53 protein-coding genes (2 of these 53 only partly in view) are annotated in these 56794 nt (G+C 64.5%); 27 read left to right on the top strand and 26 right to left on the bottom strand.

Going from position 1 to position 56794, the window contains the following annotated elements; genetic code table 11:
• Together ACT01B_RS18915 and ACT01B_RS18920 are read left to right on the top strand one after the other, a co-directional pair.
• On the top strand, window positions 1-593 hold the end of the coding sequence (locus ACT01B_RS18915) for an FAD-binding dehydrogenase (RefSeq protein ID WP_445144748.1). 1066 nt of this gene lie to the left of the window's left edge; 593 of the gene's 1659 nt are visible here — the last part of the coding sequence; its start codon lies off the left edge, out of view; its stop codon occupies window positions 591-593.
• Window positions 590-1609, top strand: coding sequence for a 2-dehydropantoate 2-reductase (locus tag ACT01B_RS18920; protein ID WP_445144749.1), 1020 nt, complete (start codon window positions 590-592; stop codon window positions 1607-1609). The genes ACT01B_RS18915 and ACT01B_RS18920 overlap by 4 nt, the downstream gene beginning before the upstream one ends.
• Here the strand turns inward: ACT01B_RS18920 and ACT01B_RS18925 are convergent.
• From ACT01B_RS18925 to ACT01B_RS18965, 9 genes are all read right to left on the bottom strand, one after another.
• Entirely contained in the window at window positions 1603-2823 is a 1221-nt protein-coding gene (locus ACT01B_RS18925) for a low temperature requirement protein A (RefSeq protein ID WP_445144750.1), read from the bottom strand. The two genes, ACT01B_RS18920 and ACT01B_RS18925, sit on opposite strands and share 7 nt — an antisense overlap.
• Before the next feature lie 67 nt (window positions 2824-2890).
• Window positions 2891-3220, bottom strand: a complete 330-nt coding sequence (locus tag ACT01B_RS18930; RefSeq protein ID WP_445144751.1) for a DUF2845 domain-containing protein — start codon at window positions 3218-3220, stop codon at window positions 2891-2893.
• A 258-nt stretch (window positions 3221-3478) separates the two neighbouring features.
• The gene (locus tag ACT01B_RS18935) at window positions 3479-3751 is read right to left on the bottom strand and encodes a DUF2845 domain-containing protein (RefSeq protein WP_445144752.1); all 273 of its coding nucleotides are present in this window, start codon (window positions 3749-3751) and stop codon (window positions 3479-3481) included.
• A gap of 28 nt (window positions 3752-3779) precedes the next feature.
• Window positions 3780-4355 carry a DUF924 family protein gene (locus ACT01B_RS18940; RefSeq protein WP_445144753.1) on the bottom strand — a complete coding sequence of 192 codons (576 nt, stop codon included), beginning with the start codon at window positions 4353-4355 and terminating at the stop codon, window positions 3780-3782.
• Between the two features lie 25 nt (window positions 4356-4380).
• Window positions 4381-4812 carry a PA2169 family four-helix-bundle protein gene (locus ACT01B_RS18945; protein ID WP_445144754.1) on the bottom strand — a complete coding sequence of 144 codons (432 nt, stop codon included), beginning with the start codon at window positions 4810-4812 and terminating at the stop codon, window positions 4381-4383.
• A 257-nt stretch (window positions 4813-5069) separates the two neighbouring features.
• Window positions 5070-5822, bottom strand: a complete 753-nt coding sequence (locus tag ACT01B_RS18950; RefSeq protein WP_445144755.1) for a DUF2884 family protein — start codon at window positions 5820-5822, stop codon at window positions 5070-5072.
• Between the two features lie 97 nt (window positions 5823-5919).
• Window positions 5920-6462: a hypothetical protein gene (locus tag ACT01B_RS18955; protein WP_445144756.1), complete on the bottom strand. Its 543-nt coding sequence runs from the start codon at window positions 6460-6462 to the stop codon at window positions 5920-5922.
• Entirely contained in the window at window positions 6462-7004 is a 543-nt protein-coding gene (locus ACT01B_RS18960; protein ID WP_445144757.1) for a peroxiredoxin, read from the bottom strand. Before ACT01B_RS18960 ends, ACT01B_RS18955 begins: the two co-directional genes overlap by 1 nt.
• 97 nt (window positions 7005-7101) lie before the next feature.
• Window positions 7102-7560, bottom strand: a complete 459-nt coding sequence (locus tag ACT01B_RS18965) for a hypothetical protein (RefSeq protein ID WP_445144758.1) — start codon at window positions 7558-7560, stop codon at window positions 7102-7104.
• A gap of 313 nt (window positions 7561-7873) precedes the next feature.
• Here ACT01B_RS18965 and ACT01B_RS18970 point away from each other — a divergent pair, with 313 nt between their 5' ends.
• A complete protein-coding gene (locus ACT01B_RS18970; protein WP_445144759.1) occupies window positions 7874-8290 on the top strand; it encodes a universal stress protein in 417 nt (138 codons plus the stop codon).
• 151 nt (window positions 8291-8441) lie between these two features.
• The gene (locus tag ACT01B_RS18975; protein WP_445144760.1) at window positions 8442-9263 is read left to right on the top strand and encodes a ferritin-like domain-containing protein; all 822 of its coding nucleotides are present in this window, start codon (window positions 8442-8444) and stop codon (window positions 9261-9263) included.
• An 85-nt stretch (window positions 9264-9348) separates the two neighbouring features.
• On the opposite strand, the gene ACT01B_RS18980 is transcribed toward ACT01B_RS18975, so the two are convergent.
• From ACT01B_RS18980 to ACT01B_RS18990, 3 genes are all read right to left on the bottom strand, one after another.
• The gene (locus ACT01B_RS18980) at window positions 9349-9795 is read right to left on the bottom strand and encodes a DUF6491 family protein (RefSeq protein ID WP_445144761.1); all 447 of its coding nucleotides are present in this window, start codon (window positions 9793-9795) and stop codon (window positions 9349-9351) included.
• Window positions 9796-9855: 60 nt separating this feature from the next.
• Entirely contained in the window at window positions 9856-10581 is a 726-nt protein-coding gene (locus tag ACT01B_RS18985) for a hypothetical protein (RefSeq protein ID WP_445144762.1), read from the bottom strand.
• A gap of 160 nt (window positions 10582-10741) precedes the next feature.
• Window positions 10742-11632 carry a LytTR family DNA-binding domain-containing protein gene (locus ACT01B_RS18990; RefSeq protein ID WP_445144763.1) on the bottom strand — a complete coding sequence of 297 codons (891 nt, stop codon included), beginning with the start codon at window positions 11630-11632 and terminating at the stop codon, window positions 10742-10744.
• 182 nt (window positions 11633-11814) lie between these two features.
• On the opposite strand from ACT01B_RS18990, the gene ACT01B_RS18995 reads away from it, so the two are divergent.
• The 3 genes from ACT01B_RS18995 to ACT01B_RS19005 all read left to right on the top strand — a co-directional run bounded on the left by ACT01B_RS18995 (window position 11815) and on the right by ACT01B_RS19005 (window position 14862).
• Window positions 11815-13086, top strand: a complete 1272-nt coding sequence (locus ACT01B_RS18995; protein ID WP_445144764.1) for an MFS transporter — start codon at window positions 11815-11817, stop codon at window positions 13084-13086.
• Window positions 13087-13248: 162 nt separating this feature from the next.
• The gene (ubiM, locus tag ACT01B_RS19000; protein ID WP_445144765.1) at window positions 13249-14454 is read left to right on the top strand and encodes a 5-demethoxyubiquinol-8 5-hydroxylase UbiM; all 1206 of its coding nucleotides are present in this window, start codon (window positions 13249-13251) and stop codon (window positions 14452-14454) included.
• A 75-nt stretch (window positions 14455-14529) separates the two neighbouring features.
• Window positions 14530-14862: a hypothetical protein gene (locus ACT01B_RS19005; protein WP_445144766.1), complete on the top strand. Its 333-nt coding sequence runs from the start codon at window positions 14530-14532 to the stop codon at window positions 14860-14862.
• Window positions 14863-14936: 74 nt separating this feature from the next.
• Here the strand turns inward: ACT01B_RS19005 and aceE are convergent, their stop codons facing one another.
• The 5 genes from aceE to rsgA all read right to left on the bottom strand — a co-directional run bounded on the left by aceE (window position 14937) and on the right by rsgA (window position 23415).
• Window positions 14937-17630 carry a pyruvate dehydrogenase (acetyl-transferring), homodimeric type gene (gene aceE / locus ACT01B_RS19010; protein ID WP_445144767.1) on the bottom strand — a complete coding sequence of 898 codons (2694 nt, stop codon included), beginning with the start codon at window positions 17628-17630 and terminating at the stop codon, window positions 14937-14939.
• Window positions 17631-18031: 401 nt separating this feature from the next.
• Window positions 18032-20323 (bottom strand): NADP-dependent malic enzyme, encoded by a 2292-nt coding sequence (locus ACT01B_RS19015; RefSeq protein WP_445144768.1) that lies wholly within the window; start codon window positions 20321-20323, stop codon window positions 18032-18034.
• 155 nt (window positions 20324-20478) lie between these two features.
• Window positions 20479-21753, bottom strand: coding sequence for a flavohemoglobin expression-modulating QEGLA motif protein (locus ACT01B_RS19020; RefSeq protein WP_445144769.1), 1275 nt, complete (start codon window positions 21751-21753; stop codon window positions 20479-20481).
• Entirely contained in the window at window positions 21750-22229 is a 480-nt protein-coding gene (locus ACT01B_RS19025) for a hypothetical protein (protein WP_445144770.1), read from the bottom strand. The genes ACT01B_RS19020 and ACT01B_RS19025 overlap by 4 nt, the downstream gene beginning before the upstream one ends.
• Window positions 22230-22356: 127 nt before the next feature.
• On the bottom strand, window positions 22357-23415 hold the full coding sequence (rsgA, locus tag ACT01B_RS19030; RefSeq protein WP_445144771.1) for a ribosome small subunit-dependent GTPase A: 1059 nt from the start codon (window positions 23413-23415) through the stop codon (window positions 22357-22359).
• Between the two features lie 151 nt (window positions 23416-23566).
• Between rsgA and ACT01B_RS19035 the strand changes: the two genes are divergently transcribed.
• From ACT01B_RS19035 to ACT01B_RS19065, 7 genes are all read left to right on the top strand, one after another.
• A complete protein-coding gene (locus ACT01B_RS19035; protein ID WP_445144772.1) occupies window positions 23567-24808 on the top strand; it encodes an aminotransferase class I/II-fold pyridoxal phosphate-dependent enzyme in 1242 nt (413 codons plus the stop codon).
• Entirely contained in the window at window positions 24801-25421 is a 621-nt protein-coding gene (locus tag ACT01B_RS19040) for an SGNH/GDSL hydrolase family protein (RefSeq protein ID WP_445144773.1), read from the top strand. Before ACT01B_RS19035 ends, ACT01B_RS19040 begins: the two co-directional genes overlap by 8 nt.
• Before the next feature lie 130 nt (window positions 25422-25551).
• Entirely contained in the window at window positions 25552-26409 is an 858-nt protein-coding gene (locus tag ACT01B_RS19045) for a UDP-2,3-diacylglucosamine diphosphatase (protein WP_445144774.1), read from the top strand.
• Window positions 26410-26471: 62 nt separating this feature from the next.
• Window positions 26472-27395: a Grx4 family monothiol glutaredoxin gene (gene grxD / locus ACT01B_RS19050; RefSeq protein WP_445144775.1), complete on the top strand. Its 924-nt coding sequence runs from the start codon at window positions 26472-26474 to the stop codon at window positions 27393-27395.
• Between the two features lie 175 nt (window positions 27396-27570).
• The gene (locus ACT01B_RS19055; RefSeq protein WP_445144776.1) at window positions 27571-28236 is read left to right on the top strand and encodes a response regulator; all 666 of its coding nucleotides are present in this window, start codon (window positions 27571-27573) and stop codon (window positions 28234-28236) included.
• A complete protein-coding gene (locus ACT01B_RS19060; RefSeq protein WP_445144777.1) occupies window positions 28229-29686 on the top strand; it encodes a sensor histidine kinase in 1458 nt (485 codons plus the stop codon). Before ACT01B_RS19055 ends, ACT01B_RS19060 begins: the two co-directional genes overlap by 8 nt.
• A gap of 79 nt (window positions 29687-29765) precedes the next feature.
• Window positions 29766-31133, top strand: a complete 1368-nt coding sequence (locus ACT01B_RS19065; protein WP_445144778.1) for a glutamate--cysteine ligase — start codon at window positions 29766-29768, stop codon at window positions 31131-31133.
• Window positions 31134-31279: 146 nt separating this feature from the next.
• Here ACT01B_RS19065 and dcp read toward each other — a convergent pair whose 3' ends face one another.
• The 3 genes from dcp to bioD form a co-directional block, all read right to left on the bottom strand.
• Window positions 31280-33493 (bottom strand): peptidyl-dipeptidase Dcp, encoded by a 2214-nt coding sequence (dcp, locus tag ACT01B_RS19070; protein ID WP_445144779.1) that lies wholly within the window; start codon window positions 33491-33493, stop codon window positions 31280-31282.
• A 101-nt stretch (window positions 33494-33594) separates the two neighbouring features.
• The gene (locus tag ACT01B_RS19075) at window positions 33595-33945 is read right to left on the bottom strand and encodes a hypothetical protein (RefSeq protein ID WP_445144780.1); all 351 of its coding nucleotides are present in this window, start codon (window positions 33943-33945) and stop codon (window positions 33595-33597) included.
• Between the two features lie 54 nt (window positions 33946-33999).
• Window positions 34000-34671 carry a dethiobiotin synthase gene (bioD, locus tag ACT01B_RS19080; RefSeq protein WP_445144781.1) on the bottom strand — a complete coding sequence of 224 codons (672 nt, stop codon included), beginning with the start codon at window positions 34669-34671 and terminating at the stop codon, window positions 34000-34002.
• 120 nt (window positions 34672-34791) lie between these two features.
• On the opposite strand from bioD, the gene ACT01B_RS19085 reads away from it, so the two are divergent.
• Window positions 34792-35289, top strand: a complete 498-nt coding sequence (locus ACT01B_RS19085; protein ID WP_445144782.1) for a GAF domain-containing protein — start codon at window positions 34792-34794, stop codon at window positions 35287-35289.
• A gap of 94 nt (window positions 35290-35383) precedes the next feature.
• On the opposite strand, the gene yihA is transcribed toward ACT01B_RS19085, so the two are convergent.
• The gene (gene yihA / locus ACT01B_RS19090; RefSeq protein WP_445144783.1) at window positions 35384-36019 is read right to left on the bottom strand and encodes a ribosome biogenesis GTP-binding protein YihA/YsxC; all 636 of its coding nucleotides are present in this window, start codon (window positions 36017-36019) and stop codon (window positions 35384-35386) included.
• Between the two features lie 116 nt (window positions 36020-36135).
• On the opposite strand from yihA, the gene ACT01B_RS19095 reads away from it, so the two are divergent.
• From ACT01B_RS19095 to ACT01B_RS19115, 5 genes are all read left to right on the top strand, one after another.
• Window positions 36136-36906 carry a c-type cytochrome gene (locus tag ACT01B_RS19095; protein WP_445144784.1) on the top strand — a complete coding sequence of 257 codons (771 nt, stop codon included), beginning with the start codon at window positions 36136-36138 and terminating at the stop codon, window positions 36904-36906.
• 75 nt (window positions 36907-36981) lie between these two features.
• Window positions 36982-37851, top strand: a complete 870-nt coding sequence (locus ACT01B_RS19100) for a thiol:disulfide interchange protein DsbA/DsbL (protein ID WP_445144785.1) — start codon at window positions 36982-36984, stop codon at window positions 37849-37851.
• 49 nt (window positions 37852-37900) lie between these two features.
• Window positions 37901-38554: a thiol:disulfide interchange protein DsbA/DsbL gene (locus ACT01B_RS19105; RefSeq protein ID WP_445144786.1), complete on the top strand. Its 654-nt coding sequence runs from the start codon at window positions 37901-37903 to the stop codon at window positions 38552-38554.
• A gap of 116 nt (window positions 38555-38670) precedes the next feature.
• Window positions 38671-39480, top strand: coding sequence for an endonuclease/exonuclease/phosphatase family protein (locus tag ACT01B_RS19110; protein WP_445144787.1), 810 nt, complete (start codon window positions 38671-38673; stop codon window positions 39478-39480).
• Window positions 39477-39911, top strand: a complete 435-nt coding sequence (locus ACT01B_RS19115) for a hypothetical protein (protein ID WP_445144788.1) — start codon at window positions 39477-39479, stop codon at window positions 39909-39911. Before ACT01B_RS19110 ends, ACT01B_RS19115 begins: the two co-directional genes overlap by 4 nt.
• On the opposite strand, the gene ACT01B_RS19120 is transcribed toward ACT01B_RS19115, so the two are convergent.
• Window positions 39825-41432, bottom strand: a complete 1608-nt coding sequence (locus ACT01B_RS19120) for a glycoside hydrolase family 17 protein (protein ID WP_445144789.1) — start codon at window positions 41430-41432, stop codon at window positions 39825-39827. The two genes, ACT01B_RS19115 and ACT01B_RS19120, sit on opposite strands and share 87 nt — an antisense overlap.
• Before the next feature lie 246 nt (window positions 41433-41678).
• Here ACT01B_RS19120 and ACT01B_RS19125 point away from each other — a divergent pair, with 246 nt between their 5' ends.
• The 4 genes from ACT01B_RS19125 (at window position 41679) to ACT01B_RS19140 (ending at window position 49074) form a co-directional block, all read left to right on the top strand.
• The gene (locus ACT01B_RS19125; RefSeq protein ID WP_445144790.1) at window positions 41679-43763 is read left to right on the top strand and encodes a transglycosylase SLT domain-containing protein; all 2085 of its coding nucleotides are present in this window, start codon (window positions 41679-41681) and stop codon (window positions 43761-43763) included.
• A gap of 14 nt (window positions 43764-43777) precedes the next feature.
• On the top strand, window positions 43778-44722 hold the full coding sequence (locus ACT01B_RS19130; RefSeq protein WP_445144791.1) for a complex I NDUFA9 subunit family protein: 945 nt from the start codon (window positions 43778-43780) through the stop codon (window positions 44720-44722).
• 967 nt (window positions 44723-45689) lie between these two features.
• Window positions 45690-46919 carry a multifunctional CCA addition/repair protein gene (locus tag ACT01B_RS19135; RefSeq protein WP_445144792.1) on the top strand — a complete coding sequence of 410 codons (1230 nt, stop codon included), beginning with the start codon at window positions 45690-45692 and terminating at the stop codon, window positions 46917-46919.
• Window positions 46920-47079: 160 nt separating this feature from the next.
• Entirely contained in the window at window positions 47080-49074 is a 1995-nt protein-coding gene (locus ACT01B_RS19140; protein WP_445144793.1) for an LTA synthase family protein, read from the top strand.
• Window positions 49075-49133: 59 nt separating this feature from the next.
• Here the strand turns inward: ACT01B_RS19140 and ACT01B_RS19145 are convergent, their stop codons facing one another.
• Both ACT01B_RS19145 and ACT01B_RS19150 read right to left on the bottom strand, forming a co-directional pair.
• The gene (locus ACT01B_RS19145; protein WP_445144794.1) at window positions 49134-50327 is read right to left on the bottom strand and encodes a class I SAM-dependent methyltransferase; all 1194 of its coding nucleotides are present in this window, start codon (window positions 50325-50327) and stop codon (window positions 49134-49136) included.
• An 89-nt stretch (window positions 50328-50416) separates the two neighbouring features.
• Complete coding sequence (locus ACT01B_RS19150) at window positions 50417-52615, bottom strand: TonB-dependent receptor (protein WP_445144795.1); 2199 nt, start codon at window positions 52613-52615, stop codon at window positions 50417-50419.
• Window positions 52616-52828: 213 nt separating this feature from the next.
• Between ACT01B_RS19150 and ACT01B_RS19155 the strand changes: the two genes are divergently transcribed.
• The 3 genes from ACT01B_RS19155 to ACT01B_RS19165 all read left to right on the top strand — a co-directional run bounded on the left by ACT01B_RS19155 (window position 52829) and on the right by ACT01B_RS19165 (window position 55058).
• Window positions 52829-53527: a hypothetical protein gene (locus ACT01B_RS19155; protein WP_445144796.1), complete on the top strand. Its 699-nt coding sequence runs from the start codon at window positions 52829-52831 to the stop codon at window positions 53525-53527.
• A 58-nt stretch (window positions 53528-53585) separates the two neighbouring features.
• Window positions 53586-54332: a pteridine reductase gene (locus tag ACT01B_RS19160; protein WP_445144797.1), complete on the top strand. Its 747-nt coding sequence runs from the start codon at window positions 53586-53588 to the stop codon at window positions 54330-54332.
• A 276-nt stretch (window positions 54333-54608) separates the two neighbouring features.
• Window positions 54609-55058, top strand: coding sequence for an H-NS histone family protein (locus ACT01B_RS19165; RefSeq protein WP_445144798.1), 450 nt, complete (start codon window positions 54609-54611; stop codon window positions 55056-55058).
• Window positions 55059-55152: 94 nt separating this feature from the next.
• Here ACT01B_RS19165 and ACT01B_RS19170 read toward each other — a convergent pair whose 3' ends face one another.
• The gene (locus ACT01B_RS19170) at window positions 55153-56676 is read right to left on the bottom strand and encodes a CehA/McbA family metallohydrolase (protein WP_445144799.1); all 1524 of its coding nucleotides are present in this window, start codon (window positions 56674-56676) and stop codon (window positions 55153-55155) included.
• Between the two features lie 80 nt (window positions 56677-56756).
• Window positions 56757-56794 carry the 3' portion of a TonB-dependent receptor domain-containing protein gene (locus ACT01B_RS19175; protein ID WP_445144800.1) on the bottom strand. 2773 nt of this gene lie beyond the right edge of the window, so only the last 38 of its 2811 coding nucleotides appear in the window; its start codon lies beyond the right edge, outside the window; it ends in the stop codon at window positions 56757-56759.

Raw genomic sequence — 56794 nt, forward strand, 5'->3', positions numbered from 1 at the left:
GCTCGGAACAAAACCCCGACCTCACCGGTAAGAGCTGGCGCCAGGTGGCCAAGCGTGCGATCGGCAAGGGCGCACCGGCACCGGTGGAGGCGTTCAAGCAGCATGGCCGCGACTTCATCGTGCGCGATACGCTGGAAGAGCTCGTCGAAGGCATGAATGCGCTGGCGGGCAACGGATTGCTCGACATCACCAAACTTCGCAGCGAGATCGAGGCGCGGGACCTGCAGTTCGACAACCCGTACGCGAAGGACGGCCAGGTGATGGCGATCCATAACGCGCGCCGTTATCGCGGCGACAAGTTGGTCCGCGTCGCCAAGCCGCATCGCCTGCTCGATCCCGCCCATGGCCCGCTGATCGCCGTGCGCCTGAACATCCTCACCCGCAAGACGCTGGGCGGACTCGAAACCGATCTCGATGCGCGCGTGCTGGGTCACGACGGCCAGCCCTTGCCCGGCCTTTATGCCGTAGGCGAGGCAGCCGGTTTCGGCGGCGGTGGCGTACATGGCTATCGTGCGCTTGAAGGCAGCTTCCTGGGTGGTTGCCTGTTCTCCGGCCGTGTCGCCGGCCGTGCAGCTGCGGCGGCGGTGGCATGAGCGAACATATCCGACCCCGCATCGCCATCTATGGCACCGGCAGCGTCGGCGGCTATATCGGTGGACGCCTGCACGAGCAGGCCCGCGTGACCTATATCGGCCGGCGGCGCATCATCGACGCCATGCGTTTGAACGGACTGACCTGGAGCGACCTGCAAGGTCATCGTTGCCGTATCGCGCCCAAGACGCTGGATCTCAATCTCGATCCCTTCGCGGCCGCCAAAGCGCACCTGGTCCTGGTGACGGTGAAGTCGTCCGCCACCGAATCCGTCGCACGTGAACTGGCCGGCGTGATCGCGCCCGGCGTGCCGGTGATCAGCTTTCAGAACGGCCTGCATAACACCGACGCGCTGCGTGCCGCGCTGCCAAAACACGTCGTGCTCGCCGGCATGGTGCCGTTCAATGTGCTGCAACGCGGCCCCGGCGCGTTCCACCAGGGCTCCAGCGGCGAACTCATGGTGGAGGCGCATCCGGCGCTAACGCCATTCCTGCCCTTGTTCGCAGCCGCCGGCCTGCCCTTGCGCCCACGACAGGACATGCCTGCCGTGCAAGCCGCCAAGTTGCTGCTCAATCTCAACAACGCGGTGAATGCGCTGTCCGATTTGCCGTTGAAGCAGGAGCTGTCGCAACGCTGCTGGCGCCGCTGCCTGGCGCTGGCACAGCGTGAGGCATTGCAGGTGTTCGCCACCGCCGGCATCCGGCCGGCCCGGCTTACGCCGATGCCAACAGATTGGCTTCCCCGTCTGCTCGAATTACCGGATGCCTGCTTCAAGCGCATCGCCTCGCGCCTGCTCGCGATCGACCCGCTGGCACGATCGTCCATGTGGGAAGACCTGGAAGCGGGGCGTCCGACCGAAGTCGATGCGATCAACGGCGAAGTCGTCCGACTAGCCGCCCATCACGCCATGCAAGCGCCCGTGAACGCACGCCTGGCCTCGCTGATGCACGACGCGGAACATGCGCGCCGCCCGTGGAACGGCTCACAATTGCTGGACGAACTGCGCTCCGCTCATTGATCCGCTGACGCGTAGAGCTCTCGCCGCAGGTTGCGCAGCGAGAGCGTCTCCCAGGTCGCCGCGACCACCAGCACCAGGGTGGACAACGCGGCCAGCGATAACACGCTCAGCGTGCTTGCAGGCACCAGGATGGCCAATAGCAGGACCAAGCCCACCAGATGCGACAGCGGGAAGTGGGTGTGAATGACAGTCATCTTGAACAACGCATTGCCCAGCAGATAGAGCGCCGGACCGCCGAGCAGTACGGCGATTTGCGCTGTCGACGCCAGCGCATGCGGCTGACTCAGACTCAGCTCGTCTCCGACGGCACTGACCACGATGCCTGCCACGATCAGCAGATGCAGATAGGTATATCCCAATCGGGCCGTGCGCCCCGGGTCGGCCGCTTGGCGGATCGAGCGGCTGCCCCGTTCCACCCCAAGATCGAAATAGATCCACCACATCGCCACGCAGCCAACAAATGAGGTCACAAACGCCAGCCAGGCGTCCAGCGCCCGTCCGCTCTGCGCGAAGCTGCTGCCCGTGACGACTACCGACTCGCCCAGCGCGATGATCACGAACAGGCTGCAGCGCTCGGCCATATGGCCGCCCTCGACGTCCCACTCCGCTGTGCTTGAGCGTCCCAGGCCGGGGACATAAAAGAACATCGCCGGGCCGAGATATTCGATGCCGAGCGCGATCGTCCAGCACAGGAATCGCGCCTGACCTAGCTGGAAACCGCCGGCGATCCACGACACCGCAGCCACCGCAAACCAGAGCGTGATCCGATAAAAGTTGCGGCGCGCTGCCTGCGGTGACCGGCGCAGCACCCAGACCATGAAGCTGGAGCGCCCCACTTGCATCAAGGCATAGACGCTCGCGAAAAGCAGCCCGTGTCCATCGAATGCTTGCGGCAATGCCGTCGACAACAGCAATCCGGCGAACATCAGAACCAGCATCAGCAAGCGCACGGCGAGCCGCTCCGGATCCAGCCAGTTGGTGATCCAGCCGGTGAAGATCCATACCCACCAGACCGCAAGAAACAGCAGCAGCACGTGCAGCGCCCCGAGCAGGCTGAGATCAAACAACAGCGTGTGGGACAGCTGCGTCACCGCATAGACGAAGACCAGGTCGAAAAACAGCTCGATATTGGTGACCTTGCCGTGCATGCCGGCCTGGCGCGGACGCAGCAGGCTGGGCGCGGCAACTTCGCCTGCGGATGGAACATGAGACATAGCGCGATCTCCCTCGAGTCGCGCCTGTTATCGCATGAGCAGCCGCACTGCCGCCACGTCCTTCCATTCAACCCGCATGGTCTTCGAAGCCGACCACTTTACCGTCCGCGATGATGATGGTGGTAACGCGGTTGCCGCGTCGGTACTGCCACTGCTCGCCACCGGCGGCGCGGGCGGAAGACATCTTGCGACGCCCGCTCTTTTTCCCGCCGCGCACGTTCCCGCCACTTGGCGCCGCCTTCTTGTGCGACTTGTACGAAGGCTTGCCGAGCAGCTCGACCACCCGCGACGCAGGGTCACCCACCGTGAGTACCTGACTACCCACCCGCAGTGTGCTGCTGCCCGCATGAGCCGCGAACGCGAGCCACAACAGCACGAAGACCCCAGCTCGACGCATGGCCACCTCCCTGTCGACGAACCACGTGCGCGTGGACGCGTCCGGCACCCGCCCATGCACGGCGAGCACCAACATAGCCACGGACCCGTCAGCCGCACAGGCATCCAAGGCCGCGTGGCGTTGTAGGAAGCACTCCTACGTCGACGTCTGCCATGCACGGGAACAACGTAGGTGCTCAGGCTCCTCACGTCGCCAAGCCGAAGCGGAGCATGCAGCATCCGTCAAGGCCATAAACGGCACGCTGATCGACGCCTCCCGTCAGCGCGTTCGATCGTCGATATTGCTGACCTTTCCACCGATGATGGTCACCGTCACGATATGCCCGTCGTCGCGTTGGTACTGCCAGCGCTCCCCTTGGTAACCACCGAATTCGCTCTGCACCGGCTCCTTGAAATCGGGCTTGCCCAGCAATTGCATCGCGCGCACGGCGCTGTCGCCTACGGTCAGCACCTCGCTGCCGATGCGCAAGGTGTTGCTGGCGTGGGCGGCCAGGCTCAACGACAACAACAGCACGACGAGATAACGACGCATGATGAACTCCTTGTCGATGGATGGGCGGTTAGAAGCCTGACCCGGGCTGAGCCAGATAGTCCCGTTCCTCGGGCGTACTGATGCGGCCAAGCGCGGCGTTGCGGTGCGGAAAGCGGCCGAAGCGATCGATCACGTCGCGATGCCGTCGTGCATAGACCAGAAAATCAGCGTAGCGAACCCGCTCGGACGCGGGGCACTGCACCAGCAACTGCTCGAACAGGTCGACGCTGCGACGCTGCAGGGGCAGATCCTCCGCATGTTCCAGGGGCAGATACGCAAACAGGCGCCACAAGGGCGATAGCCGCAAATCGTCGCCTCTGGCGAGACCGGCCAGTGCGATGGCCTGTGCCCTCGCATCGGCGGCCCAGGCGCGGGCATCGCCACGATGGATATTGCGACTGAACTGATCCAGCACGATCAACAGCGCCAGCCACCCTGCGGGCGTGGCCGCCCAATGATCGAGTTGGCCGCGAGCAGCCGCTTCGAGCGTGTCGTCGAAACGTCCCCGAATGCGCGCATCGAAGGCGTTGTCGTTGTCGAACCAAACCGCTTCGGACGCAGCGTCGAACCAAAAATCAAGCACATCCGTGGGCGTCATGGGCATGCCATTGTCCTTGGCTAGCGGGTTTTCAGCCGTGTGTCGTACCGGCGAGGCAGTGGATATCGTTGTGAATGCCGTGCAGGCGGGACAGCTGCACGCCAAGAATCCTGGCGGACTCATCCGTAGCATGCGCTATCTGCTGCTCGAAGCGATGCAACAACGCGCATTCGTTGCGCGCCAGGCAATGCACCCAGGTGGCATCGCGATTGGCGGAAAAACCCGCGGTCATCTCGGCAAGCGCACTGCGCACCGCGCCAGCCAACGTACCGTGGCGCGCAGGGGCACGGCCGTTGGCGTGCACCTGCGCCTGCAGGTCACCGATAAGAGCGTCGAGCGTGTGCAAATTTTCCGTCAGCAGGGCCTGAAGGCCAGGCTCGCGCACTTGGGTCAACGCTCGTCTGTACAACTTGCGGTCGTCGATGCCACGCCGGATCAGGGCGTTGTAGCGCGGTACTCTCACGTGCAACACCAAGTCGCCTCCTCACTGAGGGATGTTCTGATCAATTCAACGAGGGTGTCACCGGCTCTGTATGCCCGCAGCTCCGTGTTGCGCGGCCAGCCTGCGCGGCGCCAGGCCCCACACCCTGAGGGCCTTCTGGACATCATGCCATCCTCGTTGAATTGATTAGAGCATCCCTAAGTAACAGCGGCACCATCCTCGTCCTTCGCCGCTTAGCAGAAGGTAAATCAGGAGCCGTCATCGTAGCGGCGCGCGCCTTATGGACCCACTTGGATCAAGTTCAACGGCTGGCCACCCGATCCACGGAGTCCTTGCTGCAGCTCGGCCAAACGCTGAATGGAGGGGCACAAGGCCTGGATCTCGGGTGTCAGCACCCGCATGCGCTGCTCCAGGCGTGGCCGCAACTGGGTGGCCAGATCGGTGGCGCTATCGCGCAGGCTGGCCGCTGCCTGCAGGTCACCGCTCATGGCCGCGTTGATGGCCTGCTGGCCCAGGTCGTTGGCGAGCAAGGGCATCAGATCGGACGCCAGCTGATTGACGTACTGGTCAGCCAGGTTGCCCTGCCAGTCGTGCGTGCTGTTGCTGGCAGCAAGGCGTTGCTTGAGCTCGACCGCCCGCGTGGCCAGGCGCCGATCCATCTCGGCGCGCGTATCGGGGCTCAGCGAGAGCCGCGTGCCCTCGTCGTGCACCGCCGCCACAAGGATATCCACCCCATGCATTGCCACCGCCTTGACTCGTGGCATCAGCGCGCGCAGCTCGCGCTCGAACAGGACGAGGCGGTCCTGTTCCTCCGCGCGAAGGCGCACTGCTGCACCGTCGGTGCGCAGGGCGCCATCCTGCAACTCGACCCGCAGCGGTGCCGGCTGCAAGCGATCGAACAACAGGCCGCCTGGCGTCACCGTCAGGTCGTAGCTGCTGCTCGCATGGCAGGTAGTCGCCAGGTCCTGCGCATGCAGCGCCAGGCTGGCCAGGGAAAGCACGAAGATCAGCGGCAGGCGGCGCACGAGCATGGCATTCCATAGGGAAAACGGAGCCGCAGCGATAACCCGAGCTGCAGCAACCGCCGCTGAACTCAGGGCCGCACCGGACGAGGTGTTGAACAGGCCCTTAGCCTCGACGAGGGCGGAATTGCTCGCGCACCGCCGCCCGGGACAGCCGCCAGGCCAGCCACAGCAAGACCGGCACGGCGAGGAACTTGAGTCCCACGGCCATTTCAAAGTTGCGGCGCAGGCGGTCTATCGTCTCTTGGGCGGCAGCGTCCGCACCCGGCTGCAACAACGCCGCCGCGTTGTCGATGTCGTGCCAGTGCCCAAACAGCGTGATCCCGCTCACCAGGGCCCAGATCGCCAGCAGCACCGCGGCGATCTGCAAGGGCACCCGCGACCATGCCTGACGCAGGATCGCGCCAGCGCAGATCGCCATGATCGCCAAGGCTCCAGCAAGATAGGCCAGGTCCCAGGCCAGTACGCCGTGCAGGTGGGATGCCGCGTCAGCACCGCCCGAGTTCTGCAGCGCCGCCCACACCTGCTGGGCGTGAAGTGCGTACTGCAGGCAGCCAAAAGCAGCCAGCAACAGCATCAGCCAGACCACGATCCTCCATACCGCGAACCCGCCGGGGCGGGTGGCATCGCGCCGTGTCGTCAGTGCCATCAGGATCGCCCTTTCAGCGTGTTCAGATCCGCCAGCACCTGCGCGGAGTTCTTCTCTGGATCCACGTCCTGATAAACCTTGGCTATCTTGCCCTGCGGATCGATCAGGAAGGTGGTGCGGCGTGCGTACTTGAAACCGCCCTTGGAGGTCAGCACGCCATAGGCCTGGGCCGTCGTGCTGTCGGCATCGGAGAGCAGCGGGAACGGCACGTGGTATTTGGCGGCGAACTCGGCATGCGACTTCACGTCATCCAGGCTCACTCCCACCACATCGGCACCAGCCTGGCGCAGCTTCGCGATATCGTCACGGAAGGTGCAGACCTCGGTGGTGCAACCCGGGGTGAAGTCCTTCGGGTAGAAATACATCACCAGCCAGTGACCATGATGCTGGGCGGGCGTCTGCCATTTGCCCTTCTGGTCCTGCAGGCGGAAATCGGGGGCGGGCTGTCCCACCTGGGGTAAAGCCGAGGGCTCGTCCGCAAAGGCGGGAGCGGCCAATCCAAGCAATAGCGTCAGCATCAACAGCAACGAAAAGCGGCGCATGACGGCACTCCAGGCAAGGGAAATCGGCATGCAGTGTACGCGCTGCAAAAAGCAAAGGGCGCCAAGAGGCGCCCTTTGTCGTCACCCGGAAGCGGGATCAGATCTTGGTAATGGTGAACTGCCCTACCGATATGCCGAGGTCGATGCCTTCGCCGCTGCCATGCAGCGCCAGCGAGGTCGTGCCCTTGGTCAGCACCTGGGCCTGGCCACTCTTGACCACGCCCGCCTCGGCGCCTGCCTGCGCATAGTCGCCGAAGATGTCGTCGATGCTGCGTACGTGGGTGATCTCACCCTTGCCGTTGTCGATGCGGAACTTGCCTGCGGTGAGGCCACCACCGACGGTGGAAATCTTTACATTGGCGCGCTGACCGTTGCTGCAGACCACCGTGCCATGGCCTTCGGCATGCTTGTAGATCGCCGACCAGCCGGCGAGGCTGAAGCTCAGTTGGCAATCGACGTCAGCTGCCGCTGCCTGCGCCCTGGTTACCGGGAGGGCGCTCATCGCGCCAACACACACGAGCATCAGGGCTGCCATTCCGAACGTACGCTTGATCATTTCAGTCTCCTTGCGTGAGTGGAACTAGACGACACCGACCATTGTTAATAGTGATCCTGAACGCTTAGGGATATTGCCCGGCCTTCGTTCATCCTTGTAGGTGGGTACGTGAAGACAGCGTGGAGGCCTGCTGATTGATCGCCTAGTAACAAGGCCGCGCGCACACTGATGTCAGCGTGGCGGGCGCGGTCGGGGCGGGGTACGCTGGCAAAAGGATCCAGCAAAACCAGCAGGCCGCGCACGATGACGTCGCGCATCGCTACGAGCGGGGCAGCGACTGAAACCCGGCCTGCGTCATACCCAGAGGAACTTCATGCTCAAGTACTCGCTGGTCGGCTATGACGGCTCCCCTTCCTCCAAACAAGCGTTCCGCTTCGCCCTCGAATGGGCGCGCGCCTGCGGCGGTCGGGTACGGGTCGTATCGGTGGTGCAGGTGACCGAAGGCAGCGCCGATACGTGTGCACTGATGATCACCGACTCGGGCACCAAGCGTTGCACCGCTCTGCTGGACGAGCTGCGGGAAATGGCGCCGGGAGCGGAAGCGCTCATCGATGCCGAAGTCGTACGCGGCAGCCCCGGCGATGCCCTGCTGGATCAGGTGCGTCGCCATGGCATCGACCATATCGTGATCGGCCATACCGCGCGCGGCGCACTCGCACGCTGGCTGCTCGGCTCGGTGTCCGGCGATATGCTTGAGCGCGCCCACGTACCGGTGACCGTCGTTCGCTGATGCGGCAGCTTGCGGCGCCCATCTGGCCGCTTAGGTCGGCGGGCGTTAATCCCCCGCGACGATCTCGTCGTATGCTCTTGTCACCTTATTGTCATGCCAGGCCAGCGCCGCGCCCCGCGCGCGCCAGCCCCGCCCGCACAGGAATGCCCGCGTGAGCTACGCCACATCGTTGCCCTGGACCTTGGAAAACCTGGACTTCAGTCGAATCGAGGTCCAGCGCGTCCGCCAGAACGAAGACCTGTTTTTCCTGTTGTGCAGCTCGTCCTTCGTCGAGAGTGGCTCGGATCTTTACACCCATAACCTGGTCGACCATTTTGCCGGCGACCAGGAACTGCAGACCTGGCTCAGCCAGCATTGGGAACACGAAGAACTGCAGCACGGCCGCGCCCTGTCTGCCTACGTCAAGACCGTGTGGCCGGAGTTCGACTGGGATCGCGGCTTCGCCGCGTTCTGGCAGGAGTACGGTGCGGTGTGCACGTCGGAGCAGCTGGAAGCGAGCCGCGGCCTGGAGCTGGCGGCGCGTTGCGTGGTGGAAACCGGCACGGCCAGTCTTTATCGCGCGCTCAACGACATCACCGACGAGCCCGTGCTGAAGGAGCTCACCGGCCACATCAAGAGCGATGAAGTGCGCCACTACAAGCACTTCTACCACCACTTCCGGATTTACCGCGAACGCGAAGGCTTCAGCCGCTACAAGGTGTTTCGCGCGATCCTGCGGCGCGTCAACGAAATCAAGAGCGAAGACAGCGATATCGCGCTACGCCACGTGTTCAACCAGTGCTATCCGCAGCACAAGGAAAACGAAGCGGAGTTCCGCCGCATCACCGGTCGTGCGCAGGGTCTGCTGCGCAGGAATATTCCGGCGGAGATGACGGTGAAGATGCTGCTCAGGCCGCTCGATCTCCCACCGCTCATGCAGAGGATAGTGGAAAAGCCGCTGGCGAAGATCGCCGAGAAGCTTTTCCTGCATTGAGCATCAGCACCCGTTGAAACGAAGACACCCCGGTTTGCGCCGGGGTGTCTTGCATGGATGGCCAGGAAAAGAGGGCCCGGGCCGCTCACTTCTCTGGACGAGGCATTTCTTCAACTTCGCGCGGTTTGCCCTGTTGGGGCGATTGCAGCTTCGCCACGTCGACCGGGCGGATCTGTTTGATGAAACAGGGCGTATCGTGCGGCCCGGTAAGCACCCGGTCGAACCTCACCAGGACCTCGCTTGCCCGTGCGGTCAGGGCAATGTGGTTGGTGAATGGCAGGTTCGAGCAGTAGCCATCGAGGTCCAGCAGCCACGCCTCGTTGGAACGCGTGTACACGGCCAATTGCCTGTCGCCGAGCGGTTCCCACGACCACAGACTGAAGTAGTGGAAGCGGTCCACCGGTGCGCCGGCGGCGGCGGCGTAGGCCTGCTGCCGCGCATCGAGCCGCGCGGTGTAGTCCTTGCCGACGCGTGCGCAGGCGGCAAGCAGCACGACCGTCGCGCCGACGATCAGCATTTGTCTAAGAGTCATGGCACGATCTCCAAAAGTACCTGTTTTCCATAACGCGCAACGCGTCTGTGCGTGGACGGCTTACTTCTTGGGCGACTTGCTCACCGGCTGCCACTTGGCAGGATCAAAGCCGCTGACTTCGTATACCAGGGTCACCTTCTTCTCGCCGTCCTGCATGATGACGTCCATGGTGATCTTCTTGGCCTTCTGCAATTGCGCGATGAAGGTCTTGTCGTCGCTGAACAACAGCGCAGGCTCGCCCGTGCTGGGGGCAAACGCCTTGATGCTGCCCGGCTTGTCGTCAAACGTGGCCTTGATGGTGCAGGTGGCTTTGCACACGAAACCATGCGGGCCACTGCTGAACAGGAACGCATTCTGACCCCAGGCCGTGTGCCGACGCAGCACCAGCCGCACACGGCTCTCGCCTGAAGGTTGGCTGCTATAGATGGTGGCGGTGGATTGGGTACCGCCTTCCATCGGCGATACCTGGTAAAGCCACAGACCCTGCAGCCGATTGCGCTCACTCGTCTCGGTGTAGCGCTTCTCGATCTCCGGCAGGCTCTGCTGCACTTCCTTGGCAGCCGCGCTGTCGGGATAGCGGCTGACGATGGCCTTGCCCATGGTCACGGCCATCTCGTCGTTGCCGATGCGCACCAGCTGTCGATAGGTGTCCAGCTTCTGTGCCGATTCATCGGCTGGCGCCGGAGTCGCTTGCGGTGCCGCGGCCTGGTCGCTTGATGACGAGCAGCCGGCAAGGACCAGCAAGGTGCCCAGGGCAGTAGCGAGGCGAAGGCGCGGAAGGTTCATGGGCAACGTCCAGGCGAAGTGAAGGTGTCTAGAGTGGAACGGGTGATGGGCAAGGTGCAACTGATGCTCGAAGCCCCATGTCGAGAAACCGTCATCCCAGCGGCTCTCAACAGCCGGAGGGCTGGTCAAGCTGGGATGACGGGCCATACCGCAGCGTCACCTACGCACTCACCGCCGCATCGCCAAAGCGCTCGCGCAACTGGGTGCGGAAACGGCGGCTGCACGGAAGCGAGGCACCGTCACGCATGGTCAAGCGGGCATCACCAGTCTCCAACGGCTCCATCTCGGCCAGATAATCCAGATTCACCAGATAACTGCGATGAACGCGCACGAAGCGCTGCGGATCGAGACGCTCTTCGATGCCAGCCATGGTGGCGCGCAACGGATAGTCGCGGGCGCGCACATGCAGGTTCACGTAATTGCCGGACGCCTGCAGCCACTCGATTTCGCGCGCGGCGATCAGGAATTCCTTGCCCAGCTTGCGCACCAGGAATCGCTCGGGCCGATCGACCGGCTCCACCGGCAGACCTTCGTCGGGTTCACTCAGCAGGCTCGCTTCGCCCTGGAGGCGACGCACCACGAAGCCGTAGAAGGAAATCAGGCCCACGAACAGGAAATAGGTGCGGATGTCCTTGAGGTACTCGTAGCTCAGTTGCTGCATCCAGTCACGGCCGTAATCGTAATGAGAGCCCGCCGCGGCATACGTGAGCTGGCGCAGCCCGATCATGATGCCGACATGGGCCAGGCAGAACGGGATGCTCAGCAGCAGATGCACCTTGAGGCTGTGCCGCCAGGTATCGAAACGGAACGGCCAGCGCCGCGTTGCCAGCACCACCAGCGGCACCAGGGCCAGCAAGGCCAGGCTGCTGCTCAATTCCCAGACCCAGGGCTCGAGGTCGGTAGCGCGATGGGTCCGGTACACCTCGTCGAACCACGCCACCCAGCCGTTGAAGGCCGTGTTCAGCACGAACGACACCAGCCAGAAGCCGACTTCGAAAGGCCGTTGCCAGCGCCGGAACTTCTGGTAATCGAAACCCGCCTGTTTCGTCATGGCCGGGATTCTACCCGGTCACGCCCGGATGCTCAGGTCTCGCTACCCAGGGTGCAGTCCAAGTGTTCGACCTGGCGGATATCGCTCAGCCAGACGAAGCAGCACCAGTGCTGTGAACACGCGGCGCTTTGCCGCCAGTCTTCAGCCGCCGATAATGCAGGCGCCCACGCAAGGAATCCTGCATGCCCCCCTCTACTGCCACGGCCTCGGCGGATTCGCTGCGCTCGCATCCCGCTTTCGTGCAGTTCTGGTTTGCCCGCATCGCTTCCGGCTTTGGCTTCCAGATGCTGTCGGTGGCAGTGGGCTGGCAGATCTATGCGATCACGGGCCGCGCCTTGGATCTGGGCCTGATCGGCCTGGTGCAATTCTTTCCCTCGGTGATGCTTGCCTTGCCGGCCGGCCATCTGGCCGACCAGTACGAGCGCCGTCGCATCGTGCGCCTGGGCTTGATCGTCGAACTGGTGGCGATCGTGGCGCTTGCCGCGGTCAGCCTGGCCCATCTCGCGCATGAGGTCGGCATCCTGGTGCTGGTTTTCGCGATCAGCACCGCCAAGGCCTTCGAGTTTCCCGCCCTGCAATCGATGGTGCCGGCCCTGGTGCCGACATCAGTGCTGCCGCGTGCGATGGCAGCCAGCGCGTCGGCCGGTCAGGCCGCCATGATCATGGGGCCCGCCGTCGGTGGCCTGCTTTATGTTGCTGGCCCAGGCACGGTATATGCCGTGTGCGGACTGTTGTATCTCATCGCCACCGTACTGATGGGCCGACTGCGTTATGAACAGTCGCCGCCACGGCGCGAACCGGCCACGCTCAAAACACTGTTCGCCGGCGTGCATTTCATTCGTCAGCGCCCCGATGTGCTTGGCGTGATTTCGCTCGACCTGTTCGCGGTGCTGCTGGGGGGCGCGACGGCGCTGCTGCCGATCTTTGCCAAGGACATCCTGCACACCGGCCCCTGGGGCCTGGGCCTGTTGCGTGCGGCACCCGCCGTAGGCGCGTTGTTGACGTCGCTATGGCTTACGCGCCACAACATGGAGCGCCGCGTGGGGCCGATCATGTTCGCCTGCGTCGCCGGTTTCGGCGTAGGCACCCTGGTCTTCGCCATTTCCACGGCGCTATGGCTCTCGCTGGTCGCGCTGTTCGCGCTGGGCGCCTTCGACATGGTGAGCATGGTGATCCGCGGGGCACTCGTGCAGTTGGACACGCCCGACGCGATGCGCGGCCGCGTGAGCGCGGTGAATGCGATCTTCATCAATACCTCCAACCAGCTCGGCGAGTTCGAATCAGGACTGGTGGCGGCCTGGGTGGGCGCAGTCAATGCCACGCTGATCGGCGGCATCGGCACGCTGGTCGTGGTGGGCTTGTGGATGGTGATGTTCCCAAGTTTGCGGCGACGCCAACGGCTGCATGCCGAGGCCACCAGCCAGACCGAACCGGGCGGCAGCGAGGTGCTCTGATCGAGTCCTGGTTTGGTCAGTGCGACAGGCGCAAACCGATCATAGACGAGTCTCACACCACCACCGTCGCCGCAGTCGATTGATACGCGTCAAGGCGAACGCGGCAACGACCGCTAGCATGCCAGGTCACTCTTGAGCCTTACGGCCCAGCGGAAGCATGCCATGAACGTCGATATCGTCATCGTCGGAGCGGGCCCGGCCGGACTCTGCTTTGCCAAGTCCCTCGCGGGCACCGGACTCAGGATCCTCGTGGTCGAACGGCAGTCGCCCGATGCCCTGCGCGACCCGCCATTCGATGGACGCGAGATCGCGCTCACCCAGCGCTCCGTTCGCATCCTGCGTGAACTGGGCTTGTGGGCGCTGCTTGATCCGACGGATATCTCCCCACTGCAAACTGCGCGCGTGCTCAATGGCCACTCCCTGCATGCGCTGAACGTGGTGCCGTCCGGTGGGGACGATAAAGAGCTGGGATTCCTGGTGCCCAATGACCGCATTCGACGCGCGGCTTATGCCGCCGTCGAGCATGAGCCGAGCATTACGCTGATCAGCGATACGGCGGTCAGCTCGATCTCGATCGGCGCTAGCCAGCCTCGTTTGCAGCTGGCCGATGGCAGCACGGTCACCGCTCGCCTGATCGTCGCCGCCGACAGCCGTTTCTCGCAGCTGCGTCGGGACGCGGGCATTCCCGCCGACATGCACGATTTCGGCAAGACGATGCTGGTATGCCGGGTAGCCCTGGAGAAACCTCACCTGCACGAGGCGCTGGAATGGTTTGGTCATGGCCAGACGCTCGCCCTGCTGCCCTTGCAGGACAACGAAGCCTCGGTCGTACTCACCTTGCCCGGGCAGGACATGAAAGCCGTGATGGCGATGGATGAGCACCAGTTCAATGACGAGATACGCCGCCGTTTCGACGGTCGCTTCGGCTCCATGCGACTTACCAGTACGCGGCACGCCTACCCGCTGATAGCGGTCTATGCGCGTCACTTCATCGCGCCGCATTTCGCCTTGATCGGCGATGCTGCGGTGGGCATGCATCCGGTGACCGCACACGGCTTCAACCTGGGATTGCTGAGCGTGGAAACGCTGTCGTCGCAGATCCGGCAAGCGCTCGCCATGGGCCAGGACATGGCATCGCCACGGGTGCTGCGCCGTTATCAAAACGCGCACCGCCTCGCCACCCGTCCGCTCTACTTGACCACCCTGGCGATCGTGAAGCTGTTCACGGACGATCGGCCGCCGGCAAGGCTCGCGCGATCGGTGCTGCTGCGGGCCAGCCAGGCACTACCGCCGTTCCGGCTCAGCCTGGCACACATGCTTTCCGCGGGCGGCCACGGACGCTGCTCGGTCCGTCCTGCTCCTGCATGAACGAATCGCCCGGTTGTTTACACATCGATCACGCCATCGCTGGCAACTTGCAGTTCTTACTGCAAGGAGGACGCCATGGCCCGTTCCCACGATCTAGAAACCAGCGTCAACGGCGTCCGCGAGCGGGTGAGCGATCGAGTGCGTCACTACGCGGACGAAGCCTCCGACCGGGCTGACGACCTGATCGAGCGGGGGCGCGAGGTGCGTCGACAATTCGGGCGCCACCGCAACACCTACGCACGCCGGATCGGCCACGCCGCCGAGGACTTCGCCGACGAGGCGAACTACCAATATCGCCGGTTGCGCCGGCAGGTGTCCCGCCATCCCGTCGCCACGACGGCGATCGTGGCCGGCACGCTGGGCGCGTTCCTGCTGTTGCGCCACCTGTTCCGCGACCGCGACGACTGAGTCGTGCCACGGGCCACGCGCGCATAAAGAAAAACCCGCCTTTCGGCGGGTTTTCATGAGCGATCGCGGAACGATCAGACCGTCTGCGGATTCGGCTTGTCCGGATCGAGCTTGTAGGTCTTGATGGCGCGGCTGACGTCCTTGGCGTTGACCTTGCCATCCTTCGCCAGCGCGGCCAGTGCGGCGTGGGCGATCCAGTAACGATCGACCTCGAAGAACCCACGCAGATTCGCGCGCGTGTCAGAACGACCGAAACCGTCCGTACCCAGCACGGTGTAGTGCATGCCGTCCGGCATGAAGGCGCGGATCTGGTCCGAGTATTCGCGCACGTAGTCGGTAGCGGCGATGGCCGGACCCTGACGGCCCTGCAGCAAGCCCGTCACATACGGCACGCGCTGTTCGGATTCCGGATGCAGGCGGTTCCATCGTTCGGCGTCGAAACCTTCACGGCGCAGCTCGCTGTAGCTGGGGCAGGACCAGATATCGGCGGTGACGCCAAAGTCCTTCTCCAGCAGCGCGGCGGCGGCGATCACTTCGCGCAGGATCGTGCCCGAACCCAGCAGCTGCACGCGCGGTTCGCCCTTCTTCGGCTTGCCGGCGTCCTTCAGCAGGTACATGCCCTTGATGATGCCTTCCTCGGCGCCTTGCGGCAGATCCGGATGGCTGTAGTTCTCGTTCATCACGGTGAGGTAGTAGTACACATCCTCCTGCTCCTGCAGCATGCGACGCACGCCATCCTGCAGCACCACCGCGACTTCGTAGGAGAACGTCGGGTCATACGACTTGCAGTTCGGGATCGCACCGGACAACAGGTGCGAATGGCCGTCCTCATGCTGCAGGCCTTCACCGTTGATGGTGGTGCGGCCGGCGGTGCCGCCGATCAGGAAGCCACGTGCGCGCATGTCGCCGGCGGCCCAGGCCAGGTCGCCGATGCGCTGGAAACCGAACATGGAGTAGTACACGAAGAACGGCAGCATCGGCTGGTTGCTGATGCTATAGCTGGTGGCCGCAGCCATCCAGGCAGCCATGCCACCAGCTTCGGAGATGCCTTCCTGCAGTACCTGACCCTGCTGGTCCTCGCGGTAGTACAGCAGCTGGTCGGCGTCCTGCGGACGGTACTTCTGGCCGAACGGCGCGTAGATACCGATCTGGCGGAACATGCCTTCCATGCCGAAGGTGCGAGCCTCGTCAGCCACGATCGGCACCACGCGCTCACCGATCTGCTTATCACGCAGGAGCAGGTTCATGCCACGCACCAGCGCCATGGTGGTGCTGATTTCGCGGTCGCCGGTGCCCTTGGTGATCTGTTCGAACGCGGCCAGTTCCGGCGCCTTGATCTTCACGTCGGTGTGACGACGGCGCTGCGGTAGCGCACCGCCGAGCGCGCGACGGCGCTCCAGCATGTACTGCACTTCCGGCGAATCCTTGCCCGGGTGGTAGTACGGCACGTCCTTGAGCTGATCGTCCGGCACCGGGATATTGAAACGGTCGCGGAAGTGGCGCACGGATTCTTCGTCCAGCTTCTTCTGCTGGTGCGTCGGGTTCTGCGACTCGCCGGCCGCGCCCATGCCGTAGCCCTTCACCGTCTTGGCGAGGATCACCGTGGGCATGCCCTTGGTGTTCACGGCCTGGTGATAGGCCGCGTAGACCTTGTGCGGATCGTGACCGCCGCGGTTGAGGCGCCAGATGTCGTCGTCCGACAGGTTGGCGACCATCTCACGCGTTTCGGGATACTTGTTGAAGAAGTGCTCACGCGTATAGGCGCCACCGAAGGCCTTGCAGGCCTGGTACTCGCCGTCGACGGTTTCCATCATCAGCTTGCGCAGCACGCCCTTGGTGTCGCGCGCGAGGAGCGGATCCCAGTAGCTGCCCCAGACCACCTTGATGGCATTCCAGCCAGCACCGCGGAACACACCTTCCAGTTCCTGGATGATCTTGCCGTTGCCGCGCACCGGACCGTCCAGGCGCTGCAGGTTGCAGTTGATCACAAAGACGAGGTTGTCCAGGCCTTCGCGGCCGGCCAGCGAGATGGCACCGAGGGACTCGGGCTCGTCGGTTTCGCCATCGCCCATGAAGCACCAGATCTTGCGGTCGGTCTTGGGCATCAGGCCGCGGTGTTCCAGATACTTCCAGAACTGCGCCTGGTAGATCGCCTGGATCGGGCCCAGACCCATCGACACCGTCGGCACCTGCCAGTAATCGGGCATCAGCCACGGATGTGGGTACGAGGACAGGCCGCGGCCATGACCGGCCACTTCCATGCGGAACAGGTCAAGCTGCTCCTCGTTGATGCGGCCTTCGAGGAAGGAGCGGGCATAGATGCCCGGGCTGGAATGGCCCTGATGGAACACCAGGTCGCCCGGATGATCGGCGCTCGGTGCGCGCCAGAAATGGTTGAAGCCCACGTCATACAGCGTCGCCGACGAGGCAAAGCTGGCGATATGGCCACCCAGCTCGCCCGGCTTGCGGTTGGCGCGCACGACCATGGCCATGGCGTTCCAGCGGACCAGGGTGCGGATACGCCATTCCATCGCCGCATCGCCGCTCATCTTGGCTTCGTTCGGCGGCGCAATGGTGTTGACGTACTCGGTGGTCGGGTTGAACGGCAGGTAGCCGCCAGCGCGACGGGTCGAATCGACCATCTTCTCCAGCAGGTAGTGCGCGCGCTCGGTGCCGTCATGGTTGATGACCGCATCTAGCGATTCGAGCCACTCTTTGGTTTCGGTGGGGTCGAGGTCCTGGTGGAGGATGTCGTCGAGCTGATCCATGGGGAGCTTCTCTCCGCGGCGCCGGGGGAGTTGGCGCGGCTGTAGGTGGATCGCCTCTCTATGCGCGAGGCGGGGAACCCTTCGAGTTTAGCTCCGGCGCGGTTTTTCGCCAATTGAATCGAGACAATACGGCGGCGAATGGGTCAGGGATGTGCGCCGGATGCTCGGGCTTGGCGACTGGCAGGAGCCGTCGTCCCGGCGGACGCTGGGACCTAGTGACATTCAAGGTGTTGAATATGCTGGGGGTGACGCCTCCCTCGATGCCTCGCCATGCTGTCGCTTACGACTGAAGGGAGTCTGGGGGACGTCGTGGGCGTTTCGACTACCTGTCGGGGCTGCAGCCAAAAGAAAACGGGCCTCAAGGGCCCGTTTCAAACACGCCTGAGCGATCACTCAACCCATCAGCTGCGCTTCTCACCCTGCGCAGCACGAATCTGCGCATCCACCGCAGCAATCGCCGTCATGTTGACTACGCGACGCGGCGTAGCCGCCGGAGTAAGGATATGCGCCGATTTGTTGATGCCCATCAGGATCGGGCCGATCGCCACGCCGTCGGTCATCACGCGCACCATGTTGTAGGTGATGTTGGCGGCGTCGAGGTTGGGCATCACGAACAGGTTGGCGCGACCGCTCAGGGTGGTGTTGGGGAAGATGCGGTGACGCAGCGCTTCGTCCCACGCCGTGTCCGCCTGCATTTCGCCATCCATGTTGAGCTTGGGCATGCGCGCCATGAGGATCTCGCGCACCTTGCGCATTTTCGCCGCGCTCGGGTTGTCGTGACTGCCGTAGTTCGAGTGCGAAAGTATCGCCACCCTGGGCTCGACACCGAACAGCTTCAGGCGGTAGGTTGCCTGCATGGTCGCTTCGGCGATCTGCTCGGCGGTGGGATCACACTGCACGTGCGTATCGACGAAGAACCATGCGCCCTGGTCGTTGATCACGCCGGTCATCGCCGAGGTGCACTGCACGCCCGGGTCCAGGCCGAACACGCTGCGCATATAGCCGAGCTTTTTGTGGAAGCGACCGACCAGGCCGCTGATCATCGCGTCCGCCTCGCCACGTTCGACCATTAGCGAGGCAATCAAGGTGGGACGTGAACGCAGCAAGTTCTTGGCGGCTGCCGGGCTCACACCGCGACGCTCGGTCAGCGCGTGGTATTGCTGCCAATAGTCGTTGAAGCGCGGATCATCGTTGATATTGGTGAGTTCGAAATCCACGCCCACGCGCATGCGCAGGCCCAGGCGCTCGATGCGCGCCTCGATCACGTCCGGGCGGCCGATCAGGATCGGGAACGCGAGGCGCTCGTCGATCACCGTCTGCACGGCGCGCAAGACCGTCTCTTCCTCGCCTTCGGCGTAGACCACGCGCTTGGTATCGGCGCGCGCACGCTCGTACACCGGCTTCATCAACAGGCCGGTGCGGTAGATGAACTGGCCGAGCTTCTCGAGGTAGGCCTCCAAATCCACGATGGGGCGGGTGGCCACACCCGACTCCATCGCCGCCAGGGCAACGGCCGGCGCCAGCATCACCAGCAGGCGCGGGTCGAACGGACGCGGGATCAGGTACTCCGGACCAAAGGTCGGGACATCGCCGCCGTACGCGCTGGCCAGATCACCGGCCTCCATGCGCGCCAGCTGCGCAATCGCGCGCACGCAGGCAAGCTTCATGGCTTCGTTGATGCCGGTGGCGCCGACATCCAGCGCGCCACGGAAGATATACGGGAAGCACAGCGCGTTGTTGACCTGGTTCGGATAGTCCGAGCGGCCGGTGGCGACGATGCAATCCGGGCGCACGCGCTTGGCGTCCTCCGGCGAGATCTCAGGATTTGGATTGGCCAGCGCCAGGACGATCGGCCGCGCAGCCATGCTGGCGACCATTTCGGGCTTGAGGATGCCGCCCGCGGAAAGACCCAGAAAGATATCGACGCCGTCGACGATCTCGGCCAGCGTGCGCTTGTCGGTGTTGCGGGCGTAGCGCTGCTTGTCCGGGTCCATGTGGTCGCGGCCGGTGTACAGCACGCCTTCGCGGTCATAGGCCAGGATGTGCTCCGGCTTCGCGCCCAGCGCCACCAGCATGTCCAGGCAGGCGATGCCAGCCGCACCGACGCCGGTGGTCGCCAGCTTCACGTCCTCGATCTTCTTGCCGACCACTTCCAGTGCGTTCAGCACGGCGGCACCCACGATGATGGCGGTGCCGTGCTGGTCGTCGTGAAATACCGGGATCTTCATGCGCTCGCGCAGCTTGCGCTCGACGATGAAGCACTCCGGTGCCTTGATGTCTTCCAGGTTGATGCCGCCGAACGTCGGCTCCAGCGAGGCGATGATGTCGACCAGCTTGTCCGGGTCGCGCTCATTGATCTCGATGTCGAACACATCGATGCCGGCAAACTTCTGGAACAGCACGCCCTTGCCTTCCATCACCGGCTTGCTGGCGAGGGGACCGATATCGCCCAGACCCAGCACGGCCGTACCGTTGGTGATGACTGCCACCAGATTGCCGCGCGCCGTCATCTCGCTGGCGGCATTGGGGTCCTCGACAATCGCTTCGCAGGCATAAGCCACACCCGGCGAATACGCCAGAGCGAGATCGCGCTGGGTCACCATGGGTTTGGTCGCGGAGACCTTGATCTTGCCCGGGCGCGGAAGGCGGTGGTACTCGAGCGCAGCTAGACGAAGTTCTTCAGTGAGTGCCATGGGATGCGAGGACTGAGGTGATGGGGAATGGGGGCCGGCCAGCGGCATCGCTGAATGGTAACACCGGTGGGCAGGCTGGCCCGACGATGCGCACACGCACGGCGAGGCCATCGTTCACCCAGGAAGGGCTGTCGTTCATTCCAACATGCCCAGCCCTAAAGACTCAGTGAAAGCGTCTCCGCCTGCACCTTGCCCATGTGGATGCGGTTGACGAACAACGAGAACGCGAGCTTGCCGGCCAGGCCATGCACATGCTGCATCCACGGCGGCAACCAGCGTGGCGGCAGGATCGCGCCGGACTCGAAGTGCGGCTCCAGACTGATCACGTCATGCAAGGCGAGCTTGCCGGCGAACAGATGGCGCAGCATGTCCATGCGCCGCTGCTTGAGTGCCCAGCGGAAAAACGTGTGCACGGCGAGCAGGCCGGACAGGTAGACATTGTCCTTGGCGAACGCCGCACCACCGGTGAGCGGCACGCCGCGAAACACGCGCTGCGCCGAATGGAAGCTATCGGCCGGGCTCTGTCCGCAACTGCTGAAGAACCGATAGACCTCGACGAAATCGGCGCCGCTCAAGGCCATGTCGATGGCAAGAATGCGCAGGCTGATGCGCTTGAGCCGCGAGATGTCGATGGCGCCCGACATCAGCTCCGCGAATACGGCGAGCCCTTCCTGCGTCGCCGTAACACGTGGCGAGGTGCGCCCCAGCGATGCCAGTACCGGTTGCGCGCGGCCATTGAGGGCAGTCAGCGAATGCACGAACGCTTCATGTGCGAGTAGCTGATGGCGATCGTATTCGCTGAAGCAGATGCCACCGCGCAGGCGAATGCGCGTCGCGCCTGCCGCCGCCTTGGCGGTGAGCTCGGGGTCCACTTCCACGGCGATCTGCCCGGCCCCGAAAAATGCATCCAGCGTGCGGCTCAGATCGTCGCGCAGTTCTTCGGCGGGAATGCACACGCTGATATCGTCCGCCAGCAGGTCCGAACCCAGTTCGTCGGATAGCTCGACGAAGTAACGGGCTGCATCCAGGTTGCTGCGATCACTGCCGGGGATGGTGTCGCCTGGTCGACCGTACAGCACGATCGATGGCGCCGTGACGCCCTTGGTACCGACCGCCTCGAGCATTTCCGCCGCGATACGCCAGGATTCCGCGGTGCGCGACAGGTATTCGCCAAGCGGGTCGTCATAGCCGGCCTCGCGCTCGATGGCGGCCAGCTCTGAGCGTTCCGCGGAAAGATTCGGCGGCTGATAGCTGACCTCAGGCAGGGCGAACTGGCCTTTGCCATAAGCCGCGATCATGCGGTCTTCCAGCGATGCCGGCCACGACACCGTGGACAGGATACGAATGCCCTTGACCGCTGCCAGCAGGCGCTGGTCGAGCTCGGCATAGCGGCGCAGTTCGGGGGCCACGTTGGCCGGGTTCACACTCATGCGAGTCTCTGGCGAAGGGCATCGATCCGATGGATCAGATCGGCGGCTACGGGATCAGTCTTGAAGGCGCTGAAAATACCGCGCGGACTGTTCGGCATGAAGCTGAGCTCCTTGCCGAAGCGCGACGATTCGGTACGCAGCATCAGGGTGATGCGGCGTGGGTTGGTCATCATGGTGGCATTGACGTTGATCACGTGGCGCAGGGCGATGCGGCTCTGCTCGCCACGGTTCCTGATCAGCAATTGGTCGCCTTCCAGCCAAACTTCATCGACCAGGCCGAAGACCAGCTTGCGCATCAGCACATAGCCAATCACCGCCATGATCACGGGGGCAAACAGGAAGGGCGCGAGGTCCGCTCGCCCAGGGCCACGGCCCAGTCCCAACGAGGTCAGCAGCATGACGGCCAGAAAACCGAACCAGAACACGGGAAATACCCGCTTATAGAAGAACGTGGAACGCGACGAAAGCCGCTGCATGCCTGCACCCCGGGCCAAGACAGCTCGATAGTAGTGCTTTAGAGCCTGTTTGGAATCTCCGCGTAGCCCGCGTTGAGCCCAAATAGGCTCCGTAGGGACCCATCGCCGCAACTTTCCGGCAGCAGCGCTACTCGCGCTCGCGGGTACTGCGGTGGCTGCCATGCAGGCGCCCGACCGGACGACCGCCACGCTGGCGCCGCAGCCGGGCCTCGAGCGTGGCCGCCTGCTCCTCGCGCTCGTCGCGCAATTTCAGATAGTTGCGCCAGCGCTCGGCCGATAGATCGCCGCTATCCAGCGCCGCCTGCACCGCGCAGCCAGGCTCGCTGCCGTGTCCGCAATCGGCGAAACGGCATTGCTCGGCCAGCACGTCGATATCGGCGAACAGGTCGAGGTTTTCCTCGCCGGTAAGCTTCAGCTCGCGCATGCCGGGGGTGTCGATCAGGCAACCGCCGCTGGGCAGCTGCAGCAAGGCGCGATGGGTGGTGGTGTGGCGGCCGCGACTATCGTGAGTGCGCACGGCCTTGGTCGCCATCTTTTCGCTTCCCAACAAGGTATTGGTAAGCGTGGACTTGCCGGCACCCGACGAACCCACCAGGACCGCGCTATCGCCCGGCTGGAGATATTGGGCCAGCAACGCCCCGCTGGCCGTGTCCTTGCCATTGATGGCATGGATCGGCGTGCCGTCCGGCAGGCGGGCACGCAACGCGGCGAGCAGTTCGTCAGCGTCGTCGCGCGTGTCGAGCTTGCTCAACAGCACCACCGGCTGGGCACCGGAGCCCTCGGTCAGGGAGAGATAGCGCTCGATGCGGGCCGGGTTGAAATCCCCATCCAGGCCCGTGAGCACCAGCACGTAATCGATATTGGTGGCGATCACCTGACGCTCATAGCGCTCGCCCGCCGCCGCCCGCGAAAGCACCGTGCGACGCGGCTGCACCGTGACGATATGCGGGGGCTTGCCGGCCTCGAGCTCCACGAAATCACCCACCGATGGACGCTCGGCTGGATCGATGTTGCGCTTGAGGAAATGGCCTGCCGGCTGGGCGCCGAACAGGGTCTCGCCGTCGTGCAGCTCGTAGCCGGCCCGGTGCTGTGCCACCACGCGGGCCAGCCTTCGGCCGTCCGCTGGCAAGGTGTCACCACGCCAACCGATACGGCGCAGTCGCTCAATGATGTCGGCTTCCGTCATGGGGGGTGATTATGCCCTGCCCGCAGGAAGCCCGACACTACGCCGTTTTTCGTCCTTTTTTGGCTCCCCCCTGGCGTCCGTACGCTGCTAGCATGCAAACACCACTCCGGCGCCCGGCGCTGGCAATAACGAAGAATGAAGGACGCTTGCGTTGGCCTCGATCAAACCCAGTGCGCACCTGGCGGACGTGCGCTATGAAATCCGTGGTGCACTGACCCGGCGATCGCGCGAGCTGGAGGCAGCCGGGCTGCCCATCATCAAGCTCAATATCGGCAATCCCGGCCGCTACGGATTCGATACCCCCGCGCATTTGCGCGAAGCGATCGCGCGCCACCTGCACGACAGCGAGGCCTACGGCCACGAGCAGGGTCTGGAGGAAGCGCGCGAGTCCATCGCCGCGCAACAGCGCCATCGCGGCGCCCAAGGCGTGGAAGTGGAGCGCATCTTCATCGGCAACGGCGTCAGCGAGCTGATCGACCTGAGCCTGCGCGCCCTGCTGCAGCCGGACGACGAAGTGCTGCTGCCCAGTCCGGACTACCCGCTGTGGAGCGCCGCCACCATCCTCAACGATGGCAAGCCGCGCTATTACCGCTGCCTGGCCGAAAACGGCCACCTGCCCGATCCGGACGAAATCGAAGCACTGGTGACCCCGCGTACACGCGCCCTGGTGCTGATCAACCCGAACAATCCCACTGGCGCGGTGTACCCGCGCGAACTGCTGGAACGCATCGTCGCCGTGGCCGCACGGCATCGGCTGCTGTTGCTCTGCGACGAGATCTACGACGAGATCCTTTACGACGGCACGCCGTTCCAGCCACTGGCTGCGGTGGCCGGCGACCTGCCCTGCGTCAGCTTCGGCGGGCTGAGCAAGGTGCATCGCGCCTGTGGTTACCGCGTGGGCTGGATGAGCCTGTCCGGCGATCCGTCGCGTACTGCCGACTACCGCGATGCCTTGCAGCTGCTTGCCGCGTTGCGCCTGTGCGCGAACGTCACTGCACAATGGGCCGTGCGACCAGCACTGCAGAGTGCACCCACCATCCATACGCTGACGGCCGCCGGTGGCCGCCTGCACGAGGCGCGCCGCGAGGTGCTCGAAGGTGTGGCCGCCAGCGAGTTCCTCGATATGGTGTCGCCCGCCGGGGCGCTGTATGCCTTCCCGCGCGTGCGCGCGGACCGGCTCGCCGACTTCGACGACAACGCCTTCGCCCTGCGCCTGCTGGAAGAAGAATCGGTGCTGGTCGTACCGGGCAGCAGCTTCAACGTGCCGCATAGTCGACATCTGCGTTTGACCCTGCTGCCACCACCGGAGCAGATCCGCGAGGTATTCGTGCGTATCGAGCGTGTGCTGGCGGGCATGGCCGCCTCACAAAAGCCGCGCGCCGCGGTTGCCTGAGTCCAACGCCCACGTGCCGCGCTACCTGGCCCTCGGTGATTCGTATTCGATCGGCGAAGGCGTGCCCGAGAACGGTCGCTGGCCGGTGCAATTGGCCGCGCGCCTGCGCGATGAAGGCATCGCCCTGGATGACCCGACCATTGTTGCCACCACCGGCTGGACCACCGACGAGCTGGCGGCGGCGATGGACAGCACCACGTTCGCGCCGCCCTACGACCTGGTCAGCCTGCTGATCGGGGTGAACAACCAATACCGTGGGCGCAGCGCCGACGAGTATCGCGATGAGTTCCAACGCATGCTGGAGCGTGCCATCGCCTTGGCAGGCGACCGCGCCCGGCATGTCGTCGTGCTGTCGATACCCGACTGGGGCGTCACGCCGTTTGCGCGCCAGAGTGACCGCAACGTGACACGCATCGGCAACGAACTGGACGTCTACAACGCCATTGCCCGCGATGAAACGCAGCGGCGGGGCGCGTACTGGGTCGATATCACCGGCATTTCGCGGCGCCATCCCGATTTGCTCGCGGATGACGGGCTGCACCCGTCACAAGCGCAGTACACGCTGTGGACGCAGACCGTCCTGCCCGTGTCACGCTACATCCTGACCGGGTAGGAGCGCGCCCTGTGCGCTCCTACCGCAGTAGCCAGATCTATGGCGGAAACGCTTCTGCAACCATTTCGCCATCGCGCGGTGACCTGCCGCGCGCAAGCTGGCGTCCCGGTAACCACCGGGAGAGATTGCCATGGCGAACTTCCACTGCCGCAGCGCCTTCATCTCGGACGTGCATTTAGGCACGCCTGACTGCAAGGCCGGCTACCTGCTCGATTTCCTGCGCAAGCTGCGCTGCGAGAAGCTCTACCTGGTGGGCGACATCATCGACATGGAGGCGTTGGCGCGCCGCCACTGGTGGCATCCGGACCACGGCGCCGTGATTGCCGAGGTGCTGGAGCTGGCACGACGCGGCGTCGAAGTGACGTATATCCCGGGCAATCACGATGCCCCGATGCGCGGCCTCGCCGGCCAGCGCTTCGGTGGCGTGCAGATCGCGCTGGATGCGGTGCACGAAGGGGCTGACGGACGCCGCTACAGAGTCAGTCACGGCGACGAATTTGATCCGGAGCAGATCGGGCGCACATGGATGGTGCACCTGGGGGAAGTGATGCATCGCTTCATCTGCTGGACCAATCGCCGCGTGCACGCCATGCGACGCCGGCTGGAACTACCCTACCTGCCGCTGTCGATCATCGTGAAATCGCATATCGGCAAGGCCCTGGCCTATATCAGGGCCTATGAGGAGCGCGTGGCCAGCGACGCGCGCGAACGCGGCTTCGACGGCCATATCTGCGGACATATCCATTTTGGCCACGTGCGCGACATGGGCGGCGTGCTGTATCTCAACGATGGCGACTGGGTGGAGCACTGCACGGTGTTGGTGGAGGACCACTCGGGCGCGATGGAACTGATCCACTGGAGCGAACAATTTGCCCCGCTGGGTCGGGCCAGCCGCGAGCTGGTTTGGCCCTCCCCCGCCGCCGCGCTGGCGCTGGCGCCGCTCACCCGCAGCCGGCTCGATCTCGGGGAATTACGCCCCGCCGCTTGAACGGGCCAGGTGCCGCCGGCATATCGGGGGCGTACAATCAGCCCTCTTTGCCGGAGTTCTCCATGTCTCTCGACAGCGCCACCCGCGAACGCATCCAATCCCTGCTGCATGACCACCGCGTGGTGCTGTTCATGAAAGGCACCCGCCATCAGCCGATGTGCGGCTTCTCCGCCGCCGCCACCAACACGCTCAACGAGCTGGTGCCGGACTACCACACGGTCAACGTCCTGGAAGACCCGGAAATCCGCGAAGGCATCAAGGCTTACGGCGACTGGCCGACGATTCCGCAGCTTTATGTGGGCGGCGAGCTGGTCGGCGGCGCCGACATCATTCGCCAGATGTACGCCAGCGGCGAGCTGCACCAGCTGTTCGGCGCGGCCGCCCCGGATCGCACGCCGCCCGAGATCACCATCACCGACAAGGCCGCCGAGGCCATCCGCCAGGGCACGGCAAGTGCCCAGGGCCTGGCGCTGCACCTGGAGATCGGCCCGGACCATAGCGCCGGCTTCCAGCTGGCGCCAGCCAGCGATCACGACATCGTGGTCAGCTCCAACGGCATCGACGTGCACTTCGACCCGGGCAGCGCCCAGCGCGCCAAGGGCATCGTGATCGACTGGGTGTCCACCGTGCAGGGTGAAGGCCTGAGCCTGAAATTCCCCGGCGCGCAGGAGATCGGCTCGCTTACCGTGCAGGAGCTGAAGGCCCGTCTGGCCGCCGGCGACATCACCCTGGTCGACGTGCGCCCGGCCCAAGGTCGCGCGCAAGCCGCCCCGCTGGCACAGGCCCGTGTGCTGGAGGACGAGGGTTACGAGACGCTGGCCGCCCTGCCCAAGGACACGCCGATCGCCTTTATCTGCCACCACGGTGTCTCCAGCCGCGGCGTGGCCGAGCGCTTCGCCGCCCACGGCTTCACCAAGGTCTACAACGTCGAGGGCGGCATGGACGCATGGGCCAACGAGATCGACTCGTCGGTGCCGCGCTACTGATCGCTTTCCGCTCGACATGACGATCCACGGAAACGCCCGCATTGCGGGCGTTTTTCCTTGGGTCGCGCCCCGCGCTGAACAGGAGAGATGCGCAAGATGTTGCGCCAGTCGCAGGAGCCTGTGTCCGGTCATGTCCTGCTGTTAGCATGCGCCGACATCCACGCTTGTATGCCGTATGCGAATCCTGCTTGTCGAAGATGACTCCCTCGTATCAGATGCCATTACCCGTGGCCTGGTCGCCAGCGGCTATGTGGTCGATCCGGTAGCTGACGCCGAATCGGTTTCCGGACGCCTGGCCGACACTCACTACGACCTCGCCATCGTCGACCTGGGCTTGCCCGGCGAGGACGGACTCTCGCTGGTGCGGCGCCTGCGCCGCAGCGGCAATCCGCTGCCGCTGTTGATCGTCACGGCACGCGATGGCCTGGACGACCGCATCAACGCCCTGGATCTGGGCGCCGACGACTACCTGGTCAAGCCGTTCGCCCTGCCTGAACTGGCGGCGCGTTGCCGCGCCTTGATTCGCCGCGCCACGGCCGCCGCCGCCAATGAGATTGCGATCGGCGGCCTGCGCATCGATCTGGCCGGGCGCCGCGCGCTCAACACCACCGGCGATGTACTGGAACTCACGCGACGCGAATGGTCCATCCTCGAATGCCTGGCCCATCACAGTGGCAAGGTGGTGAGCAAGGAACGGCTGACCCAGGCGATTACCGGATGGAGTGAGGACATTTCCGGCAATGCCATCGAAGTCCACGTGTCGCGCCTGCGCAGCAAGCTAGGCACTTCGGCGACCGTGCGCGGCATTCGCGGGCTGGGCTACCGCCTCGAAGATGCCTGAACGCAAACGTCCGATCAGCATTCATCAGCGCCTGCTGAGGTACATGCTGGCGCCGCTGTTGCTGTTGCTGGTGGTTGGCGTCGCCGTCGATCACAGCATGATCGTCAGCCCCATCCATAGCGCCTTCGACCGCGCGTTGTCGCGCGCCGCGCTGGCCATCGTGGCACGCATCCAGCGCACACCGGAGGGCCAACTCGGGGTGACCTCACCGGAGCGTCTACCGCTACCCAGGCCATTCGCCGGCGCAGACCCTCTACCATCAGCGCGGCCACACCCGATGCCCGGCGAGGGGTCCCGGTCACCGCTGCGTGGCATGGGTGGTGACAAGTTTTTCTATAGGGTGAGCCTTCCCGACGGTCGCACGCTGGCGGGCACGCCGGATCTGCCATTGGCGGCGCCCGATGACAAGGCGGCGGATGGCTTCAGCTACGCCGATATCAACTATCAAGGTCAGCTGTTGCGGCTTGCCAGCTACCGCACCCTGGAGGACGGCGATCCCGTCATCGTGACCGTGGCGGAGACGCCGGCACGCCGCGACCGCGCGGTCCATCGCATGGACGTCTCTTTCGGCCTCAATGACACGGTGCAGATGGCCGCCGTGCTGATCATCACCTTGATCGGCATTCGCATTGCGCTGCGCCCCCTGCAACGACTGAGCCGTCAGATCGCCAACCGTCCGGCCCAGGCGCTGACACCGCTTTCCACCGAGCAGGTTCCCAGCGAGGTGCGGCCGGTGGTTGAGTCGCTCAACACCTTGCTGGGCACGGTGCGCAATTCCGTGCTCTCGCAGCAACACTTCATGGCCAACGCTGCCCACCAGTTGCGAACACCCTTGACCGGTCTCAAGGCACAGCTGGAAGTACTGAGCCGCGAAACCGCCGGCAGTCCGCTGGAAGAGCGCATCGCCCTGCTGCAGGGTGGCGTGGACCGTCTTGCCCATACCGCCAACCAGCTGCTGACCTTGGCGCGCGCCGAACCTTCGGCGCATCGGGCCAGCCACTACACCTCGATCGAATTGCCCCACCTGATTGGTGAAGTGATCGAGAGTTCGCTGGACCGCGCCCTGGCGCACGGCATCGATCTGGGTGCCGATAGCCAGCACGCCCAGGTCACCGGCGTGTACTGGTTGTTGCACGAACTGCTGATCAATCTGATCGACAACGCCATTCGGCATACACCCGCCGGCGGCCATGTGACGGTCCGCTGTGGCGTCAATGACGGACGCGCCTTCCTTGAAGTGGATGACAGCGGAACCGGCATTCCGCCTGACGAGCGCCTCCGTGTGCGTGAGCGCTTCTATCGCGGCGCGGGCAGCACGGCCGATGGCTGCGGCCTCGGACTATCGATCGTCGACGAGGTCGCGCGGGTACATGGCGCGCAACTGAGTATCCTGGACGGCAGCACCGGCCAGGGCACCCGCATGCGCATCGATTTTCCCGCCAGTAGCTAAAACTCGGTCTGTGGCGCGTGGCACTTTGAATTTCACTCCGGCACCCCCAAAGTGAGGGCAGCCTCTACAGGAGTTCCCCGTGTCCATACCCAGTGCCGTCAAGAGCACGCCGATCGGCAACCGCCAGCAGCTGACTGATTACCTGGCTGCGGGGGAGAAACCACGCGATGCCTGGCGCATCGGCACCGAGCACGAAAAATTCGGTTTTTTGACCGACAGCCTGCGCCCGCCCACCTTCGACGGTGATCGTGGCATCCGTGTGTTGCTGGAAACCCTGGCCACGCGCTACGGCTGGGATGTGGCGCGCGAGGGGGACAATCCGGTGGCACTGTCACGCGACAAGGCCTCGATCACCTTGGAGCCCGCCGGCCAGCTGGAGCTTTCCGGCGCGCCACTGGAAACCATCCACCAGACCTGCTGCGAGGTCAATTCGCACCTGGCTGAAGTGCGATCCATTGCGGACGACCTCGGCATCGGCTTCCTCGGCATGGGCTTCCAGCCGAAGTGGCGCCGCGACGAGATGCCCTGGATGCCCAAGGGCCGCTACAAGATCATGCGCGAGTACATGCCCAAGGTCGGCAATCTCGGCCTCGACATGATGACGCGCACGTGCACCGTGCAGGTCAACCTGGACTTCTCCAGCGAAGCCGACATGGTGCGCAAGTTCCGCACCAGCCTCGCCCTGCAACCGATTGCCACCGCGCTGTTCGCGGACTCCCCGTTCACGGAAGGCCGTCCAAACGGCTATCTGTCGTATCGCTCGCACGTGTGGGAAGACACCGACCCGGATCGCACCGGCATGCTCGACTTCGTATTCGAGGACAGCTTCGGCTACGAACGCTACGTCGATTACATGCTCAACGTGCCGATGTACTTCAGCTATCAGGAAGGCCACTACGCCGATCTTTCCGGACAGGACTTCAAGCGTTTCATGGCGGGTGAACTGCCGGCCTTGCCTGGCGTGCACGCCACCATGAAGGACTGGGCCGACCATCTCACCACGGCCTTTCCGGAAGTACGCCTCAAGCAGTACCTGGAAATGCGTGGCGCCGACGGCGGTCCGTGGAATCGCCTGTGCGCCCTGCCCGCCTTGTGGGTCGGCCTGCTCTACGACGATGACGCCTTGAGTGCGGCGTGGGACCTGGTCAAGGATTTCAGCCGCGAGGAACGCCACGCCCTGCGCGATGGCGTGCCGAAGCAGGCGCTCAAGCTGCCGTTCCGCAAGCACCGCGTGCGCGAACTGGCGGCAGAAACGCTCAAGATCGCCTCGCACGGCCTCAAGCGCCGCGCCCGACTCAATAAAAGTGGGGCCGATGAGAGCATCTTCCTCGAACCGATGATCGAGATCGTCGAGGCCAACCAGACCCCGGCCGAGCGCAAGCTGGAACTGTTCAACGGTCCATGGAACGGAAGTGTCGACCCGGTGTTCCGCGAATTCGCGTATTGAGTCACCGGTTACGTCGGTGTCGCGAAGACCAGGCCCTGCCATGACGCAGGGCTTGTTCGTTTCCGGGCTGCTGCTTCCTTCCGCGTAGGGACGTCCAAAAAAAGGCCGGCAAAGCCGGCCTTTTTTTGTTTCTGGATGCGGAAGAATTACTTCTTCTTCGGCGCTTCCTTCAGACCACGGTTGATCAGCATCGGCTCGACGCTCGGATCGCGGCCGCGCCAGTCGCGGTACAGCTGGCCGAGCTCCACCGTGTTGCCCTGGGACAGGATCATGGCGCGGAAGCGGTCGCCGTTCTCGCGGGTCAGGCCTCCGTTTTCCTTGAACCACTGGAAGGCGTCGTCCGCCAGCATCTCGGTCCACAGATAGGCGTAGTAGCCGGCGGCGTAACCACCACCCCAAATGTGGTTGAAGTAGCTGGAGCGATAGCGCGGCGGCACGTAGCTGAGGTTGATCTTGGCCTTGGTCAGCGCATCCGTTTCGAACGTGTCCGGATCCTGCTTCGGTGCGTCGGCACCGAGGCTATGCCAGCTCATGTCGAGCAGGGCGGCACCGACCAGCTCGGTCATGTCGTAGCCCTTGTTGAAGGTGGACGCCTTCTTGATCTTGTCGACCAGCGCCTGCGGCATCGGCTCGTGGGTCTTATAGTTCTTGGCGAAGTTGGCGAAGATCTTCGGGTCGGTCGCCCAGTGTTCGTTGAACTGCGACGGGAATTCCACGAAGTCGCGTGCGGTCGAGGTACCCGACAGCGTCGCGTACTGCGAGTTGGCGAAGAGGCCGTGCAGGCCATGGCCGAACTCGTGGAACATGGTGATCACGTCGTCGAACGACAGCAAGGCCGGTTCGCCCGCGGCCGGCTTGGTGAAGTTGGCCACGTTGAAGATGACCGGCTTGGTGCCCAACAGCTTGGACTGCTCGACCAGGTTGCTCATCCACGCGCCGCCTTGCTTGTTGTCGCGCTTGAAGTAGTCGCAATAGAACAGCGCCATCGAGGTGCCGTCCTTGTCGAACACTTCGAACACGCGCACATCCGGCTGCCATACCGGGATGTCCTTGCGCTCCTTGAAGGTCAGGCCGTACAGCTGGTTGGCGGCGAAGAACACGCCGTTCTGCAGCACGTTGTCCAGCTCGAAATAAGGCTTGATCTGCGATTCGTCGAGATCGTACTTGGCCTTGCGCACCTGCTCGGCGTAGTGGTTCCAGTCCCATGCCTCGACCTTGAAGCCACCCTTCTGCTGGTCGATCACGGCCTGGATGTCCTTGGCCTCGGTTTCAGCGCGGGCAGTGGCGGCCGGCACCAGGTTGCCCATGAACTTCAGCGCCGCCTCGGGCGTCTTGGCCATCTGGTCTTCAAGCTTCCATGCGGCGTAGTTCGGGAAGCCGAGCAGCTTGGCCTGTTCGGCGCGGAGCTGCGCGATGCGCGACAGCAGCTGGCGCGTGTCGTTGGCGTCGCCCTTCTCGGCACGGTTCCACGAGGCCTTGAACAGCGCTTCGCGGGTGTCGCGATTATTGAGGTTCTGCAGCGCCGGCTGCTGGGTGGTGTTTTGCAGCGGGATCACCCACTTGCCATCGAGCTTGCGGCCCTGGGCCGCCTGGGCTGCATTGGCCAGATCGCTGTCGGACAGGCCATCGAGCTTGGCCTTGTCGTCGACCACCAGGGCGCCTTCCTTGGTGGCCGCCAGCAGCTTGTTGATGAACTGGACGCTGAGGGTCGACTCTTCCTTGTTGAGGTCCTTCAGCTTGGCCTTGTCGGCCTCCGACAACTTGGCGCCGCCGTGCACGAAGTTCTTGTAGACCACTTCGACGAGGCGCTTGGATTCCGGATCGAGCTTCAGCGTGTCGCGATCGTTGTAGACCGTCTCGATGCGCTTGAACAATTTGTCGTTCAGGACGATGGCGTCCTGGTGCGCGGCAAACTTCGGCGCTTCCTCTTCCTGCACCTTCTGCAAGGTGGGATTGGTGTTGGCGCTGCTGACCGCGTCGAACGCATGCATCGCGCGCTTCAACAGGGCGCCGGATTTCTCCATCGCCACATAGGTGTTCTCGAAGGTCGGCGGCTCCGGGTTGTCGGCGATCTTGGCGATCTCGACCAGGTGCTGCTTCATGCCTTCCTCGAAGGCCGGCTGGTAGTCGCCATCCTTGATCTGGTCGAACGGCGGCGCCTGGAAAGGCAGCGTGCTCGGGGCAAAGAACGGATTGGTGGCGCTGACCTCCGCGCCCGGCGCGGCAGTGCTGGCAGCCGTGGCCGGGGCCGTGCTGGCCGGAGCGGGCTGTGCGGCCGACTTGGCCGGCTCGTTCGACTGCTGCGAGCAGGCGCCGAGCGCAATGGATGTGGCTATCACGAGTGTGCGAAGACGGAGCATCGGGGGTCCCCAAGTGGTGCGCCCTGGGCGTCGGACGCGGTGAACGACAAACTTTGACTCTAACCACACCCAGCCCCGACTTCCAAGGGCAGGAAGTCAGGTCAGGCGGCGCGCATGTCACGTAGCTGCCAATTCGACCCAATCAGCAAGTTCAAGCGATGTCGAACGATGCTCATCGGAAGATCCGTCACCAGATCCACGTCGATGCGCAGATCACTCACACGGGCGCTCACCTGCGCAGCAGGATCGGTGGCGGCGAGCGCCGGATCGACCTCGTCCGGGTCATCCTGCAGGGCTCGCCAGCGCTCGAACAGGGCGGGTGTGCGCACCGCCTCGCGCAACGCAGCGGCAAAGTCGTCGGGCCCGGCGCCGTCGTAGCTCAGCGCTGGCACAGGGCCGCGCGCATGCGCCAGATCAGCGATCGAAAGGTAGTAGTGATTGCGTATCGTCATGACGACGGACTCCTGGGTGACCTCCCGAGCATCGAAACATGCGCGGTGTGAAGTTCATTCCAAGATCAGCGTGAGATCGAGCTTGGATGCCGCCGCCTGTGGCGTCGCAGCATGCGGCAAGACGCCGAGGCACGGGGCCGGCAATAATTGGCGCAGCGTGGCGATGTTTTCGTCCACGGCGGCCATGTCGGGGTCGATGCGATTGCCGATCCAACCCACCAGCCGGCAACCGTCCGTGGCAATGGCGCGGGCGCTGAGCAGGGCGTGATTGAGGCAGCCCAGCCGCAACCCGACCACCAGGATCACCGGCAGCTGCCATTGCCGTGCGATGTCCGACGCCATCAAGCCACGCGACAGCGGCACCAGCCAGCCGCCGACGCCCTCCACCAGGACGACATCGTGAACCGCGCGCAGCCGCTCGAAGGCGTCGTGCAGCGGCGCGAGGCCAATTTCCACGCCCGCATGCGCCGCCGCCAGATGGGGTGATAAGGGTTCGCGCAGTGCCAGGGGATTCACCCATTCGTAAGGCATAAGCGCGCTGCTGGCGGCTTGCAGCGCCAGCGCATCGTCGTTGCGCAGACCTTCGGCTGTATCGAAGCAGCCGCTGGCCACCGGCTTCATGCCGCAGGCGGTGAGGTCTCTCGCACGCAAGGCGTACAGCAAAGCACACGTCGCATGCGTCTTGCCCACGCCGGTATCGGTACCCGCGATAAAGAACGTCGACATGCTCACACCACCTTGTTTGGTGTCGAGAAAACGGTATCGATCCGGCCAGCACCCAGGCAGATGGCGCCGGCCAAACCACGCCGGCGCATAATACGGGCTTTATCGCCAAGGCCGATGCCCATGTACGAAGTGAAGACGCAGGCCTATGCCAGCAAGCGAGAGCACTACGAGGATCTGTGCAGCCAGGCGCGCGGTCTGCTCGAGGGCGAGCCCGATACGATCGCCAATGCCGCGAACTTTGCCGCCCTGGTCTACCACAGCGTGTCCGAGCTGAACTGGAGCGGGTTCTACCTCTACGACGGTACCGAGCTGGTGGTCGGCCCGTTCCAGGGCAAGCCGGCATGCATCCGCATTGCGCTCGGGCGCGGCGTTTGTGGCACGGCGGCGCAGACTCTCACGACGCAGGTGGTGCGCGACGTCAATGAATTCGACGGCCATATCGCCTGCGATGCCGCTTCGCAGTCTGAAATCGTCGTGCCGCTGGTCCGCGCGGACGGCAGCCTGTTCGGTGTGTGGGATGTGGACAGCCCGATGGTCGCGCGCTTCGATGATGAAGACCGCGCCGGGATGGAGGCGCTGTGCAAGGTGTTTATGGAAAGCGTCGACCGCCAAGGGTAAAGAGGGCCGTCATCCCAGCGGCTCTCAACAGCCGAAGGGCTGGTCAAGCTGGGATGACGAGCAGCACTTTCCCAGGCCATTCGGGCTCTTGGCACTACTCGCGCGGCGTATTGAGCAAACTCATCACCGTCGCACGCGCCTCATCCACACCGGTCGGGGCCGACGATGAAAACACCTGCGCGGTCGCCTGCGTGCCGGAGGCGGCCAGCTCCTTGCGCAAGCTCGCCAGCGCCTGTGTCGCCGGCCCCCGCGAAAGCTTGTCGGACTTGGTCAGCAACACATGGCAGGGCAAATGGGTGGCGAAGCAGAACTCCAGCATCATCCGGTCGAATTCCTTGAGCGGATGGCGGATGTCGGCAATCAGCACGATGCCGCGCAGGCTACGCCGCTGGTGCAGATAGGCGTCGATCTCCCGTTTCCAGTGGTCGCGCAGCTCGGGCGGCACTTTCGCGTAGCCATAGCCAGGCAGGTCGATCAGCCGCACCTGCAGCGGTGGCTGTCCTTCGCCTTGCACCAGCGGTGGCAGCGAGAACGCCACCATCTGCTGGGTGCGACCCGGCGTCTTGGACGTGCGGGCCAGCCCGCGGTGACCCGTCAGCGCATTCAAGGCACTGGACTTGCCAGCATTGGAGCGGCCAGCAAAGGCCACCTCGCCGCCGTGGTCGGCGGGGAGCTGAGAGATTTGGTGAGCGGCCAGGACGAACTGGGCACCCTGTAGAGGATTCGACATAGACAATGGTTTGACCGGCTAAGATGGCACGGAGATAATTCCGAGGTTTCTGCCAGTTGCGGGCGTGCGGTGTGCGCGTACCGTGCAGCCCTAGCAGTTTTTCTGGAGACAAGTGTATGAGTTTTCGGCCCGCCGGTTATCGGCCCGCTATTGTTGGATATGCCGTAGCCCTCGCCTTCACGCTGTCATCCAGCGTGGTTTTCGCCCAGGAAGCCAAAGCTCCGGCCGCCGCTGCCACGGTCGCCCAGCCCGCCGCAGCCGCCGCGCCAGCGGCTGAAGCCACCGCCACCCTCAAGCCCGGGGACGCCACTGCCGGGGCCGCCAAGGCCGCCGTATGTGGTGCCTGCCATGGCATGGATGGCAACTCCAGCGACCCGCAGTACCCGAAACTCGCCGGCCAGCACGCGTCGTACATTGCTCGCCAGCTCACCAACTTCAAGGGCGGCGCGCGCCAGAACCCGATCATGCTCGGCTTCGCCAGCTCGTTATCTGAGCAGGACATGCGTGACGTCGGCGCCTTCTTCGCCACCAAGAGTTCGCTGCCGGGCGTCGCCGACCAGGCCCTGGTCGAGCAGGGCCAGAAGCTCTACCGCGAAGGTGACGTCGCCCGCGGCATCCCGGCCTGCATGGCCTGCCACAGCATCGACGGCCGCGGCAACCCGGGCGCCATGTACCCGCAGCTCACCAGCCAGCATGCGCAATACATCGAGGCAACGCTGAAGGCCTGGCACGACGGCACCAGCTGGGGCGATGACGCCCACGCCCAGATCATGCCCGGCATCGCCAAGAAGCTGGACGCCAAGGACATCGCCGCCCTGGCTAGTTATGTCGAAGGCCTCCACGCCGCCGAAGGCACCAGCGCTTCGGGCGCCGCCGCCGCGAAGTGATGACTGACACGCCGGCCCCTGGCCGGCGTGTTCGTTCCGAGCCACTGAACTGTTCGTTTTGTACCGAGGACAACCATGCTGAAGCGTCTGTCGTTCCTATGTATCGCCCTGCTTGCACTCGCCGCCTGCAGCAATAACAACGACAACGCCGGCTCGGCGTCGCAGCCGGCTGCTGCTGCCACGGCGCCTGCCGCACAGCCGCCGGCCGCCTCGACCGCCGCCGCGCCAGCCACCACCGGCTCGGCTGCACCTGCCGCCGCCAGTACCACCGCCCAGGCGCCAGCGCCGGCACCGACGGCTCCTGCCGCCGCCCCGTTCGTCGACAACGGCAAGTGGGTGGAAGGCAAGAACTACACGCGCATCGAGCCGGCCCAGCCCAAGCTCACCACCACCGACAAGGTCGAAGTGGTCGAGGTGTTCTCCTACGGCTGCCCCGCCTGCAACCAGTTCCACCCGACCATGAACAAGCTGGCGGCAGAGCTGCCCGCCGATGCCGTCATGGCCTACCTGCCGGCTTCGTTCATGCCGCAGGAGAACTGGCCGATGCTGCAGCGCGCCTTCCTCACCGCGCAGGCGCTGGGCGTGGCCGACAAGGCCAACGACGCCATGTACGACGCCGTGTGGAAGACCAGCGAGCTGAGCGCCATGGCCCCGAGCGGCCGTGGCCTCAAGCCGGCATCGGCCCTGCCCACCCTCGATGACGCTGCGAAGGTCTACGCCAAGTTCGGCGCCGACCCGAAGGAGTTCATGGCGGTGGCCAACTCGTTCACCATCAACACCAAGGTCAAGCGCTCTGACGAGCTGGTGAAGGCGTATGGCGTGGAAGGCACGCCGACCATCATTGTCGATGGCAAGTACCGCCTCGACCGCGGCACCGCCGGTGGCGATGAGCAGGTGATTGAACTGGTGAAATGGTTGGTGTCCAAGGAAGTGGCAGGCAAGTAAGCCGACTCCCGAGAGACACCCCCATCGCCCCTAGCCAAGAGAGAGCTCCATGTTCAAGCGTTTTGCCCGTCTGCGCGCCGTCAGCCTGCTCGCCGGCCTGTTGCTCGCCAGTGCCTGCACCGCGACCGGCTCAGGTGACACGGCCCCGTATACCGACGGCAGTGAGTACGTCACCCTGGCCGCCCCTGCCCACCGCTATAACAACGACGGCAAGGTGGAAGTGGTCGAGGTGTTCTCCTACGGCTGTGTCCATTGCGCCCATTTCGCCCCGCTCGCCGATCAGATGCGCAAGCAGCTGCCGCCGGGCGTGGTGTTCAAGCTGATGCCCGCCGCCTTCAACGACGAGTGGTTGCCTTACGCCCGCGCGTTCTACGCCGCCAAGAAGCTGGGCGTGCTGGATCAGACTCACCTGGCGCTGTTCCAGGCCAAGTTCGGCGATCACTACCCGATCTCCACCCTGGACGAGCTGGCGGACTTCTACGCCAGCCACGGCGTGAAGCGCGAGGAATTCATGCGCATCGCCAGCTCCGACGAGGTCACGGCGCAGATCCGCAAGGATGCCCAGCTGGTCCAGCAATGGCAGGTGGACGGCACGCCGACCATTGTGGTCAACGGCAAGTACCGCACCGCCAACATCCACAGCCTGGATGAGCTGTCGGCGCTGACCCAGTGGCTCGCCAAGCGTGAGCTCGCCGGCAAGTAAGTCCGGAGGGGGCGGCCCGTAGGGGCTTGCCCCCTGTTCACAACCAAACGGGCATGATTGCGCGCCTGACAACGCCACGATGGTGGCTGTCACCCCTCTGCGACCACCCTGTCCCGATGAATCGCGCCCCATCCACTCCCCCAGCAGTCCCGGAGCGCCGCCTGCGGCTGCTGAGCTGCAACATCCTGGCCGGCGCCAGCGTGCAGCGCTACAGCGAATACGTCACGCGCAGCATCACCGCCGTACTGCCCGGACGCAGCAAGCTGGAAAATCTCGATCGGCTGGCCGAGGTGCTACCCCAGTTCGACGTGATCGGCCTGCAGGAGGCCGACGCCGGCAGCTTGCGCTCAGGCTTCCTCAACCAGACGCGCTACCTGGCCGAGGCCGCCGGGATGCCGTTCTGGAGCCATCAGCCGAACCGGCCGATGGCCCGCCTGGCGCATTCGGCCAATGGCCTGATCAGCCGGTTGGAACCCACCAGCGTGCTGGACTATCCGTTGCCCAGCCGCATTCCCGGCCGCGGCGCGCTGTTGGCCCGGTTTGGTGAAGGCCCGGATGCGCTGGCGGTGATGATCGCCCACCTCTCGTTGAGCGCACCGGCCCGCGCCAAGCAACTCGCCTTTATCGCCGAGGTGCTGCAGGACTATCCGCACGCCGTGTTGATGGGCGACCTCAATACCGACGTGCGCAGTGCCGAGATGAAGCACCTGTTCGCCAAGTGTGGCCTGGTGCACCCGCCGCAACCACCGGCCACGTTCCCCAGCTGGAAACCAAGCCGGGCACTGGACCATATCCTTACCTCCGAGGCGATCCAGCTCGACAAGGTCTGGGTGCTGCCGCAAGCGTTTTCCGATCATCTCCCACTGGCGGCCGAAATCCGCTTACCCGCCCACGTCGCCCCACGCACCCACAGACTCCGCCGATGAAGCGAACACTAAGCCTCGTATTGCCCTGGTTGCTGGTGCTGGTCATCGGCGGCATCGCCGCCGTGTTGCGCTATGGGCTGATCGAATCCACCCATGTCGCGCGCCTGTGCGAAACCAGCCAGGAGCTCATCTGCGCGGTGCGGCACTGGAGCGTGATGGGCTTCATTACCGGCAATATCTTGAACTGGCCGATTGGCATCTACGGCTGGGTGGCCCTGGCCGCGGCCGCGCTTGCGCTGGTGTGGAACCGCCCCATCGCCGCCTGGCTCGCTGCCGCGACCGGCTTGTTCGCGCTGGTGCTCTACTGCTTCGTGCCCGGCGCGCTGGCTCTCTTGATCGGCAGCCTACGCCTGGTGCGCCTGCAATCGACTACTGCGGCGCCACTCGATCCATACCGCAGCGGCGAACGCCAGGTTCAAGCCCAGCCATAGCCAGGTGGCGGGATTGAGCCCGACCTCCTGCGCCACCACACCCGCCGCCAGCAGCGGCAATGCACAGGACAGCAAGCGCTCTTCCACCGTCGGCACGATGGCGTTGCGTCCGGCCTCGAGCAGCGCGGCCAACAGATAGCCCAGCGCCGGTGGCCAGAACAGGCCCAGCGGGAAGTCGCGGTAGCGGCCGTCGAATACCAGCAGCAGGCCGTAGAAGGTGAGCCCGAACATCCAGGCGAAGCGCAGCCGGCGCTTTGGTGCCGTCGTTGGCATCTCGCCCGCCAGCCGCGTAGCGACCCAGCGCGCCAGCCCGATCGCCGTAGCGAACGCGAGCACGCACATCGACAGGGAAAACACCCAGTCCAACGAGTTGCGCGCGGCAAACCAGATCTGGCGGAACTGCCAGGCCATCGCGGTGCCGCTGGCAAACCCGGCGAGAGCCAGCGCCAGCCAACCCTTGGCGCCTTGCCAGTGACGACGCCACGGCGCGGCCAGCAGAAATAGCACCAGGCCCGCAGCGCCGGCCGCCAGGCCCAGGTGCCAGCGAGGCTCTTCAACCACCGGGCCCTGCATCGAAAATTTGGGGCGCGCCTGGTCGTCGAAGATGCCCCAGTAGCCGCCGACCGTGCCTTCCTGCTCGCGTTTCCACGGCTGGTCGAACGCCTCGATGACGTTGTAAGGCATGTCGACGGTGCCGGCGTAACGGAGGAACTCGCGCATGTAACGCGCCTCATTGACCAGACTGGCGGCGGCGCCGTGACGCTGCTTGCCCTGACTGGGCCAGCCCGTCTCGCCGATCATGACGGAGCGGCCCGGGAAACGGTTCTTCACCTTGGCGTAGACCTCGGCCACATGCGCCAGCGCGTCCTTGGGCTCAACCGGCTGGTCTTCCCAATACGGCAGGATGTGGATGGTGATGTAGTCCACCGCATCGGCCATCTCCGGATAGCGCAGCCAGAACTCCCACACATCGGCATAGGTCACCGGTACATGGGTGTCATGCGTGCCCGCGCGCACCCGATTCACATAGGCCGCCAGCGCCTTCGACGACAGCTCGCCACGCAGCAGCACCTCGTTGCCAACAATCACGCCGCGCAACACACCGGGGTGCGCCGTCGCGGTGGCGATGCCCATGCTTACTTCACGCTCGTTCGATGCCAGGTCGCGGCCCAGCCAGATGCCCATCAGCACCTTCATGCCATAGCGCTCGGCGATCTCCGGCACGGCGTTGAGGCCAAAGGCCTGCGAATACGTGCGCACGCAATCGAAACGCTGCGACAACGCACGCAGGTCGGCATCGATCTGTGCGGGACTGACGTAGGCGTGGAGATCGAGCGGCGTCTCGCCCGCCCTGCGGAACGGTGCATACGATACGCAGGCGATGCGCGACGTGGGCGCATCAGGCAAGGGCACGGGCCGGCCGATCATCCACCACCAAAGTGCACCGGACAGCGCGGCGACGACGAGGACCAACCACGCAAGCGGTGCTACGCGGGACGACGGCGAGGGCGATGACGACATGCGCTTCCTGTGGATGGACCCCTCGTGGGCGCAGCATTCTAACAGGCCGCTCCCGCCGCCATGCTCGTTGCCGGCTTGGACCGCCAAGGCCTGTGAGCCCGTTCCCGTTTGGTACGGCGGCGGTGTTTCACGCCACGCTCAGCGGCCATTGGCCATCCTGCCCGGCCCACGCAGCGCGCCGCGCCCGCGAAAACGCGAAGTACACTGCGCCAAGATCGGCAAAAGATCAGCAAGAAAGGAGTTTTCATGTCCGTCAGCGCAGCTCTGCGGCGTTTCGCCCGACCTCTGCTCATGGTGATGGCAGGCCTGCTGCTGGCCAGCGCCGCCAGCGCAGCTGAACCCACCGATGCACAGCGCGCCGCCTTCAGGCAAGCCTATACCGCCGCGCAGCAAGGTGGCGACGGCTGGCGCAGCCTGGCGAGCGGACTGCAGGACTATCCGCTCTACCCCTACCTGGAAGCCGCCGCGCTCACGCACGACATCAGGCAGGTGGATCGCGCGCGGGTCGAGGACTATCTCAAGCGCAATCCCGGCCTGATTCCCGCCAGCGACCTGCGCCGCGACTTTCTGCTCGAACTGGCGCGACGCCAGGACTGGGACAACTACCTCGCGCTGTATCAGCCCGGCATCAACGACACGCTCACCTGCTACGCGCTGCAGGCGCAGTTGGCCACGGGTGCACGACTCGATTTCGATCGCGATGTTTCCACGCTGTGGGCCAAGCCCAAACTGCCAGCCGCGTGCGATCCGGTGCTCAATGCCGCGCATGATCAGGGCCTGCTGACGACGGATCGCGTGTGGTCGCGCATCGATCGCGCCGCCGACGCCAACCAGGGCGGCGCCATCAGCGCAATCGCCGGATGGTTGCCGGCCGAGGACGTGGAAGCCGCCCAGCGCATCGCCATGGCCTTGCGCGATCCCGCCGCTGCGGTGACTGCTGCCGCGCAATGGCCGGATACCCCGCGCGGTCGCCAAGCCGCCATGCTCGCGCTGGAACGGCTCGCGCGGAAGCAATCCATCGCGGCCGACGCCGGCTGGCAGAAACTGCAGGGGCATTTCACCTTCACGCCTGAGCAGCGCGATCGCGTGCTGTACGCCATCGCCCTGTTCCATGCCACCGACTTCGACGCGAGTGCCATCGCGCGCCTGTCGGCGCTGCCCGCTTCGGTACAGACCGACGTCAGTCGCGAGTGGCGCGTGCGCGCGGCGCTCGCACTACAGGACTGGAACGCTGTACTCGCTGCCGTCGACGCCATGCCATCCACGCAGCAGCAAGATGGCGAATGGCGCTGGTTCCGCGCGCGTGCACTGCGCGAACTCGGCCGCGCCGCGGAGGCCCAAGGCATACTCACCTCGCTGGCGCGGGAACCGACCTTCTTCGGCTTCCTCGCCGCCGATCACCTGGATTCGCCCTATGCGATCTGCCAGGCGCAACTCAATGGCGATCCGCAGCGCGAACAGGCACTACTCGCCAACCGTGGGCTGTTGCGCGCGTTCGAGTTGTTCGCCGTCGACCTGCCGCGCCTGGCCCGGCGCGAGTGGGACCAGGCACTGAGCGGCGCTGACGTGGAGACCGTGAAGCTGGCGACGGATCTGGCCTACCGACGCGGCTGGTACGACCGCGCCGTATTCGGCTTCAACAATGCCGACCTGCTGCGCTACTACGAGCAGCGCTTCCCGCTCGTCAGCCGGGATGGACTGGTGCACCAGGCCGAGGAAGCCGGCATCGATCCGTCGTGGGCGTACGCCATTCTGCGTGCGGAAAGCGCCTGGATGCCGGATGCCCGCTCCGGTGCCGATGCACGCGGCCTGATGCAGCTGCTGCCGAGCACGGCTGTCTTGGTCGCCAAGCGCAATGGGCTCGACTGGGGCGGCGACGACTCCCTGTACGACCCCGCCACCAACATCGCGCTGGGCACGCGCTATCTCGCGCAAATGGCACAACGCTTCAATGGCGCGCCCTGGCTGGCAAGCGCCGCGTATAACGCCGGTCCCGGCAAGGTCGATCAATGGCTCGACGCCCGCGGTACGCTGGCCCCCGACCTGTTCGTCGCCACCATTCCTTACAAGGAGACCCGCGAGTACGTCGCCCGCGTCATGGCGTTCAGCGTAATCTACGACTGGCGTCAGCATGGCAAGGCCGTGGCACTGAGCGAGCGCCTGACACCTATTGGCCAGGCGTATCGCCTTCCAGACGGCCACACTCAGCGTAAGCTGGTGACCTGCCCCGCGGTCGTGGCACCTGCTCCTGTCGAAGCGGGCACGACGATTGCGCCCGCCGCCAGCGCGAGCAACCCAGCGCCGGCCCGGACATCGAGCGGCACCCATTAAGGCGGAGATTGATAGTGACCAAAAAAGAACAGCGATTGGTGGTACTCGGTGGCACCGGCTTCGTCGGCAGCCATCTACTACCTCGCCTGGCCGCCGACGGTCATCGCATCCTGCTGCTCTCGCGCAACCGGGAACAGCGGCGCGAAATGAGCGTATTGCCCGGCGTGCATGTTCGCAGTACCGACATTTACGACGGCAATGCCTTGCGGCGGCAGTTCGAAGGCGCCGATGCCGTGATCAATCTGGTCGGCATCCTCAATACCAGCGGCCAGAATGATTTCCGCCGCGCGCATGTCGACCTGACGCAGCGCGTGATTGCCGCCTGCCTGTCTGCCGGCGTATCGCGCCTGCACCATATGAGCGCGCTCAAGGCGGGCCAGGGCCTGTCGCAATACCTCAAGACCAAGGGCGAAGCCGAAACCCAGGTACGCAACTCATCGCTCGACTGGACCATTTACCAGCCCAGCGTGATGTTTGGCGTCGGCGATGGCCTGGTCACCCGCTTCGCCAAACTGCTACACCAGATGCCCGCGCTGCCACTGGCGCGCGCCGCATCGCGCATGGCACCCACCTGGGTGGGCGACGTCGCCGAGGCCTTCGCGCGCTGCGTGGCCGACGACAAACTCAGTCTCGATCGCAGCTTCGAGTTGTACGGACCGGAAGTACTGACGCTGGGCGATATCGTGCGCAAGATCCGCGATACGGCCGGCCTGCGCACACCGATCATCGCCTTGCCCGATAGCCTTGGACGGCTGCAGGCGCAGTTCGCCGAGTTGCTGCCCGGCAAGCCGTTCTCGCTCGACAACTTCCGTTCGCTGCGAACGGATTCCGTGGGCAAGGTGGACGGCTACGCTGCGCTGGGCATCGTGCCGCAGCCGTTCTCGCCATGGTTGCCGGTGTTGTTGCAGGTGCCGGCGCGGCAGCGCCGGTTGATGGTGGCGAGGGCGCATCCGCGCTGAGGCTTTTTCTCGCTCTAGCGAGCAGCCGCGCGGCCTTCATCTGGTCCGCCTAACGCCAGCTTTCGATCGCCTGCTTTTAGCTCCCTCTCCCCGGAGAGGAGAGGGTTGGGGTGAAGGGCGGGTGCTCGCGGTGGCGCTGCGTGTGTAATTGGCTCTACTGCGGCGAATTCGCGATCTGGCTCGCCTGCCGCGGGCTTTCGACCGTCTGCCGACGGCCGAGTCACTTTCTCTTGCTTGCCCAAGAGAAAGTAACCAAAGAGAAAGGCACCCCGCTTGGCGCTTGCCGAGCTGAAGCTCGGCAAGTCCGTGAGGGTCGGCCGGGCTTTTCGACAGGGCTCCTGCCCTGACGAAAAGTGCCTGGCATCCATGCCAGGCACCCCTGCGGGCCTGATCGTCCGCCCCTCACCGCCGCACAGGGGTCCCGAAGGTCAAGAGCAACGCCGCCTTGTAGAAGCGCACCCTGTGCGCGATCACGGCGTTGCCGCTGCGTAGGCTTTTCGCGCACAGGGTGCGCTCTTACATGGAAAACCAGGCGTCGCGTAGTCGCGCTTTTGCTCTGCTCTGCGGCTCGTCGGGCCCCTATGACGCGGCGGGTGGGTGGAGGAAAAGCCCGCAGGGTGGCTTGCATGGATGCAAGCCAGTTTGTCGTCAGGGCAGGACGCCCTGTCGACAAACCTCCGTAACCCACCCGCGCACCTGGAGGGCGTAGCCCGGAAGGCGCGCCATCGGGGTGGCCTCTCTTTTGGTTACTTTTCTCTGGCCAAACAGAGAAAAGTGACCCGCTGTCCGGCAGGACAGCGGAAGCCCGCCGCAGGCGAGCCCGGTTGCGGCGGCACTCACACAGGGCGACAAAACCAACGAGACAATCAGCGCCACCGCGAGCACCCGCACCTCACCCCAACCCTCTCCCCGAAGGGGAGAGGGTGCCAAGGGCGGCCACGAGCGCGCCCCATGTCAGAATCGCTCCATGCACATCTACCTGGTGGGCGGCGCCGTCCGCGACAAACTCCTTGGCAAGCCCCTGGTCGATCGCGACCACGTCGTCGTCGGTGCACATCCCGAGGACCTGCTCGCCAAGGGCTATCGCCCGGTCGGCAAGGACTTCCCCGTCTTCCTGCACCCACAAAGCGGTGAGGAATATGCGCTGGCGCGTACCGAGCGCAAGACCGGGCACGGCTATCACGGCTTCGCCTTCCACGCCGATCCGACCGTCACGCTGGAAGAAGACCTCGCGCGCCGCGACCTCACCATCAACGCGATGGCCGAGGCCGAAGATGGCAGCTTGGTCGATCCATTCGACGGCGCGCGCGACCTCGAACAACGACTGCTGCGGCATGTCTCGCCTGCCTTCGTGGAAGACCCGGTGCGCTTGCTGCGGGTCGCGCGCTTCGCCGCGCGTTTCGCCCCCTTGGGCTTCACCGTAGCGCCCGAAACGATGGCGCTGATGCAGCAGATGGTGCGCGATGGTGAAATCGATCACCTCGTGCCCGAACGCGTATGGCAGGAAACGCGCAAGGCGCTCGCCGAAGCCCAGCCTTCGGCGTTTCTGCGCGTGCTGCGCCAGGCCGGTGCGCTGGCCGTGCTGTTCCCCGAGATCGACGCGCTGTATGGCGTGCCGCAGCGGGCGGAGTTCCATCCGGAGATCGATACCGGCACGCACGTGGAGATGGTGCTGGACATGGCGGCGCGCATCGCGCCGGGCAACGACGTCGTCGGCTTCTGTGCGCTCACCCACGACTTGGGCAAGGCGCTGACACCGGCGGATGTGCTGCCGCGTCACATCGGTCACGAGCATGCCGGTGTGGCGCCGCTTCAACGCCTGGTCGCGCGTCTCAGGGTGCCGACGGAACATGCCACGCTGGCTGAACAGGTCTGCCGCGAGCACCTCAACGCGCATCGTGCCTTCGAACTCAAGCCAGCCACCGTGCTGCGGCTGCTGTCCTCGCTGGATGCGCTGCGCCGCCCTGAACGGCTGGCCCTGTTCCTTGCCGCCTGCGAGGCGGACAAGCGCGGCCGGCTGGGGCATGAGGATGACCCCTATCCGCAGGCCGCCTACCTGCGGCGCGCGCGCGACACGGCCGCCGCGGTGCGCTCGGAGCCCTTGGTCGCCCAGGGTTTGCAGGGGCCGGCCATCGGCGAGGCCCTGACCGCGGCCCGGATCGCGGCGATCGCCAGCCTCGGCCGTGCGGTTAGCTGAACGGCCGGTCAGGGACGAAAGCGCCCGGGAAGGTGGCTTTCCCTAAACTTACGGGCTAAGCCCGCCTGTTATGCTCGTTGGTCCCCTCGCATACATAACGGCGGGTCGCCTGCACCGCCCCCGGTAGCTCGGCGTTTCACCTTCTTGTCCGGAGCTATCCGTGTCGATTGCATCCCAGCAGCCTTCTGCGCTGCGCCAGCGTTTTCGCCCCCTGTACTGGCTGGCCGTCAGCTACGCGCTGATCGGCATGCTTACCCGCATCGCCCTGCTCTTCATGGTGGGTGGCGGCGTGCCGCACAACCCGCTCTATTGGACGTATGCGTTCGGCATCGGTCTGGTCTACGACCTGATCACCTTCGTCTATATCGCGTGGCCGCTGGTGCTGTTCCTGTGGCTGACGCCGCAACGGGCCTATGTGTCGCGAGCCGGCCAGTGGGCGCTTTATCTGCTCGCGGCGGTGCTGCTGTGCTGGCTGATGTTCGTGGGCGCTTCGGAGCTGGTGTTCTGGGGCGAGTTCGGCACGCGCTTCAATTTCATCGCGGTGGACTATCTGGTCTACACCACCGAGGTGATCGGCAATATCCGCGAGTCCTACCCGATCGGCACCTGGCTCAGCCTGCTGGCCCTCGCCTCCGTGGTGATCGTGTGGCTGAGCAAGCGCGGACTACGCGCCAGCGACAGCGGTACCCGCTTTTTGCAGCGCGCCAAGGTGGTGCTGGTGTGGCTAGTGCTCACGGTGATTACCGCCGTGGCGGTCAAGGGCACCTACAAGGACCGCTCCGACAACGCCTACGTCAACGAGCTGGCCGGCAACGGTATCTATGAATTCGTCGCGGCGTTTCGCAGCAGCCATCTCGACTACTCGCGCTTCTACCTCACGCTGCCGCAGGAGCAGGCGTTCTCGCGTGTGCGCGACCTGGTAAAGACGCCGGAGGCGACCTATGTCAGCGATGACCCGCAGGACCTGACCCGTGAGATCCGCCATGCGGGGCCAGGGAAACACCTCAACGTGGTGCTGATCAGCGTGGAAAGCCTGTCCGCCGACTTCCTCAAGGAGTTCGGCAACAAAAAGGACATCACGCCCAACCTCGATGCCCTGACCAGCCAGAGCATGTTCTTCGACCATCTTTACGCAAACGGCACCCGCACCGTGCGCGGCCTGGAGGCGCTGTCGCTTTCGGTACCGCCGACGCCGGGTGATTCGATCGTGAAGGCACACAACAACGAGAACCTGTTCTCGGTGGCCAACGTGTTCAACAACCGCGGCTATCAGTCGGACTTTGTCTACGGTGGCTACGGCTACTTCGACAATATGAACTACTTCTTCAGCCACAACGGCTACCGCACAGTGGATCGCAACGACATCGCCAAGGGCGAGACGATCCATCACGAAAACGTGTGGGGCGTGGCGGACGAGGATCTGTACACGCTGGCGCTGAAGCAGATGGACAGTGCCAACGCTGCGGGCAAGCCGTTCTTCCTGCACATCATGACCACTTCGAACCACCGGCCGTTTACCGTGCCGGCCAATCGCGTGCCGCAGAAAGACGGTACGCGCGAGGCTGCCGTCGCCTACACCGACTGGTCCATCGCCGATTTCATCAAGCGCGCGCGCAGTAAGCCGTACTTCGACGACACGGTATTCGTGATCACTGCAGACCACTGTGCCTCCAGCGCCGGTCGCACCAGCGTGCCGATCAACCGCTACCACATCCCGCTGTGGATCTACGCGCCCAAATACATCTCGCCGCAGCGGGTGACGCGCCAGATGTCACAGATCGACATCATGCCGACCGTGCTGGGCTTGTTGAACTTCAGCTATCGCAGCCGTTTCTTCGGTGCGGACATCTTCCAGCTCGAGCCGGGTCGCGAACGGGCCTTCCCCGCCACCTACGAAAAGCTCGGCTACCTGCATGACGAGGCGCTGAGCATTCTCAAGCCGCAGCGTCTGTTTGAGCAGGTGCGCCCAGACTTCGACAACGGCGACGCCGTGCCCCGTACGCCGATCGAGCAGGGCCAGGTCGACGACGCCACCGCGTACTACCAGACTGCCGCCTACCTGTTCAAACGTGGCCTGATGGTCAAGCGACCGGAAGACAACACGCCGGTACTGCCGGCCGCCACCGGCACGACGGCGCCCGTGGGCATGCCGTAAATCCTGTGAAGAAGCGGAGGCCACGGCCTCCGCTTTTTTTTGCAGCGGAAACGTCGACGCTAGAGGCGATCGCCCTGATCCGACTCGAGCAGTTCGGCCGGCAACGGAACGACGTCCATGTCGCGCACGAAGATCATGGCCTGGAACCGTTCGCCCATCTCGTCGGGCATGGTCAACTTCTTCACTTCCTGAGCGAGGCGATAGCGTGCCTGCTCATCCGCAGCGCTTTCATAGGCAGCTTCGAACGCCTCCTGCAGGCCGCTGCCGATCAGGAACTGCGCTTGTGGCATATAGCCGGCCACGCCAAAGCCAGCGCCATTGCCCGCCTCCGCCAGCGCGGTGAAATCCACCGATGCGGTGAGATCGTTCAAGCCCGGCAAATAAAGCGGATCGTTGTGCGCGCGATGGCGGTAATAGGCCCGCAACGTGCCATCGGTCCGCTCGGGCAGGTAGAACTCCCGCCGCACGTAGCCGTAGTCGACGAACAGCATCATGCCGGCGCTCAGCGAGCCGGCAATCGCCTGGATCCAGTACGGCAATTGGGGCAGGATCTCCGAACGGTAGCCATCCGCGAAGTCCGTCTCCGTATCACGTTCCACGTGGCGCACCGCCCCCGAAACCAAGGCATCGGCGGGGCGATCCACGCGCATCAGGCGGCCCTCGCCATCAAGCGCGACATACTCCTCGTAGACCTCGCCGGCGCGCATCGCGAAGCGCGTCGTGGGCAGTGCGTCGATCACCTCGTTGGCGAACAGCACGCCGCGCCAGTCCTCTTCCGGTGGGCGATCCAGCCATTGCACACGGGCGAACACCTCCGCCGGCAGCGCCTGTGCAAGTCGCTCACGCTGGCGCTCGCGCAGGTCGGCGCTGGGTTCGAGGATTAGGTAGCGGCGCGGCAGCGTAGCGTTGGCGAGCATGGACTTGAGCGCGGCTTCGGCGAACGCACCGCTGCCGCCACCGAGTTCCAGGAAGTCGGCTTCATCGCCGAGCAGCTCAAGCACCGGCATCGCCACGTTGACGACGCAACGCGCGAACAGCCCGCCCAGTTCTGGTGCGGTGATGAAATCACCGGCCTCGCCGAACTTGGTCTTGCCCGCGCTGTAATAGCCCAGGCCCGGCGCATACAGGCAGCGCTCCATGTATTGCGCAAACGGCATCGGACCGTGCGCGGCGACTTCCTCGCGCAGGTGCGTAAGAAGCCGGTCGGAATGATCGCGCTCGTCGGCGCTTGGATCGGGAAGCCTGGAAGACATGCGCATTACCTGCAGGGAAACGCGCGCAGGATAACGCATGCCCCGCCGCGATCCCGTGAGGACTGCGACGGGGATGCGCCCAGCTGACCTTAGAAATCGAAGTCTTTCTGCAGACTCAGGTACACGCCGCGACGCGGACCGAACTGCGGCGCGCCGACGCCCACGCCGGTGCCGTCGCGTAGCTGGTAGGTGCGGTCCAGCGCGTTGATCACGGCCAGCTGCGTCTTCACCTTGCCGAAGCTGCCGAAGGTGAAATCATGCGCCACGTTGAAGTTCAGCTGGAAGTAGAAAGGCACTGTTTCGCCGTTGGGCACGCCGTTACTGCCGGTCCTGCGCAAGCCGCTGCCAAGGAGGTAGTCCGCACCGACGCGAGTGGTATCGGTAAACGAATAGGTGATGCCGCCCGACGAGGTCAACTCCTGGTCGTGGTCGAGATGGATGTAGTTGTCGTTGATATAGGCCAGTTCGTCAGGGCCGAAGTTGTACTGGCCGGTGATCACGCGCTTGCCCTGGGCCTTGCCCACGGTCGCATTGAAGTACGCCGAGATGGGGCCGCTGTCATAGTTGGCGGTGAATTCCAGCCCGCGGATACGGCCGAAGTCGTAATTGAAGTTGGAGAAGATCAGCGCCGTGCCGAACTGGCCTTCATCCTGCAGGCGACGCGCCTCTCGATAGTAGGCGTCCACGCCCAGGGTCAGGGTCGAGCCGACCTTTTGCGAAATGCCGACATCGTAGTAATTCGAGCGCTCCGCTAGCGGCAGGTTGCTGCCGGTGCCAGGAAGGACATTGGTGGTGCCATTGAAGCGCGCGATATTGCTGTCATCGATCACCTCGGTGGCCGGCGGCGTGAAGTAGCGCGCATAGCCGGCATGGACGGTGGTGCTGTCGGTGGCCTGATAGACCACGCCGACACGCGGGCTGAGCTGGCTTTCGGTGCGGAACAGCTGGTAGCGGTCACCGCGCACGCCGTAGTTGACCGTCCACTTGTCGCCGATGCTCCACTCGTCCTGCAGATAGGCCGAATAGGTCCGCGCGAGCAGATTCGTGGCGTCGTAAATGGCGATGGGCGTGGTGCTGGACTGGGTGCCATCCGGGTTGGCCGGAAACACCAGCGAGTTGTTGCTGATGTTGCCGCGCTCGAACTCACCGTACACACCGTAACGCAGCGTATGGCTGTCGCCCAACGGCGTGGAGAAATCCGCCTGCAAGGTGCTCGCGCGGTTGTTGCGGTTGATGGTGGCGGCCACGCCGTTGAACATCAGGTCGCCAATCTCGTCCGGCGTGAAGCCGACCGAGCTGTAGCGCTGGCCCGCCGACACCTGGTAGTCGGTGCTGCTGCCGATCTTGCCCTGCAGCGACAGCACGCCGAAGCGCGTGGTCTCGCGCTGGCGCTCGTTGAGATCGGCCGAGTTGAAATCCACCCTGTCCAGGTAGCCGAACTGCGGCGTCTGGTTCGGATTGTTCGGAATCTGGAAGCGATTATTGGTCGCGCCGAACATGAAGCTCACGCGCGTGTCGTTGTCGATCAGATAGGAAATATCGCCGAAGCCCTTCACCTGGTTGGAGTGATCGTGGATCGGCGTGCGGCTGGAGGTCGGGTTCTCGATGCCGACATCGGTTTCCAGGTAATTGGCGGTGACGAACCAGCTCCAGCGATCGTTACTGCCCCACAGAGACGCATTCGGATTCAAGGTGCCGAACGAACCACCGGTGATGCCGACGCTGCCGCCGTTGCCGAGTTCGTGACCGCTCTTGGTGTCGATATCCACCACCGCGGCGGTGCGCAGGCCGTATTGGGCCGGCAGCGCGCCATCGAGCAGCTTGATGCTTTGAATGGTGCGCGCGTCCAGGGTCTGGCCGAAGCCGGAGATCGACTCTGGAATGATCACGCCGTTGATGCGGAACTGCAGATTGGCGTGGTCGCCGCGCACATGCAGGCCGCCAAAGGAGTCCTGCACCACACCCGGTGCCTGCAGCAGCACCTGGTTCAGCGGGGTGGAATCGCCCAGCGGCAACTGCTGGATCGCTTTCTGGTCGATCACGTACTGGCTGCTGCCGGTATCGGGCGACAAGGCGTTTCGCGCCTGGTCCAACGCCGCGGACACGTCCACTGTTCCAAGCTGCTTCACTTTGGCCGGCGCATTTTGCGTCGCGCCCGAATCGGCATCGCCCGTACTGCCGTTGGCCGTCGTGCTGCTGGTATCTGAATTCGGGCTGGTTTGGGCAAAGGCAACAGGTACGGCACCCAGCGCAACAGCGAGACTCAAGGCAAGCAGAGATCGTTTCATTGGGCTTCCAGAAGAGGGACGGTAAAGATGTTGTTTTCGATATGTTATAACATTGCCACCCAGCCCCGGTAGGCGCCTGCCCCAGAAGTCATGCCTCGCCGCGCAACATCCTGCGTTAAGCAGCCCTATCCTCGGGGGTCAGCCCGCTTTCACGCCGATTGCCTAGACTGGGCACCTTGCGGCGCATGCCGCGACCCGCGAAAGGCCGCCGCCATGTCCGAGCCTTCTTCCCAGCTTCCGGCCGTCATCGAACCTGGCGATCACAGTCGGGTGACCCAGGCCATCCTGGACTTCGTCAGCCAGATCCCCGACAGCAAAGTCAGCGATAGCAAGGACCCGGCAAGCGAAGCGCGACGCCTGGCCAACCGCGCCGCCCAGCGAGCCGCACTCACGGCCGGCTCGCTGGCGCTGCCGCCAGGCCCGCTGGGCTGGCTCACCGTGCTACCCGAGCTCATCGCGATCTGGAAAATCCAGGCGCAGATGGTCAGCGACATTGCGGCGGCATACGGCCAGCACTCGGTACTGGGCCGGGAACAAATGCTCTGGTGCCTGTTTCGCCACACCGCCGCACAAGCGTTCCGCGACATGGTGGTGCGCGTGGGCGATCGCGTGTTGTTCCGACGCATGAGTTACACGGTCGCCGCGCGCGTGGCCAAACGTGTCGGCGTGAAGGTCTCCCAACGCGCCGTCGGCAACGGCATCTCGCGCTGGTTGCCGGTGGTGGGCGCCGTTGGCGTGGGCGCCTACGCCTACTACGACACGGGGCAGGTAGCACGCACCACGATAGCGCTGTTCAGTGCACCGATCGAAACCACCGAAGTCCCGGCCGTCGATGCCGAACCCGCCAGCCCCAGGGCCGGTCTCGCCAGACGCGTGATGGATAAAGTGACGCGGCGTACGCCTGCGGGATGACGTATCTCGCGCTTTGCGGCAAGCTCGCCCTTCCCTCGCGTTACGCAGGAGCCCACGCATGAGTCCACGCCATGAGCGTCCCGTCGCCCTGATCACCGGAGCCGGCAAGCGCGTCGGCGCGGTGATTGCCCGCACCTTGCACGCAGCGGGCTACGACCTGGCCCTGCACTATCGCCACGCTGCGGCCGAGGCCGAATTGCTCGCTTCGTCGCTCGAGCGTCAACGCAGCGATAGTACGTTTCTTGTGCAGGCCGAGCTGGCCGACCTTGATGCATTACCCGCGATGGTTGGACGCGTGCTGACCCGCTACGGTCGACTCGATGCCCTGATCAACAACGCCTCCGCGTTCTATCCCACGCCCGTTGGCAGCGCGACACCCGCGCAATGGAACGAGCTATTCGCCTCCAATGCGCAGGCGCCCTTCTTCCTCACTCAGGCGGCTGTACCGGCACTACGCGAAGCGCGTGGCGCCATCGTCAACCTGGTGGATATCTACGCCGAACGCCCGCTCGCCAAACATCCGCTGTATTGCATGGCCAAGGCCGCCTTGGCGGCCATGACACGCTCACTCGCGCTCGACCTCGGCCCTGATATACGGGTGAATGGCGTAGCTCCAGGGGCGGTGATGTGGCCCAGTGACGGCAAGCCTTATGACGATCAGCAAGCCATGCTGGCGCGCACGCCTCTGCACCGCGCCGGCTCGCCGGATGATGTTGCCGGCACGGTGCTTTGGCTGCTGCGCGACGCTTCATTCGTGACGGGGCAGATCATCCATGTCGATGGAGGCCGCACGCTTTCTGTGTGAAGGCCAATCCATGATTGCCAGGTGAAATCCATGCGCGCGATCCGTCAATCCGATGCATCGGCGTAAGCAATGACACTTTATTCTGGATACTGTCCTGACGAATGCAGCTATCAAGCATGGATAGCCGCCGTGCACGATCGCGCCACTTTCGATCATCGTTCCATGTCCCTACTGACGAATCCGCGCAAGTGAGGCATGACAGTCGCCGTCGCCTGCTACACGGCTAGGCCTCGCATGCCCTAGACTTCAGCCGAAAACTCCAACGAAGGTATCTGCATGGCCATCGATCTTAAGACGCTATCCCCGAAAGAACTTCAGGCGCTCATCGCGAACGCGAACGCCCAGATGCAGGAAGCCCATGCGACGCAGGTCCAGGCGGTCAGGCAGAAAATCGATGCCTTGCTGGGTAACAGCGGCCTCAGCCTGGATGACGTCTACCCCTCACGCGGCAAGAAAGCGGCGGGCAAGAAAGGCGGCAAGGGCTCGGTAGCTCCCAAGTACCGCGACCCCGCCGATCCCACCCAGACCTGGTCGGGCCGCGGTCGACAGCCGATCTGGTTTGCGAACGCGCTCAAGCGCCGTGGCGTGACGGCGGAAAGCCTCCTGATTGGTGGCGCCACGAAGTCCGCAACGTCGGTCAAGAAAGCCAAGGCCGCCAAGAAAGCACCCAGGAAGGCCGCCAAGCGGGCAAGCAAGAAGACGACGGCAAGAAAGACTGTTCGATAGTCGCCAGGACACTCCTGGGCCCAGCGCGGCTGCACGCCCGACTGCCCGTTCGGGCGTGCAGCCGATCGTGCGATGGCACGGGCTGGGCGACGATTCATCCGTTGACATAGATCGGGTTGCCGACCAGCAGCAACTCTCCGCCAGCCCCGCGCACGTTGAGACGTATCCAGTGTCTCCGGCCATCGCTCTGCCAGTCGAACGACACGGTTTGCCTGGCATCGTGGATCGCGAGGTCAACCCCGGGATTCACTACCTTGCCATCGGCAAGCATTTCCAGATGGGCACCGACCAAGGCACTAGCGCTGACCGTCAGATGCACCTTGCTCCCGCTCGGCGCGGCCAGCGCATCTCCCATCTCCGCCTTGCGGTCGTCCACGCGCGCGGTCACATCAAGCAGGCGATCACGACTTCCCTGCACGTCGATGAACACGTGGCCGGCGCGGATAGCCACGAGTATCGCCTCCATCGAAAGCTCGCTGGCATGCGCCACGGTCGTTGGCGTGCCAATCAATCCGCCTCCCGGCAACGCCAATGAACGCTTTGCGTCATGGTTGTCGCTGCCGCCAATGGCGGTGACGCGATAGCCCTGGTTGAGCAGGTCTTGCCAGAACGGAATGCCCGAGTCTGGCAACATGGCGTCCACACCGTTGACCGCCTCGATCGCTTGCACCATGTGCAGGTCAACCGGTCCCTTGGGCGTCCAACCGCAGCCCATGCAGGTTTCATCGTTCGGGCGGATCGGATGATTGATCGACAGCAAACCGTGCAGGCTGGCTGCCTGACGCAGCAAGGCATTCCAGTCCGGAACCGCAGCGCTGCCGATCCGGAAGTCGAGCGGCTCGGCCGTGCCGAACAGATTCGCGTGACCCTGGAACGTGGTCACCTCGCGTGCGGGAATCATCAGCAACCGATCGAAGTACGGCTGCAATTCGCGAATATCGTTCATTTGCGACACGGTGTTGTGGTCGCTCAAGGCAATGAAATCCAGGCCGCGATCAACCGCTTGTTGCACGGTCAAAAATAGCGGACACGGTACGCGTTGAGTGCCGCTCTGGTTGGTGCAACTTCCGTCGCTATGCGCACCGTGCACATGCAGATCGCCCCGGTACCAGCCGGCCTCTCGGCGCAGTGGAGGATTCAGCACTGCCGGCATCCACGCAGGATCGCCGGGATGACCAAACCAGATCTTCGCCGTGTAGTCGGCACTTGAGGCCGGGCGAATATTGGGGACGCCAAGCAGCAACGTCCATCGTCCCGCATGGACAGCACCGGCATGGAACGACGGTGTCGCATCGGTAGCGCTGATCGTGAAGACCTGCTTGCTACCGCCGCTCCACCCTCGAAAGCCGTCCGCACTGCGAAAACCGCCGGGGCCCAACAGGCCAAGATCCACGGTAGTACGGTCTGAACGACCGGTGTAGTCGAACTGTACGGTGACCCGATTTACTCCAGCGGGCACGACGAACGGCACTTCACGGTACGTTTGATTATCGCTGCCCTGAAGATGGCCGTGCAGCACCAGATCCGGCACGGGCTCGGCTGCACGTGCCGAAAGCAGCACGGCCAGCAGCGTAGCGAATACCAGAAAGCCGTAGGAACGACGCAACTGTCCACTCATGTTGCAACCCTCAAAGCGGGATCTCAGGCCAACCCGTGCACCATCCTTCGATGCCATGCACGGGACCAGGCGCCAGTCAATCAGAACCGATACATCACGGACGCACGGAACGAGCGGC

Source organism: Dyella sp. Tek66A03, from assembly GCF_052567735.1.

What these genes read in the sequence shown, in the direction of transcription:
- ACT01B_RS18965 (WP_445144758.1), bottom strand. Translation starts at nt 7,560, where the DNA reads ATGATCAAGCGTACGTTCGGAATGGCAGCCCTGATGCTCGTGTGTGTT.
- ACT01B_RS18980 (WP_445144761.1), bottom strand. Translation starts at nt 9,795, where the DNA reads ATGACTCTTAGACAAATGCTGATCGTCGGCGCGACGGTCGTGCTGCTT.
- ACT01B_RS19165 (WP_445144798.1), top strand. Translation starts at nt 54,609, where the DNA reads ATGGCCATCGATCTTAAGACGCTATCCCCGAAAGAACTTCAGGCGCTC.
- ubiM (WP_445144765.1), top strand. Translation starts at nt 13,249, where the DNA reads ATGAACGTCGATATCGTCATCGTCGGAGCGGGCCCGGCCGGACTCTGC.
- aceE (WP_445144767.1), bottom strand. Translation starts at nt 17,630, where the DNA reads ATGGATCAGCTCGACGACATCCTCCACCAGGACCTCGACCCCACCGAA.
- ACT01B_RS18950 (WP_445144755.1), bottom strand. Translation starts at nt 5,822, where the DNA reads ATGCTCGTGCGCCGCCTGCCGCTGATCTTCGTGCTTTCCCTGGCCAGC.
- ACT01B_RS19100 (WP_445144785.1), top strand. Translation starts at nt 36,982, where the DNA reads ATGCTGAAGCGTCTGTCGTTCCTATGTATCGCCCTGCTTGCACTCGCC.
- ACT01B_RS18985 (WP_445144762.1), bottom strand. Translation starts at nt 10,581, where the DNA reads ATGAACCTTCCGCGCCTTCGCCTCGCTACTGCCCTGGGCACCTTGCTG.
- ACT01B_RS19025 (WP_445144770.1), bottom strand. Translation starts at nt 22,229, where the DNA reads ATGCAGCGGCTTTCGTCGCGTTCCACGTTCTTCTATAAGCGGGTATTT.
- ACT01B_RS19055 (WP_445144776.1), top strand. Translation starts at nt 27,571, where the DNA reads ATGCGAATCCTGCTTGTCGAAGATGACTCCCTCGTATCAGATGCCATT.
- ACT01B_RS19120 (WP_445144789.1), bottom strand. Translation starts at nt 41,432, where the DNA reads ATGTCGTCATCGCCCTCGCCGTCGTCCCGCGTAGCACCGCTTGCGTGG.
- ACT01B_RS19125 (WP_445144790.1), top strand. Translation starts at nt 41,679, where the DNA reads ATGTCCGTCAGCGCAGCTCTGCGGCGTTTCGCCCGACCTCTGCTCATG.
- ACT01B_RS19015 (WP_445144768.1), bottom strand. Translation starts at nt 20,323, where the DNA reads ATGGCACTCACTGAAGAACTTCGTCTAGCTGCGCTCGAGTACCACCGC.
- ACT01B_RS18995 (WP_445144764.1), top strand. Translation starts at nt 11,815, where the DNA reads ATGCCCCCCTCTACTGCCACGGCCTCGGCGGATTCGCTGCGCTCGCAT.
- yihA (WP_445144783.1), bottom strand. Translation starts at nt 36,019, where the DNA reads ATGTCGAATCCTCTACAGGGTGCCCAGTTCGTCCTGGCCGCTCACCAA.
- ACT01B_RS19160 (WP_445144797.1), top strand. Translation starts at nt 53,586, where the DNA reads ATGAGTCCACGCCATGAGCGTCCCGTCGCCCTGATCACCGGAGCCGGC.
- ACT01B_RS18935 (WP_445144752.1), bottom strand. Translation starts at nt 3,751, where the DNA reads ATGCGTCGTTATCTCGTCGTGCTGTTGTTGTCGTTGAGCCTGGCCGCC.
- dcp (WP_445144779.1), bottom strand. Translation starts at nt 33,493, where the DNA reads ATGCTCCGTCTTCGCACACTCGTGATAGCCACATCCATTGCGCTCGGC.
- ACT01B_RS18925 (WP_445144750.1), bottom strand. Translation starts at nt 2,823, where the DNA reads ATGTCTCATGTTCCATCCGCAGGCGAAGTTGCCGCGCCCAGCCTGCTG.
- ACT01B_RS19085 (WP_445144782.1), top strand. Translation starts at nt 34,792, where the DNA reads ATGTACGAAGTGAAGACGCAGGCCTATGCCAGCAAGCGAGAGCACTAC.
- ACT01B_RS19005 (WP_445144766.1), top strand. Translation starts at nt 14,530, where the DNA reads ATGGCCCGTTCCCACGATCTAGAAACCAGCGTCAACGGCGTCCGCGAG.
- ACT01B_RS18940 (WP_445144753.1), bottom strand. Translation starts at nt 4,355, where the DNA reads ATGCCCATGACGCCCACGGATGTGCTTGATTTTTGGTTCGACGCTGCG.
- ACT01B_RS18920 (WP_445144749.1), top strand. Translation starts at nt 590, where the DNA reads ATGAGCGAACATATCCGACCCCGCATCGCCATCTATGGCACCGGCAGC.
- ACT01B_RS18930 (WP_445144751.1), bottom strand. Translation starts at nt 3,220, where the DNA reads ATGCGTCGAGCTGGGGTCTTCGTGCTGTTGTGGCTCGCGTTCGCGGCT.
- ACT01B_RS19155 (WP_445144796.1), top strand. Translation starts at nt 52,829, where the DNA reads ATGTCCGAGCCTTCTTCCCAGCTTCCGGCCGTCATCGAACCTGGCGAT.
- ACT01B_RS19045 (WP_445144774.1), top strand. Translation starts at nt 25,552, where the DNA reads ATGGCGAACTTCCACTGCCGCAGCGCCTTCATCTCGGACGTGCATTTA.
- ACT01B_RS19145 (WP_445144794.1), bottom strand. Translation starts at nt 50,327, where the DNA reads ATGTCTTCCAGGCTTCCCGATCCAAGCGCCGACGAGCGCGATCATTCC.
- ACT01B_RS19150 (WP_445144795.1), bottom strand. Translation starts at nt 52,615, where the DNA reads ATGAAACGATCTCTGCTTGCCTTGAGTCTCGCTGTTGCGCTGGGTGCC.
- ACT01B_RS19115 (WP_445144788.1), top strand. Translation starts at nt 39,477, where the DNA reads ATGAAGCGAACACTAAGCCTCGTATTGCCCTGGTTGCTGGTGCTGGTC.
- ACT01B_RS18970 (WP_445144759.1), top strand. Translation starts at nt 7,874, where the DNA reads ATGCTCAAGTACTCGCTGGTCGGCTATGACGGCTCCCCTTCCTCCAAA.
- ACT01B_RS19095 (WP_445144784.1), top strand. Translation starts at nt 36,136, where the DNA reads ATGAGTTTTCGGCCCGCCGGTTATCGGCCCGCTATTGTTGGATATGCC.
- ACT01B_RS19105 (WP_445144786.1), top strand. Translation starts at nt 37,901, where the DNA reads ATGTTCAAGCGTTTTGCCCGTCTGCGCGCCGTCAGCCTGCTCGCCGGC.
- grxD (WP_445144775.1), top strand. Translation starts at nt 26,472, where the DNA reads ATGTCTCTCGACAGCGCCACCCGCGAACGCATCCAATCCCTGCTGCAT.
- ACT01B_RS19110 (WP_445144787.1), top strand. Translation starts at nt 38,671, where the DNA reads ATGAATCGCGCCCCATCCACTCCCCCAGCAGTCCCGGAGCGCCGCCTG.
- ACT01B_RS18955 (WP_445144756.1), bottom strand. Translation starts at nt 6,462, where the DNA reads ATGGCACTGACGACACGGCGCGATGCCACCCGCCCCGGCGGGTTCGCG.
- ACT01B_RS19060 (WP_445144777.1), top strand. Translation starts at nt 28,229, where the DNA reads ATGCCTGAACGCAAACGTCCGATCAGCATTCATCAGCGCCTGCTGAGG.
- ACT01B_RS19075 (WP_445144780.1), bottom strand. Translation starts at nt 33,945, where the DNA reads ATGACGATACGCAATCACTACTACCTTTCGATCGCTGATCTGGCGCAT.
- ACT01B_RS19135 (WP_445144792.1), top strand. Translation starts at nt 45,690, where the DNA reads ATGCACATCTACCTGGTGGGCGGCGCCGTCCGCGACAAACTCCTTGGC.
- ACT01B_RS19020 (WP_445144769.1), bottom strand. Translation starts at nt 21,753, where the DNA reads ATGAGTGTGAACCCGGCCAACGTGGCCCCCGAACTGCGCCGCTATGCC.
- ACT01B_RS18990 (WP_445144763.1), bottom strand. Translation starts at nt 11,632, where the DNA reads ATGACGAAACAGGCGGGTTTCGATTACCAGAAGTTCCGGCGCTGGCAA.
- bioD (WP_445144781.1), bottom strand. Translation starts at nt 34,671, where the DNA reads ATGTCGACGTTCTTTATCGCGGGTACCGATACCGGCGTGGGCAAGACG.
- ACT01B_RS18960 (WP_445144757.1), bottom strand. Translation starts at nt 7,004, where the DNA reads ATGCGCCGCTTTTCGTTGCTGTTGATGCTGACGCTATTGCTTGGATTG.
- ACT01B_RS19170 (WP_445144799.1), bottom strand. Translation starts at nt 56,676, where the DNA reads ATGAGTGGACAGTTGCGTCGTTCCTACGGCTTTCTGGTATTCGCTACG.
- rsgA (WP_445144771.1), bottom strand. Translation starts at nt 23,415, where the DNA reads ATGACGGAAGCCGACATCATTGAGCGACTGCGCCGTATCGGTTGGCGT.